This is a genomic window from Enterococcus sp. AZ109, assembly GCF_051714625.1.
GTDB lineage: Bacteria > Bacillota > Bacilli > Lactobacillales > Enterococcaceae > Enterococcus_A.
The window spans coordinates 1792800-1850470 of sequence record NZ_JBIOSF010000001.1 but is presented as its reverse complement, the minus strand read 5'-3'; the positions used below and the strand labels follow the sequence as shown (position 1 = coordinate 1850470).

Annotated in this window: 48 protein-coding genes and 1 pseudogene (2 of these 49 cut by a window edge); 31 read left to right on the top strand and 18 right to left on the bottom strand. The window is 40.4% G+C overall.

The window, feature by feature from the left end; all coding sequences use genetic code 11:
- The 3 genes in view from IGI42_RS08755 to IGI42_RS08745 are tightly spaced (at most 13 nt apart) and all read left to right on the top strand, a layout consistent with a single transcriptional unit that may run on beyond the window.
- Window positions 1–1101, top strand: the 3' portion of a protein-coding gene (locus IGI42_RS08755) for a MalY/PatB family protein (protein WP_438715461.1). Its footprint begins 90 nt before the window's first position; the window shows 1101 of its 1191 coding nt (coding positions 91–1191); its start codon lies off the left edge, out of view; it ends in the stop codon at window positions 1099–1101.
- On the top strand, window positions 1091–2833 hold the full coding sequence (locus IGI42_RS08750; RefSeq protein ID WP_438715460.1) for a PTS sugar transporter subunit IIA: 1743 nt from the start codon (window positions 1091–1093) through the stop codon (window positions 2831–2833). Before IGI42_RS08755 ends, IGI42_RS08750 begins: the two co-directional genes overlap by 11 nt.
- 13 nt (window positions 2834–2846) lie before the next feature.
- Entirely contained in the window at window positions 2847–3950 is a 1104-nt protein-coding gene (locus IGI42_RS08745; RefSeq protein ID WP_438715459.1) for a M20/M25/M40 family metallo-hydrolase, read from the top strand.
- 69 nt (window positions 3951–4019) lie between these two features.
- Here the strand turns inward: IGI42_RS08745 and IGI42_RS08740 are convergent, their stop codons facing one another.
- Window positions 4020–5141, bottom strand: coding sequence for an alpha/beta hydrolase family protein (locus tag IGI42_RS08740; RefSeq protein WP_438715458.1), 1122 nt, complete (start codon window positions 5139–5141; stop codon window positions 4020–4022).
- A 159-nt stretch (window positions 5142–5300) separates the two neighbouring features.
- Between IGI42_RS08740 and IGI42_RS08735 the strand changes: the two genes are divergently transcribed.
- On the top strand, window positions 5301–5894 hold the full coding sequence (locus IGI42_RS08735; protein ID WP_438715457.1) for a TetR/AcrR family transcriptional regulator: 594 nt from the start codon (window positions 5301–5303) through the stop codon (window positions 5892–5894).
- Window positions 5895–6017: 123 nt separating this feature from the next.
- Here the strand turns inward: IGI42_RS08735 and IGI42_RS08730 are convergent, their stop codons facing one another.
- A complete protein-coding gene (locus IGI42_RS08730) occupies window positions 6018–6197 on the bottom strand; it encodes a hypothetical protein (RefSeq protein WP_438715456.1) in 180 nt (59 codons plus the stop codon).
- 304 nt (window positions 6198–6501) lie between these two features.
- Between IGI42_RS08730 and IGI42_RS08725 the strand changes: the two genes are divergently transcribed.
- The 9 genes from IGI42_RS08725 (at window position 6502) to IGI42_RS08685 (ending at window position 23142) form a co-directional block, all read left to right on the top strand.
- Complete coding sequence (locus IGI42_RS08725) at window positions 6502–7101, top strand: DUF1819 family protein (protein ID WP_438715455.1); 600 nt, start codon at window positions 6502–6504, stop codon at window positions 7099–7101.
- The gene (locus IGI42_RS08720; RefSeq protein WP_438715454.1) at window positions 7101–7682 is read left to right on the top strand and encodes a DUF1788 domain-containing protein; all 582 of its coding nucleotides are present in this window, start codon (window positions 7101–7103) and stop codon (window positions 7680–7682) included. The genes IGI42_RS08725 and IGI42_RS08720 overlap by 1 nt, the downstream gene beginning before the upstream one ends.
- Window positions 7683–7706: 24 nt before the next feature.
- Window positions 7707–11366: a BREX system P-loop protein BrxC gene (gene brxC / locus IGI42_RS08715; RefSeq protein WP_438715453.1), complete on the top strand. Its 3660-nt coding sequence runs from the start codon at window positions 7707–7709 to the stop codon at window positions 11364–11366.
- A 62-nt stretch (window positions 11367–11428) separates the two neighbouring features.
- Window positions 11429–15052, top strand: coding sequence for a BREX-1 system adenine-specific DNA-methyltransferase PglX (gene pglX / locus IGI42_RS08710; RefSeq protein ID WP_438715452.1), 3624 nt, complete (start codon window positions 11429–11431; stop codon window positions 15050–15052).
- A gap of 114 nt (window positions 15053–15166) precedes the next feature.
- Complete coding sequence (gene pglZ / locus IGI42_RS08705) at window positions 15167–17689, top strand: BREX-1 system phosphatase PglZ type A (protein WP_438715451.1); 2523 nt, start codon at window positions 15167–15169, stop codon at window positions 17687–17689.
- Window positions 17690–17803: 114 nt separating this feature from the next.
- Window positions 17804–19840 (top strand): protease Lon-related BREX system protein BrxL, encoded by a 2037-nt coding sequence (brxL, locus tag IGI42_RS08700; protein WP_438715450.1) that lies wholly within the window; start codon window positions 17804–17806, stop codon window positions 19838–19840.
- 504 nt (window positions 19841–20344) lie between these two features.
- Window positions 20345–22420, top strand: a complete 2076-nt coding sequence (locus IGI42_RS08695) for a DUF262 domain-containing protein (protein WP_438715449.1) — start codon at window positions 20345–20347, stop codon at window positions 22418–22420.
- 139 nt (window positions 22421–22559) lie between these two features.
- Window positions 22560–22787, top strand: coding sequence for a hypothetical protein (locus IGI42_RS08690; RefSeq protein ID WP_438715448.1), 228 nt, complete (start codon window positions 22560–22562; stop codon window positions 22785–22787).
- Window positions 22788–22878: 91 nt separating this feature from the next.
- Complete coding sequence (locus tag IGI42_RS08685) at window positions 22879–23142, top strand: hypothetical protein (protein ID WP_438715447.1); 264 nt, start codon at window positions 22879–22881, stop codon at window positions 23140–23142.
- A gap of 729 nt (window positions 23143–23871) precedes the next feature.
- Here IGI42_RS08685 and IGI42_RS08680 read toward each other — a convergent pair.
- Both IGI42_RS08680 and IGI42_RS08675 read right to left on the bottom strand, forming a co-directional pair.
- The gene (locus tag IGI42_RS08680; RefSeq protein WP_438715446.1) at window positions 23872–24039 is read right to left on the bottom strand and encodes a hypothetical protein; all 168 of its coding nucleotides are present in this window, start codon (window positions 24037–24039) and stop codon (window positions 23872–23874) included.
- Between the two features lie 52 nt (window positions 24040–24091).
- The gene (locus tag IGI42_RS08675) at window positions 24092–24415 is read right to left on the bottom strand and encodes a helix-turn-helix domain-containing protein (protein WP_438715445.1); all 324 of its coding nucleotides are present in this window, start codon (window positions 24413–24415) and stop codon (window positions 24092–24094) included.
- A gap of 168 nt (window positions 24416–24583) precedes the next feature.
- Between IGI42_RS08675 and IGI42_RS08670 the strand changes: the two genes are divergently transcribed.
- The 4 genes and pseudogenes from IGI42_RS08670 to IGI42_RS08655 all read left to right on the top strand — a co-directional run bounded on the left by IGI42_RS08670 (window position 24584) and on the right by IGI42_RS08655 (window position 29580).
- On the top strand, window positions 24584–24796 hold the full coding sequence (locus IGI42_RS08670; protein ID WP_438715444.1) for a helix-turn-helix transcriptional regulator: 213 nt from the start codon (window positions 24584–24586) through the stop codon (window positions 24794–24796).
- Window positions 24797–24961: 165 nt separating this feature from the next.
- Entirely contained in the window at window positions 24962–26335 is a 1374-nt protein-coding gene (locus IGI42_RS08665; protein ID WP_438715443.1) for a glycoside hydrolase family 1 protein, read from the top strand.
- Between the two features lie 3 nt (window positions 26336–26338).
- Entirely contained in the window at window positions 26339–27643 is a 1305-nt protein-coding gene (locus IGI42_RS08660; RefSeq protein ID WP_438715442.1) for a PTS sugar transporter subunit IIC, read from the top strand.
- 186 nt (window positions 27644–27829) lie between these two features.
- Window positions 27830–29580 (top strand): annotated as a pseudogene (locus IGI42_RS08655) (IS1182 family transposase).
- Here the strand turns inward: IGI42_RS08655 and IGI42_RS08650 are convergent.
- A complete protein-coding gene (locus IGI42_RS08650) occupies window positions 29544–29867 on the bottom strand; it encodes a helix-turn-helix domain-containing protein (RefSeq protein WP_438715440.1) in 324 nt (107 codons plus the stop codon). The pseudogene IGI42_RS08655 and the gene IGI42_RS08650 sit on opposite strands and share 37 nt — an antisense overlap.
- Window positions 29868–30035: 168 nt before the next feature.
- Between IGI42_RS08650 and IGI42_RS08645 the strand changes: the two genes are divergently transcribed.
- From IGI42_RS08645 to IGI42_RS08635, 3 genes are all read left to right on the top strand, one after another.
- Window positions 30036–30227, top strand: coding sequence for a helix-turn-helix transcriptional regulator (locus IGI42_RS08645; protein ID WP_438715439.1), 192 nt, complete (start codon window positions 30036–30038; stop codon window positions 30225–30227).
- Between the two features lie 153 nt (window positions 30228–30380).
- Window positions 30381–31652, top strand: coding sequence for a PTS galactitol transporter subunit IIC (locus IGI42_RS08640; protein ID WP_438715438.1), 1272 nt, complete (start codon window positions 30381–30383; stop codon window positions 31650–31652).
- Window positions 31653–31665: 13 nt separating this feature from the next.
- Complete coding sequence (locus IGI42_RS08635) at window positions 31666–32712, top strand: galactitol-1-phosphate 5-dehydrogenase (protein WP_438715437.1); 1047 nt, start codon at window positions 31666–31668, stop codon at window positions 32710–32712.
- Window positions 32713–32725: 13 nt separating this feature from the next.
- Here IGI42_RS08635 and IGI42_RS08630 read toward each other — a convergent pair whose 3' ends face one another.
- The 5 genes from IGI42_RS08630 to IGI42_RS08610 form a co-directional block, all read right to left on the bottom strand.
- Entirely contained in the window at window positions 32726–32965 is a 240-nt protein-coding gene (locus tag IGI42_RS08630; protein WP_438715436.1) for a hypothetical protein, read from the bottom strand.
- A gap of 27 nt (window positions 32966–32992) precedes the next feature.
- Entirely contained in the window at window positions 32993–33628 is a 636-nt protein-coding gene (locus IGI42_RS08625; protein ID WP_438715435.1) for a hypothetical protein, read from the bottom strand.
- Window positions 33629–33676: 48 nt separating this feature from the next.
- On the bottom strand, window positions 33677–34198 hold the full coding sequence (locus IGI42_RS08620; protein ID WP_438715434.1) for a hypothetical protein: 522 nt from the start codon (window positions 34196–34198) through the stop codon (window positions 33677–33679).
- A gap of 13 nt (window positions 34199–34211) precedes the next feature.
- Entirely contained in the window at window positions 34212–36374 is a 2163-nt protein-coding gene (locus IGI42_RS08615; RefSeq protein WP_438715433.1) for a hypothetical protein, read from the bottom strand.
- A gap of 343 nt (window positions 36375–36717) precedes the next feature.
- Window positions 36718–37035 (bottom strand): helix-turn-helix domain-containing protein, encoded by a 318-nt coding sequence (locus tag IGI42_RS08610; RefSeq protein ID WP_438715432.1) that lies wholly within the window; start codon window positions 37033–37035, stop codon window positions 36718–36720.
- A gap of 140 nt (window positions 37036–37175) precedes the next feature.
- Between IGI42_RS08610 and IGI42_RS08605 the strand changes: the two genes are divergently transcribed.
- Both IGI42_RS08605 and IGI42_RS08600 read left to right on the top strand, forming a co-directional pair.
- A complete protein-coding gene (locus IGI42_RS08605; RefSeq protein ID WP_438715431.1) occupies window positions 37176–37394 on the top strand; it encodes a helix-turn-helix domain-containing protein in 219 nt (72 codons plus the stop codon).
- A gap of 92 nt (window positions 37395–37486) precedes the next feature.
- Window positions 37487–38539, top strand: coding sequence for an alcohol dehydrogenase catalytic domain-containing protein (locus IGI42_RS08600; protein WP_438715430.1), 1053 nt, complete (start codon window positions 37487–37489; stop codon window positions 38537–38539).
- Between the two features lie 46 nt (window positions 38540–38585).
- Here the strand turns inward: IGI42_RS08600 and IGI42_RS08595 are convergent, their stop codons facing one another.
- The gene (locus IGI42_RS08595) at window positions 38586–40109 is read right to left on the bottom strand and encodes an LPXTG cell wall anchor domain-containing protein (RefSeq protein WP_438715429.1); all 1524 of its coding nucleotides are present in this window, start codon (window positions 40107–40109) and stop codon (window positions 38586–38588) included.
- Between the two features lie 222 nt (window positions 40110–40331).
- Here IGI42_RS08595 and IGI42_RS08590 point away from each other — a divergent pair, with 222 nt between their 5' ends.
- Window positions 40332–41888 carry a WD40/YVTN/BNR-like repeat-containing protein gene (locus IGI42_RS08590; protein ID WP_438715428.1) on the top strand — a complete coding sequence of 519 codons (1557 nt, stop codon included), beginning with the start codon at window positions 40332–40334 and terminating at the stop codon, window positions 41886–41888.
- Window positions 41889–42168: 280 nt separating this feature from the next.
- On the opposite strand, the gene IGI42_RS08585 is transcribed toward IGI42_RS08590, so the two are convergent.
- The 6 genes from IGI42_RS08585 to IGI42_RS08560 all read right to left on the bottom strand — a co-directional run bounded on the left by IGI42_RS08585 (window position 42169) and on the right by IGI42_RS08560 (window position 47357).
- On the bottom strand, window positions 42169–42900 hold the full coding sequence (locus IGI42_RS08585; RefSeq protein WP_438715427.1) for an amino acid ABC transporter ATP-binding protein: 732 nt from the start codon (window positions 42898–42900) through the stop codon (window positions 42169–42171).
- A complete protein-coding gene (locus tag IGI42_RS08580) occupies window positions 42839–43606 on the bottom strand; it encodes an amino acid ABC transporter permease (protein ID WP_438715426.1) in 768 nt (255 codons plus the stop codon). Before IGI42_RS08580 ends, IGI42_RS08585 begins: the two co-directional genes overlap by 62 nt.
- Window positions 43607–44302, bottom strand: coding sequence for an amino acid ABC transporter permease (locus tag IGI42_RS08575; protein WP_438715425.1), 696 nt, complete (start codon window positions 44300–44302; stop codon window positions 43607–43609).
- A 14-nt stretch (window positions 44303–44316) separates the two neighbouring features.
- Window positions 44317–45177: a transporter substrate-binding domain-containing protein gene (locus tag IGI42_RS08570; protein WP_438715423.1), complete on the bottom strand. Its 861-nt coding sequence runs from the start codon at window positions 45175–45177 to the stop codon at window positions 44317–44319.
- Window positions 45174–46169 (bottom strand): uroporphyrinogen decarboxylase family protein, encoded by a 996-nt coding sequence (locus IGI42_RS08565; RefSeq protein WP_438715422.1) that lies wholly within the window; start codon window positions 46167–46169, stop codon window positions 45174–45176. The genes IGI42_RS08570 and IGI42_RS08565 overlap by 4 nt, the downstream gene beginning before the upstream one ends.
- A 264-nt stretch (window positions 46170–46433) precedes the next feature.
- Entirely contained in the window at window positions 46434–47357 is a 924-nt protein-coding gene (locus IGI42_RS08560; RefSeq protein ID WP_438715421.1) for a LysR family transcriptional regulator, read from the bottom strand.
- Between the two features lie 360 nt (window positions 47358–47717).
- Here IGI42_RS08560 and IGI42_RS08555 point away from each other — a divergent pair, with 360 nt between their 5' ends.
- The 4 genes from IGI42_RS08555 to IGI42_RS08540 all read left to right on the top strand — a co-directional run bounded on the left by IGI42_RS08555 (window position 47718) and on the right by IGI42_RS08540 (window position 52203).
- Window positions 47718–48497 (top strand): DeoR/GlpR family DNA-binding transcription regulator, encoded by a 780-nt coding sequence (locus IGI42_RS08555; protein ID WP_438715420.1) that lies wholly within the window; start codon window positions 47718–47720, stop codon window positions 48495–48497.
- A complete protein-coding gene (locus tag IGI42_RS08550; protein ID WP_438715419.1) occupies window positions 48484–49866 on the top strand; it encodes a M24 family metallopeptidase in 1383 nt (460 codons plus the stop codon). Before IGI42_RS08555 ends, IGI42_RS08550 begins: the two co-directional genes overlap by 14 nt.
- A 181-nt stretch (window positions 49867–50047) precedes the next feature.
- Window positions 50048–51634: an oligosaccharide flippase family protein gene (locus tag IGI42_RS08545; RefSeq protein ID WP_438715418.1), complete on the top strand. Its 1587-nt coding sequence runs from the start codon at window positions 50048–50050 to the stop codon at window positions 51632–51634.
- Window positions 51635–51708: 74 nt separating this feature from the next.
- Complete coding sequence (locus tag IGI42_RS08540) at window positions 51709–52203, top strand: acyl-CoA thioesterase (protein WP_438715417.1); 495 nt, start codon at window positions 51709–51711, stop codon at window positions 52201–52203.
- Between the two features lie 105 nt (window positions 52204–52308).
- Here IGI42_RS08540 and IGI42_RS08535 read toward each other — a convergent pair whose 3' ends face one another.
- Window positions 52309–53274, bottom strand: a complete 966-nt coding sequence (locus IGI42_RS08535) for an ABC transporter substrate-binding protein (protein WP_438715416.1) — start codon at window positions 53272–53274, stop codon at window positions 52309–52311.
- 423 nt (window positions 53275–53697) lie between these two features.
- Between IGI42_RS08535 and IGI42_RS08530 the strand changes: the two genes are divergently transcribed.
- The 4 genes from IGI42_RS08530 to IGI42_RS08515 all read left to right on the top strand — a co-directional run.
- On the top strand, window positions 53698–54996 hold the full coding sequence (locus tag IGI42_RS08530) for a putative DNA modification/repair radical SAM protein (protein ID WP_438715415.1): 1299 nt from the start codon (window positions 53698–53700) through the stop codon (window positions 54994–54996).
- 4 nt (window positions 54997–55000) lie between these two features.
- A complete protein-coding gene (locus IGI42_RS08525; RefSeq protein ID WP_438715414.1) occupies window positions 55001–55744 on the top strand; it encodes a TIGR03915 family putative DNA repair protein in 744 nt (247 codons plus the stop codon).
- A gap of 77 nt (window positions 55745–55821) precedes the next feature.
- Entirely contained in the window at window positions 55822–56541 is a 720-nt protein-coding gene (locus IGI42_RS08520) for an alpha/beta hydrolase (RefSeq protein ID WP_438715413.1), read from the top strand.
- Window positions 56542–56730: 189 nt separating this feature from the next.
- A protein-coding gene (locus tag IGI42_RS08515; protein WP_438715411.1) for a phytoene desaturase family protein crosses the window boundary here: on the top strand, window positions 56731–57671 show its 5' portion. Its footprint extends 547 nt past the window's final position; only the first 941 of its 1488 coding nucleotides appear in the window; it begins with the start codon at window positions 56731–56733; the stop codon falls past the right edge of the window.

Genomic DNA, 57671 nt, shown 5'->3' with positions numbered 1-57671 from the left:
TTACTGCCTTTTTCCATTTCCGATACCGATTTTCAAGCACCGGCTGAAATTTTGGCAGAACTAAGAAAAATAGTGGATCACGGGGTGTTCGGCTATAGCCGCTGGAATCACGGTGACTACAAACAAGCCATCAGCCGACACTATCGGAATGCCCATCAAACAGAAGTACAAAGTGAATGGGTAGTTTACAGCCCCAGTGTTCTGTACAGTATCTCGGTGCTATTACGTCAGCTGACTAAAGAGCAGGAGCATGTTTTAGTTTTTGATCCGATGTACGATGCCTTCATCAATGTGGTTGAGAAAAATAATCGAAAACTGATGACTGTCCCGTTGGATCGGGAAACCAATTACGCGATTGATCTTGCCCTGTTTGAAGAAAAAGCGGCCCAAAGTCAGGTGTTTTTGCTATGTTCCCCACACAATCCTACCGGAAAGGTTTTTTCTAAATGGGAAATATCCGAGATGGTTAGGATTTGTCAAAAGTATCAAGTAACGATCATTAGTGACGAAATCCATAGTGATGTGATTTTATTCAGAAACACTCATCATCCTTTGTTGAATTGGTACAATGAGTATGAGCGTTTAATCATGGTCAGCTCGGCTTCCAAGACTTTTAATATCCCGGGATTGGGCGGGTCTTATGCGTTGATTCCCTCGAAGGAACTAAGAGAGGCCTTTTTAGTGCAGACCAAGGAGCGGGATTTTGTCAATTCTCCAAGTATTATGGGCATGACTGCGACAATGACCGCCTATAACCATTGTCAGGATTACAGGACGGACTTAGTTTCTTATATAGAAGGAAACATGACTTATTTAGCAAATTATCTTGAGCAGGAACTGCCAGAAATTGCTTTTCAGCTACCACAAGCGACTTATTTGGCTTGGCTGGATGTCCGCAAATTGGGGTATTCTTCTGAGAAATTGCAGGAAGGATTAGTAAACGTCGGTAAAGTAGGGATCATGCGGGGTGAAGTGTATGGTGAAAACGGCCGCGGATTTCTACGCATGAATCTTGGCTGTCCCCGAGCAAAAATGATTGAAGGCTTAGAACGCATGAAGCAGTCGTTGGACTACTTGAAGGATGAAAACTATGTTAAATGAAAGACAATACAGCATGATCGAATTGCTGACAAAAGCACCCTCACCGATCCGCGCCGATGAAATTGCCAAAATCGTGGTGAAATCAAAACGAACCATTATGCGGGATCTATCCAGCATCAAATTGTTTTTGGAAACCAATAATGTCGGTGAGTTAATTGTTCGTCCTGAACAGCAGGGCTACACGATTACGATTACCAACTATGATCGTTACGAAGAACTGATGATGAAAAATATTAACGACGAACAAGTTATTTTGTATCAATTGATCATGAATGAGTATGTAACGATCGAGTATTTAGCCGATTTGCTATTTGTTTCCCGGATCACTGCTTCGGAAAAAATGGGCGTGATCAAAGAAATGTATTCTTCAGTTCTAAATATCGTCGTTTCTCACAAGGGTCATCACTTAGCGGAATCCGACGTGACAAAATGCTTTTTGTTAAGCAATTTGGTGGGAACGAACTTGAAATACTACCTAGAGTTGGCTAACGTTACCCCGGAAAAGTATGAACTGCTGTTGTCCCAGCTGAAGCATTCCAAGCAGGTGGGGGATTATTTTCCTAATGTCATGGAAAGTCAGTTAGCCAATCTATTTATTGCCTGTATGTTGTATCCGAATGTTGCGGAAGAAGAGAACGAAGACTTTGAATATCTTTATGAAGCGTGCGGATTGGCCTACACACCACAAACGATCGGCAGCCTTAGTATGCTTTCAGATTATTGTGTTGAGACCAATTTAAATCTCACGATTACTCAAATTCAGCGGGTGCTGCAGGTAATCGAGCAGGAAAATAGCATTACCTTTTCGAATGTAGAGCTGTCCAAGCAGCTGTATCATCATTTGAAGCGGATTTTGTGTTATCCGACTTTTTTGAAGAACAAGGAAATTCATAATATCTCGAATATTAAGGCGTTGTATCCTTTTGCCTTTGATCTTGGCATTGTTTTTATCAATTATATGAAAAAGTTCTACGACTCTCGGATCACTAATGGCGATCTGGTTGGCTTGTATTTTACGGTGGGGATGGAAGAAATGATGAAGAAAAACCACCACATCTTGATTTATTCGCTAGTAAATTCGATTGCCAATATCAATCGGCAGCTGATTGAGGCGACGATTTCCAACTGTCAGGTAGAAATTGTTGATTCGTTGCAGGAGGTAAATCTCAAGGACTATTCATTGATTGTGAACAGCTCCGGCGAGACGCTGGAGGTTCAGCTGCCGGTTTTTAATACCGAATATATCCTTAGTGAAAATGACTTAGCCGATCTAAAGGCGATGGTGGAAAATATTAGTATTGGCTACAATGTCCAAACGATTTTCCCCAAGGAGTATAGCTTTACTTATCATGTGCAGGAGCATGAAAGCTGGTTTGATATTCTGGAGCGAATCTGTTCCCGTTTAGAAGAATCCTTAGTTATTTCCCGCGAGGAAGCGACGAAAATTATTGAGCGAGAGAAATCCGGCAATCCGCTCTTGATCAATAATTATTCCGTCCCTCATTGCATCAGCAAACGAGAAAATTTTGTGATCTGTATCTACGTCCATTTGGATAAACCGGTGATGGTGGAAACGACGATGGTGTCCCATGTCTTGTTGACCATGATGAATCCCAACGTAAACAAGTCTATTAATATTTTTAAATTCTTGTATCGTTATTTGCAGGAGCAGGAAGAACAGCTGGCAACAATCGAAAGCTATGATGAGTTTATTCAGTTTGTAGAAAAGTAAGCAGGTGACCAGTGTGAAGGATGTTACGGAACTATTTTTAGCGTTAGTCAAAATTTCTTCTCCTTCTAAGCAGGAACGGGCAGTAGCAGATTACATTAAGGACTATTTATCAAGGTATTCAGAGCTGACGATTGTAGAAGATGATACCGGAGAAAAAATTGGCGGTACTAGTGGGAATGTAATCGTTCAGCTTCCAGGCAAGGGATCGAAGCTTTTGTTCGATGCCCACATGGATACCGTTAGCCCTTGCCAGCAGGTGAATCCGCAGATTGAACATGGGATTGTCCGCAGTGATGGCACAACCGTTTTAGGTGCCGATGATAAAAGCGGCGATGCCTTGATGCTGGCGCTGATTGATCGATTGTTGCTGAAGGACACGTATCCTTCGATTACTTTCCTGTTTACTGTCTGTGAAGAAGAAAGTCTGCAAGGAGCGAAACAGCTAGATCCCAGCTATTTGCAGAAGATTGATTTTGCTTATGTCCTAGATGGCGAAGGACCGCTGGGTACGGCAGTGGTCAAAACACCTCATGGCTGTAAAGGAACCCTGCGCATTATCGGAAAAGAAGCCCATGCCGGCGTTTGTCCGGAAAAAGGAATCAATGCCTTGGCTGTCGCTGCCGAAGCGATCACCCGATTACCAATGGGGCGAGTAGATGAAGAGACCACCTGTAATATTGGCGTGGTGAAGGGCGGCAGTGCCACCAATGTCGTAATGGGCGAGATCGAGATGCAATTTGAGGCTCGCAGCTTTGATCGGCAAAAATTAGAAAAACTGATTGAACAGGTGAAGACTGAATTCCAGATGGTGTGCCAAAAACACGGAGCAACTTTTGAAGAGACGCTGAGCTATGGCACCCCCGGCTATACAATCGATGAGCAGGACGAGATCATTTTACCTTTCAAAAGAGCCTGTGAGAAAAATGGCATCAGCTATCAAGGAGCAGCCTGCGGTGGTGGCAGCAATGCCAATGTGTATCGGATGCGAGGGATGAATGCCGTGAATCTATCCACGAATATGAAAAATATTCATTCGGTGGATGAAAGTATTGCTGCAGCTGATTTGGAGATGATGCTGGAGGCTTTGGTTTCGCTGGTGGGAGAGTTTGTGGACTGAGCATAAGTTTAAGAAGCATCGATTCGTGGAGTTCGGGAATCGATGCTTCTTTTTGGTTTTAATTCTTTCTTATTTCATCATCCGATCCAACAACCAGTCCACACCATAGGTACAAGTCTTCTGTGCTTCATTATTGCCGCAGTGAACATTGCCGGGAACTTCGTAATATTCCTTATCTTCACTGGACGCATTGCGATAAATGGTCTTCGCGCCCTCTACACCAATCACCGGATCTTCTTCCGTATGCTCCACTAGTAATGGGCAGGTAATATTTTTGATCACATCATCCAGATTCATCTTATGGGAAATTTCTGCCGCTTCATCCAAGGTTTCCACATTGAATTTAGTTAGGAAATTATACATATAGAAACGCTCAATCCCTGCGAAGGTGTGCATTGTTAACTGATCCAGCTGCGAACAACCGCCACGAACCACTAAGCCGGCAAATTTATCCGGATATTTACAAACGGCACTAGTAGCTAAGTAGCCGCCAAAGCTTACCCCCATAATGCCGATATTGTCGCCAACATCTGGATTGTCCAAAATGTAATCCACCACAGCCAACACGGCCTCATCGTAATTACTTTCCGTCAAATACAGCTCACGATTCAAGTTGCATTCCCCTTGACCCGGACCATCAAAGATCAATGCCGCACAGCCCCGATCTACCACCGTTTTGGCAATGACAAAGTTTTCTTCCTTAAAGCCAGTCGCACCTACGACACAAATTACTACCGGTACATCTTTGGTAGCATTGTTAGGCAAAGCCAGATAAGCCGGCATCATTTTGCCTTCAAAAGGAATCTCAATGTAGTGAACGTTTTCATTTTTTGCCAATTTTTTATGCAGCTTAAAGCTGTCTACCAATTTGCCGTAAATCCGATGCTTTTCTTCCCCAAAATCCTTGATCCCATAATCACCTAAACGATACATAGCATTGGCATTGAAATAATACTCACTAGCCGTCTCCGTATGTCCCGCTTCTTCATTTTTCTTGGCATAGCTGTAAGCCTCGTCACCTAGACGCTCACAAACTTCCACGAAATCTTTCGCATCTTCTGGGGCAACCGCTTCAAAGGTCTCAAGGTTCAACTCAGTTTCTGCCATCATTTTGATGAAATCCTCAGGCGACATCCCGCCACCTAAAATTCGTCCAACATCCTGCGCAGGGGGTCTTTTTCTAATATCCATCATAATCGCTCCTTTTTTCTAGTACACTGTACTGTTTACGCTTTCATAGTACACTGTACTGGAAAGGATGTCAATACCCGATTTTCTGGTGTATACTTTAACCAACAGAAAAAATACGCTGGAATCCCCCAGCGAGGAAATAAAAACGAGGTGTAACCCATGACCGATACAAAAACAAAAATCTATTTAAGCGCCAAAGAATTATTCAAGGAACGCGGCTACAGCGAGGTTTCCTTGCGGGATATCGCCGAACATGCCGGCACCACCATCGGCAATCTAACCTATCACTTTCCTAAGAAGGAAGATCTCATGCTGCGGCTGCAAGAAGAGCTGTACAGCACCTTCTTTAACTTCATCGATGCCGAAATCACCGATGAAAATGCCTGGGACCTATTAAAAAACTCCATCAGCGAAATCCAAGAAATCCGTAGCACCAATATGTTCTACTACAAATACATCGTGAATATCCACGAAGAATTTCCTTCAATGAAGACCGAACTACTGGAATTCAGAAAGCGGTTGGTCACTTTTTACCGGAAAATCTTTTTGACCTTAAAGAAAACTGGGATTATGCGCAGCGATCTTGCCGATGCGGACTACGAGAACTTAACGACACTAGTCTCCCATCTGACCTATAGCTGGTATCAGGTGACCAGTCCTTATTATGATAGTGAGGATGAGGTGGAGTTGGAGGAGGCGCTTGTTGGGTTGGTGAGGAGTTATTTGGTGGGGGAAAAGCAAACTTTTCGTTGAAGTGATGGCAATAGTAATACTGATTAGGTAAGATAATAAATCATCAGTATTCTCTATCTTTTGAGCACAAAAATAGCACTCAATCATTTTTACCGATTGAGTGCTTATAATCGACTCTTAAAGTCAGCAAGTTCTTTTTTTTACCTCCTCTCGTTCTTCAAGAGAAAGATTCTCTTTTTGCTCTTTATAAAGAGCAACCAGATTTTTATATTCAATTAATTGTTGGTACTTATACCAGTCACCCATTGTTTTGTCAGGATAGTTCTCTTTATATTCTGGATAGTCCATATACGGATACTTCATTAGTTCACCTACTTATAAGTTAAGCTATACTTTGCAATTCTTTCGTTTAGAATTTTATCATAGTAATTTATAAATGATATAAAGATTTTGAAATAGTTAAATGTGTCTTATCAGGAAGAAACGAACGGTCAGGCAGTTTGCCTGACTGTATTTGAATACATAACAAATTAAGCAAAAGTAAATCAATTAGCTCCCTGCAATTCATTTAATAAATACCTCTCCCTCATCCATTCAAAAAACGCGCTAAGATTGTTATAATACATAAGTAGTCTATTTTACAAAGTACATATAAAGGAGTAATTGGATGGCTAAAAAATATTCTGCAAGTCTAGTATCCAAGCGTTTTTGGTTTTCCGAGTTCAAGCTGTATGTCCAATTACGACTAGAAGGATACTCAGACTCAGATATAAGAGAAAAAAATGAGCAAGAAAATATTTTCTTAGCAGCGAGTAGTGGCCGGCAAATAGAAATTTATCAGAGTGTAAAAAGGCGCATTAGCACTTTAGACGAAGCTGGGTTGCAGCTTTTTAACCAAGTAGATATTGATAATCAAAAACTACTGAATTTGATCACGGTATTACTCCTGGATAATCTTTTTACAGAGTTCATGACGGAGGTATATTCTGAAAATTTACGTAAAGGTAATATGCAGCTGTCATCGATTGATTATCGTTCTTTTTTCACAGAGAAGCAGCGGTCATCAGAAGCCGTTTCGCAATGGAAAGAATACACAGTTAAGCGACTTATCTCAGCTTATCAAACCTATCTGCTGGAAACGGGATTGCTTCGAAGTGAGGAAAATGGATATAGAATTACACCGATACTTTTAGATAAACGAATCATGCAATGGTTAGTAGAGAAGAATCGAAAAGATATTGTCTTAGCATTAGGAGGAAGTTTGTAATGTCATTGCCAATTCAGGAACATTTGGAGAAATTGGACGAAACGATTCAAAAGGAAGACTTTTTACTCAACCGCGGATTAGGTAATGAGGTAGGCTATTATATTTTTGACTATGATCCGAAAGATGAGCTAGCAGTCAGGGAACATATGAAAGAGCTAGAAGGCACTTTTTTAGGGTCGGAGAAGAATTATGAAGTGAAAAATTTCAACTTGTATACTATCATGTTGAATTATCTGGAGGAGCGTGGCTTCACAGAAAAGGCGATCAAAATGGAAGAAAGACGTGGCATGCAAAAATTAGTTGAAAGTATCGGGCGTCTTTTGAAAATGGATCAAGCTGAAGAAAGCAATGTATTCTTTGAATATGTCAGTTCCCACACTCCAGAGAATGCGGTGGTATTTTTGACAGGGATTGGGGAGCTTTATCCATTGGTAAGGGCGCATTCGATACTAAATAAAATGCATCAAGTGTTCGATCGAGTGCCTGTCGTGATGATGTACCCTGGGGAGTACGATAAGCTGAGTTTGACCATTCTCAATACAAATAAGGACGACAATTATTACCGAGCATTTAGAATTTAATTGGTGTAGAAAGCGGGAGAGAATATGTTGATTAAGGATATTTTTGCGAAACCGATTGATCGGAATATCCAAGGGGTTATTAAAGTTGGTCAAGCAAAAGAAGAAAATGTTCAGCAAGAGCTAGAAGAATATGTTGTAACGAGAGAACTGCAAAAACACTTTAAAACGATCTTTGATGCGTATCAAAGAAGTATCAATGAACCTACTGACAAAATGGGTGTCTGGATTCAGGGGTTCTTTGGTTCAGGTAAATCGCACTTCTTAAAAATTATTTCCTACCTGCTTGCGAATCGAGAAGTTGGCGGCAAGAAAGCAATTGATTACTTTAAAGAAGACGGAAAAATTAAAGATGCAATGACACTGGCTACTATGGAGCGGTGTTCTCAAATAAATACAGATGTTATTTTGTTTAATATCGATTCTAAAAGTGATGCTGGCGGTAAGAAAGACAAAAATGGGATTGTGAACGTCTTTTTAAAAGTCTTTAATGAGATGCAAGGGTTAAGTACGATCCCACATCTGGCAGATTTTGAACGCCGTCTAATCAAAGAAGAAAAATATGATCGTTTTAAAGCCGCTTTTGAAGAGATCAACGGCATGGAGTGGGAAGCAGAACGTCACGAATTTGACTGGATTCAAGATGACATCAAAGAAGCTGCACTGAAAGTAGACTTCATGAGTGAAGGTGCGATTGATAATTTCTTAGAGAAAGCTGCAGGAGAATACCTGATTAGTATCGATGACTTTGCTAGACTTGTGAAGGATTATCTTGATTCAAAAGATGGCGATCGCCATGTTGCCTTCTTAGTCGATGAAGTTGGTCAATATATTGGAGGAAATCGGGAACTGACTCTGCAATTACAGACAGTAGTCGAAGACTTGGGCCGTATCTGTGAAGGAAAAGCCTGGGTACTGGTTACCAGTCAAGAAGCAATTGATCATGTAACCAATTTTGATAATAACTCTGACAATGATTTTTCAAAAATCAAAGATCGTTTTGCAACAACTGTTAGTCTGTCTTCAGCCAATGCGGATGAAGTGATCAAAGAACGTATTCTGAAGAAAAAAGAATATGCTAGTGACACGTTGAAACTAGAATATGGAACTGTTGAAACTGAATTAAAGAATAAATTGCTTTTTGTCGATAGTCCAGAATTGAAATTATTTGAGAATGAAGAAAATTTTGCAGAGGTTTATCCATTTGTTCCTTATCAATTTATTTTACTAGGACAAATCTTGACCGAAATTCGTAATCACAGTTACCAGGGATCAAACTTATCATCAGGAGAACGTTCGCTGTTAGCAATGTTTAAAGAGGCTGCTGAACGAAACAAAGAAAATGAAACAACTGCGCTAGTTTCTTTAGACCAGTTTTATTATTCTTTGGAACGCTGGATTGATACTGCGATTAGCCGAGTGATTACGCAAGCAAGTGACAACTCTCATGTCTTAAGACCCACCGATACTGATGACTTTAATATCAATGTTTTACGTGTTCTCTTCATGATTAAATATGTCGACAATGCAATCAAACCAAATGTAGAGAATATTACAAGTTTGATGATTAGAGATATTGGCGAAGACCGTCTGGCGACAAAGAAACGGGTAGAAGAAGCTCTAGAAGTATTAATCAAGCAGAACTACGTTAGAAAGAATTTAGATAGTTATATCTTCCAAACTGATGAAGAGCAGGAGATTACTCGCGAGATTAACAAACAAAATATTAGCGATACCGATTTAGTTGTTGAATTGTCTAAACGGATTTTCGATGGTGTACTTGATCGCAACAGCTTCGCCTACGAGAAAGCAGGAATGGCCGGCGGAAACAAGTTTAAAAATCGCTACACCTTTACTTATGCACAAGTATTGGATCAGCGCCCGTATAAACAAGTAACAAATGCCGATATGACAGTGAACTTTCTTTCCCCTTATTCAGATTTAGCAGGGGATGATGCATTAATAGCACTTAGAAGTTCACGTAATCTGCTATTTATCGAATTGCCAAACGATAAAGAATTCAAAGCAGACCTGGCGACTTACGTGAAAATGAATCACTACCTAACCACCACTTATACTAGTGTTGTGAAGAATTTTGATGCGATTCGTTCTGAAAAATCAGGAGAACTGCAAGAGTTAAGCGCTAGTTTAAATGACCAATTAAACGAGTTGCTGAAAGCAGCGAAATTTTTCTACAATGGAGCTGAGATTCAACTACCAGGTTCTGATTTCAAAGGCAAGTTCCAAACAGCACTTCAAAAAATGGCGGATGAAGTTTATCACAAACTAAGTGAAATTGATGCACCAAAAGAAAAAGAAGATATCATTCACCTGCTTAGAGAAAGTAATAACGGGATGTTTGAAGATGAATCCAACAAATTAGCTGTTCAAGAAATATTTAATTTTATTACTGATCAAAAGAAAAATCATTTGACCATCACAATGAAAAGCATTCGTGACCGGTTTGAAACAAAACAACCTTACGGATTTAATGAGCTGGATGTCGAATGGTGTATAGCTAAACTATTTGTCTCTGGAAAAATAGATTTGCTTTATAATAATGTTCCAATGTCTCGGATGGGCGATGCTAATACAAATGTTGCTATTATCCAAAAAAGACGCGAAAGTGAAAAGATCAAAATTGAACCAAGCGTAGTCATTTCCTCGAAAGCGAAGAAACTCGTTGACGAAATTGGTCGTGATTTATTCCGAAGCAGCAGTATTGTTGACGAAAACAATAATGAGCAAACAATGACTAATTTCAAAAAGCTGACAAAAGTACAATTGGACAATTTAGCGTTTAACTATTCTAGCTCACGTTATTCGTATCCTAGTGCTCATGATTACGAAGAAAACAAAAAGTATCTTGAAGTAATCATGAACACCCAGAACGTTGAAGACTTCTTTAACACAGTGAAAAAGTATCGTGAGGAACTATATGATTGGGCAGAAACCTACGAGAAAATAGAGAGCTTCCATAAAGAGGGCAGTGCGCAGAAACGGATTTGGGAACGTGTGCAAGACAACATTAATAAAGTTGAAAAAAGCCGGAGCCAAACCTCTAATCCTGACATTAATCAATTAATGGAAGATATGAAAAAAATACTCAGAAAAGCTGATCCATATTCTGATATTAGTACGCTTAACGAATTAAGCGAACAGTTCGCTAACGAATATCTAAAACTTTTAGAGGAGCAAAGTCAGGAAATTCTAGAAACTTTAGAAGAAGAAAAAAGGGCTACGTTCCAGTTGTTGGAAGGCAAAGAATTCAAAGATGAGTTTCTACCAAAAGTTGACGCAGCTTTTCGAGAATTGAAAGAAAAGATTGAGCAAGCAGATGCAATTGATGATCTTAAGTTTTTATCATTCAATGTGAAAGAACAATTTCCAAGATTCAACCAGATGTTTGACCAAGAAGAAAATCGTAGACGAAACGAAGAATTAGCACGCCAACAGATAGCAGCAGCTAACAAAGTTAAAGAAGTGAATAAAGATACACCTGATCCAACTCCAGAAGTTGAACCAGAAATCACCAAAGTTGAGAAAAAGACTGTACCTTTAAGAAGCTTGAATGTTCATGTCAGAACCATTAAGACAGAAGCGGATATAGACGAATTAACGGCGGAGATCAATCGAAAGTTAAAAGCACAACTGGGAGAAAATGTAGAGATTAATATTCAGCTTTAGAAAAAAACAGGCATAGTGAAGGATGCCTGTTTTTTCGAAGCAAATTTGGAAGGAAAGAACAGATGGATAAAAAAGCAATTAAGAACTTTGCTGTTAGCGCTCGAAGAAAGCTGATAGACGAAGTTTCAACTAAAGCTAAACGTTTAGGGATCAGCGAGAACGGAATCGAATCAGCAAAACAAATTGACTCAAATTTACAAGAGATAGAATCATCTGGCCTACGGATTCAAGGAAAAGAAATTGCTCAACGAAATCAGTTAATTGCTGAGTTGAACAAACGAGCAGCCGTAACTTCCCATAAAGAAGCATTTCAAGAATTAGTCGAAGAAGTTGCTTACACATGGTTCAATCGGTTGATTGCTATTCGTTTTATGGAAGTCAATGACTACTTACCAGATACTTATCGAGTATTATCTAGTGAAACGAATGGAAAAACCGAACCAGATATTATCACTGATATTTATGATGCTGATATCTATGAAGAACTATCTTCAAATGAACAGCAACAAGTTCAGCAGTGGAAAAATGATAATTCTGCAGAAGCAATGGATAGACTTTATCGATTGGTTTTTACAAAGATTTGTAATCAGCTGAATGACTATTTACCTGAACTATTCGAAAAGGTAGAAGACTATACTGAGCTACTATTCACTGCTTCATACATTAAACAAGATGGTGTGATTGTTGATCTATTGAATGTACCTGAAGCCAATTTTGATATTCAACAAGGTGGACAGGTAGAAATTATTGGTTGGTTGTATCAGTATTATAATAGTGAGCCGAAAGATCAAGTATTTTCTCGACCAAGCTCACAGAAGATTAGAAAGCAAGATATTCCAGCAGCGACACAATTGTTTACACCAGACTGGATTGTCCGCTATATGGTAGAAAATTCGTTAGGTCGTTTTTATATCGAAAAGCTACTAGGTAAAGGTGATACACGATCTGAGAAAGAAATCGCTCAAAGTTTTAACTGGATCTATTACTTGGAAACTGCAGAGCAACCTGAGAACGTGATTATCGAGCTTAAAAAGGAGCAACAAGAAAAAGCTAACTATGCTATAGAAGACATTCATTTTATTGATCCATCTATGGGTAGTGGTCATATTTTAGTTTATGCTTTTGAGTTGTTTATGCAACTGTATGAAAATGAAGGATACTCATTTAAAGAAGCAGCTATCCTGATTCTAGAAAAAAATCTATTTGGTTTAGATATTGATAAACGGGCAAAACAACTTGCTTATTTTGCTTTGATGATGAAGGGGCGGGAATACAATCGGCAACTATTGAGACGTCAGATTAACCCAAATGTCTTTGATGTTCCCGAATCTAAAGAGTTACAGCAGGATCAAGATTTTTTAGATTCTGTTAAGCAATCTTTCAACGATGAGGAACAGTATAATAATTTAGTGCAAATCATACAGTATTTTACGAATGGTAAAGATTTTGGGTCATTAATTAAGATTGGAGAGAATTTTGATTATGAGTTGTTGATGGAAAAGCTTAAGAAATTTCAACAAGAACAAACGAATGGATTATTTGCGGAAATTGATATACTAAAATTGTTTCAGTTAGTAAATATGTTGACCGTAGCCAGATTGTTATCAGAAAAATACGAAGTAGTTGTAACTAACCCACCATACATGGGAAGTAGTGGTATGAATAAAATTCTTTCTGGTTTTGCAAAGAGATATTATCCTGTTAGTAAAAGTGATTTGTTTGCAATGTTTATTGAACAATGTGAATATTTATCAGATAATCTAGGATATTGTGGCATGATCACACAGCAAGCTTGGATGTTTCTATCAAGTTATGGGAAATTACGCAATAAAATAATAGATAAGACTTCAATCATTAACATGGCAAATTTGGGACCGCGTGCTTTTGAAGAAATTGGTGGTGAAGTGGTTCAAACTACAACTTTTATCTTGCATCCTAAAAGTGTCGAACTATATGAAGGGGTTTATATTCGCTTAGTGGAATATACCTCACAAATCAGTAAAGAAAAGGCTTATTTAGACACAATTAATAATAGAAACCATACAAATAAGTTCTGTATTAATCAAACCAATTTCAAAAGTGTACCGGGAATGCCGATAGCTTATTGGATAGGGATAGAATTTTTTAATGCATTTCGAAATTCAAATGATATATCTGAGTATTCTGAGGCGGTTAGTAAAGGAATTTTTACTGGGGCAAATGATAGATTTTTGCGACTGTGGCACGAAGTTAATATAAAAGACATTAAAAGTGGGAAATGGAATAAATATGCTAAAGGAGGGCAATATAGGAAATGGTACGGAAACGCACAAAATGTAATTCTTTGGGAAAACAATGCTCAGAAACTTAGAAAATTTGAAGGGTCAGGAATGGGAGCCTCAAAATATTATGGGAAACCTCATATTGTTTGGTCTGGTATATCTACGGGTAAACCTTCATTTAGATATGATAAATCTGAGGTTTATTTCGACGACGTTAGTCCGGCAATTATCTTTTCGGATTTCTCAAATCTGAAATATTTATTAGCTTTACTAAACTCCAAGCCCATAGAACACATGCTAAAATTTATTGCGCCAACTATGCATTTTCAAATTGGAGACATACGTTCTTTGCCTATCAAAAGTAATACATTAGAAAAAGACAAGATTGATAAGGTAGTAGAACAAAATATCCAAATTTCAAAAGATGATTGGGATTCATTTGAAACTTCATGGGATTTTAAAATAAACCATATAGTTAGCTTATCAACTTGTTTAATTTCAGATGGTTGGAAAAAGTGGACTAAAAAAGTGGAAACGAATTTAGAAAAATTGAAATCGAATGAGAAATTTTTAAATGATGTATTCATTAATATGTACGGATTACAAAATGTAATGACTTCGGAAATTTCTGATAATGATATCAGTTTATACTGCAATAAAATGATTGTAGATATTAAAGGCTTGATATCATACTCAATTGGGGTCATTTTTGGACGCTATTCCTTGAATGAGGAAGGCTTGATCTACGCTGGAGGCGACTGGGACCCTTCACGCTACAGAAAGTTCCAACCCGACAAAGATAACGTCTTACTGATTACCGACGATGAATATTTCAAAGACGGTGAATTCGATATCGTCAATCGCTTTATCGATTTTGTTGAAGTCACGTTTGGCGAAGAAACGCTGGAGGAGAATCTACAGTTTATCGCAGATACTTTAGGCGGAAAAGGAACTAGCCGAGAAATAATTCGTCGCTATTTTGTAAAAGACTTCTACAAAGATCATCTGAAAACCTATTCTAATCGTCCAATCTATTGGCAGTTAGATTCCGGTAAGCAAAATGGATTCAAGGCGTTAATGTATTTGCACCGTTACACTCCTGACCAACTAGGTAAAGTGCGGACAGAGTATTTACACGAACTGCAAAAGGCTTATGATAATCGGATTGAATTACGCCAGCAGCAAATCTCAACTAGCGAAAATCAAAAAGAAATCAATGCTATGAAAAAAGAAATCGAGAAAATTCAAAAGCAGTTAAAAGAAGTTCGCGAATACGATGAAAAGTTAGGACATTTGGCATTGAAACGAATCGAATTAGATTTGGATGATGGGGTAATTGTCAATTACGATAAGTTGCAGCGTGATCCTGATACCGGTGAAAAGTATCAGATTCTTGCAAAAGGTGTTAAGGAACCGAAAAAATAGTTAAGAAAAGAAAGTTGTTTTGTGGCAACTTTCTTTTTTGCTTTGAAATAGCGTGCGAAATCACGTAAGATGTGTCAATATAGTGATACAAAAAGAAATAATTAGGTGGAGTTTATGGCAGATACAAATTTGCAGCAAATTGAAGAAAAATTGAATCAACGCTTTCCTGATTATGGTCAACGGAAGATTGTTTTTTGGTTTGATCCCAACCAAGATTTTCTTGAAGAAGTTCAGTCATTAACCATTCAGAATGCGAAAATCTATCATTTAGAAAAAAATGCACAATTTAAAGCGAAGAGACGTTTAGAGTTTGAGGATCTGGAATCGAATTATTTGGTTTACGCACCGTTTTCTCGGTGGGATGATCAAGATGAAGACAATCATCTGCTAAGCACGATGATGTACTCAGAAGAATTTAGTGCGGATAGACTAGCGATTATCATGAACGATTTAGCTATTCCTCTTAAATTTCATGCGATTATAGAAAAATATAGTGCCTTTTTCAATGCGAAGGATCGGATGAAAAGCTTCGGTGATTTTAGCATCCGTGATGGAATTGCTCAGTCAGAGTCGATCGAACTGATTATGATAGCTGTCTTGCTTAGGTCTAAGAGCATTCGTTTAAATGATCTTTTAAGAGAAGTATTGAAACGATTCACAGAGGGAAATGAGAATCCTTTGACGGAGCTCGATAAATATCAGCTAACCGACAGATTCTGGGAATTTGTTCAACTAAAATTTGGTTATTCCGACAAGCAGCCGACATTAGAAAAATTGGCTATTTGTTTGTATGTAAACTATTTCTATTATCAAATTGATTTGGAAATGCCGAAGAAATACAAAGAGTTTGAAGTTCTTCATTTGAGAAGCAATATAGTTACGTTTATGGATCAGTTTATGAATGACACACGCTATATGGAGAGTTTCGATCATTTATCGAAAGCTGTCTATAAATCTATTGATGGAGAACAGTTATTAGCATCTATTAAAATCGATGATTTAATTGAAGCTGATGTATTTCCGGCAATTCATGAAAAGATTCTACGCTTCTATGGCGAGCGGTTAGTTTCATCGGATACGACTACTAAGATTGCGGGACAAACGATTCTTGATAGTTTGAAGCAAAGAGAAAAGATGCATTTTGCAGCAGCGTATAGATATGAATACCAGATGTTGAAACATGCTTATTATCTTGTCGATCAGGATCGAATAAAGTTATCTATGAGCATGGATAACTTGCTGGATCAATACGAGAAAGAATTGTTCTGGATTGATACTCATTACCGAAAATTTATTTGGAATAGTGATCATGTTGAGGATGTTCAACAGTATGAGCTGCTAGGACGCTTAGTAGAAGCCAACTATTCTAAGTTCCTAGATCAAGCAGGACAAATCTGGAATCAATCCTTTAGCTTTGGGGATCGTCCATCCATTCGCAACTTTTATAATCAAGCCGTAATTAATCGATCAGTGAAAACAGTGGTGATTATTTCGGATGCCTTCCGTTATGAATTAGGTATGAACCTAAAGCGTAAAGTGGAACGGGAAAAGAAATATACTGCAAAAATGCAAAGCTTTCTTTCCGTCCTGCCTTCAGTTACTGAATTCGGTAAAGCAGCACTATTACCCCACAATCAGTTAACCTATACTGATGGTACTGAGGTATTAGCAGATAGTAAGAAGACGAATGGGCTAGCGAATCGTAATGCTATTTTGCAGCAGAAAAATTCAACTGCGATTGCTGTGAACTATGATGATATTTCTACTATGAACAAAAATGAATTGAGAGATACCTTCAGCGGAAAAACAGTGATTTATGTCTATCACGATCAAGTAGATAAAACTGGAGACCATGCGAATGAGAAACAAGTTTTTGACGCCTGTGAACGATCGATTGAAGAAATTTTCCGCGTGATCCAGCGCCTGCATAATGATGGCAGTATTTACCGGTTCGTTTTGACTGCCGATCATGGATTTATTTATCGTCGTGGAAAAGTCGAAGAAGCGGATAAAATTGAGAATCCTTCTATCCAAAAGAGCGATCGGGTGGAAAGACGCTTTATTATCAGTGAAGAAAATTATCAAGAAGCAGGAACGAAGAACTATTCGTTAGGAGCTGCTCTAGGTAATGATGATCCTAGAAATATTTGTGTACCTGTTACCTCCAGCATCTTTAAAAAAGCTGGCGGAGGACAAAACTATGTTCACGGCGGTTCTTCTATTCAGGAGATGCTTGTACCAGTATTAGAAATTACTGCTGCAAGAGGTAGTAATGCGAAGGAACCAGTAACAGTAGACTTAATGACTACTAGCAGAAAAATTACTGGCTTATCGACTACGTTAGAATTTTACCAAAAACAAGCTATTAGTGATCTGTACGATCCGGTATCTTATTGGCTGTACTTTGAAGATGAGCAGGGAGAACGGATATCTAATGAGATCACTTATACAGCCGATTCGAAGGATGAAGATCCGAATCAGCGTTTTAGAAAATTTGTTTTTGAATTTGTAAATCGTCGCTATTTGGTGGAAGATAATTACTATCTTGTCATTAAGAATCAGCAGAACAACCAACTAGAACGAATCAAATTTATCATTGATAATCCATTTGCTCAGTCGTTTGATTTTGATATTTAAGTTAGCAGCACTCACAATTTTACTGTGGGTGCTTTTTTCTGCTATGTGATCAAGTCTTCTCTTAAGAATATGATATACTTTACGTATTATCGGAATGGACTAAATGGAGGAATTATGTTGGAACAAAGGGAAATATTGAAGCTGTCTGAATTCTTTCCTGGAAAGATCGTTCGGAAAGATTTGACCAAAAAAATAAAAGAGGGAGCGAATGTTCCAGTCTATGTTCTTGAGTACCTATTAGGAATGTATGCTTCATCTTTAGATCCAGAGCTTGTTGAAAAAGGTGTAACGAATGTCAAAAATATCTTGGCGCGTAATTACGTTCGCCCAGATGAAGCAGAAAAGGTAAAAGCAAAAATTCGTGAGTTGGGTGGATATACAGTTATTGATAAAGTAACTGTTCATTTGAATGAAAAGAAAGATTGCTACGAGGCTGAGTTTTCTAATTTGGGATTAAAAGGTGTTCAAATTAGTGACGAATACCCTAAAAAGTTTGATCGTTTACTTGGTGGTGGCATTTGGTGTATCGTTTCGATGGAATATTGGTTTGATGAAAACGATCGTTGGAACAGTCCTTTTGTTGCCAAAAAAGTTGATCCGATTCAAATGCCAGGATTGAACATCGAAGATTACAAAATGGCTCGCAAGGAATTTACAACAGATGAATGGATTGATTTACTTCTTCGCTCTGTCGGAATGGAGCCGACTCAATTCGATAAGAGAGTTAAATGGCTGCATCTAGCAAGATTGATTCCTTTGATTGAAAATAATTTCAATTTATGTGAGCTTGGTCCACGGGGAACCGGGAAATCCCATGTGTACAAAGAAATTTCCCCTAATTCTATTCTTGTTTCCGGGGGTCAAACAACAGTGGCGAATCTTTTTTACAATATGGCCAGCCGTACTATGGGACTTGTAGGTATGTGGGATTGTGTTGCCTTCGATGAAGTAGCGGGGATCAAGTTTAAGGATAACGATGGTGTTCAAATTATGAAGGATTATATGGCTTCGGGTTCTTTTGCAAGAGGAAAAGAAGAAAAGAATGCCTCGGCTTCAATGGTATTCGTTGGAAATATCAATCAAAGTGTCGATGTCATATTGAAGACTTCTAATTTATTCGAACCTTTTCCAGAAGTGATGGGAAATGATTCAGCCTTCTTAGATCGGATGCATTGCTACTTGCCAGGCTGGGAAATTCCTAAATATCGTCCGGACTTTTTCACGAACGATTATGGCTTTATCACAGATTATTTCTCTGAAGTGATGCGGGAATTTCGCAAACTTAGCTTTAGTGATAGTTTCGATAAATACTTCAAATTAGGTGCGCAATTAAATCAGCGTGATACGATCGCTGTTCGTCGGATTGTCTCAGGTATGATGAAATTACTTTATCCGGATGGAGAGTTTGAAAAAGCTGATGTGGAAGAAGTTTTACGCTTTGCCCTTGAAATGCGCCGCAGAGTCAAAGAGCAACTAAAGAAAATCGGCGGAATGGAATTTTATGATGTCAATTTTTCTTATATTGATTTAGCAGAAGAACGAGAAGAGTATGTCCCCGTTCCAGAACAAGGTGGTGGTACGTTAATTTCGGAAGGATTGGGCAAGCCGGGGCATTTGTACACTGTATCTTACGGAAAAACTGGACAATTGGGTACGTATAAACTAGAAACCCAGATGACTTCAGGAACTGGCAAATTTGAACGAACGGGAATTGGATCGGATGCTGGCGCAAAAGAAGCAATGGATTCGGCCTACAAATATCTGAAGGCAAACTCAGGCAGCATTAGTCAATCGATCAGTTTAACAACAAAAGACTATGTTGTTCATGTTCAAGATATGAATGGAATTGGAATGACGCAAACTTTATCGTTGCCAACAATGATCGCAGTTTGTTCTGTTTCTTTGAATAAGGCTGTTTTACCTAGCCTAGTTATTCTAGGGGATATCACAATTGGCGGATCAATGATAAAGGTATCTAATTTAGCTAACTGTTTGCAGGTTGCCAAAGATGCGGGTGCAAAGAAAGTATTGGTGCCAATGACCAGTGCTGCTGATTTAGGAACAGTTCCACCTGAATTGATGGGTACTTTTAATTTGATCTTTTATCAGACTCCAGAAGATGCCGTGTTTAAGGCGTTGGGAGTGGAATAGATAAGAACTGAGAATACAAAAACCGATAGAATCTAAAAAGTGCTTAGCAATTTGTTTGCTAGGCACTTTTTGTACCATTTTTATCAGATTTTTTCCGAATTTTGAAGAGCGAATCGAACTTGCATATCAAAGGTGAAAGAGTTGTTCTGTGATTTTATTAAGTCTTCGTAGTTGTATAGTAAGTAACTTTCAACATATTAATCAAACGAGTACGCTCGGGTATTTTTGATAAACTGTTTCATCGTAAAGATATTGACTAAAATCAAATATTGAATGGTTAAGTCTAACAAAGGCAAATCTAAGAAAAGAATTTTGATTATGATATAATTAGTATGCGCTTTCGATAATCTTGGATAATTTATAAAAAATAATAGGGCACATTTTATTTGGAATATTGAGACTAACTGTCCGTAATTTCCCTGTGATAGAATCAGCGGATTTGCCGAAAATATTGATTCGAATGTGATTGGTTTATCAATTATTTTAAAAAAGGAGATTTACTTTATGGAAGGAAATGTAAGGTATTTAACTGAGTACCTACGTGGTGCGACTAAGCTTATCATTCCTGTATATCAGCGTAACTACGATTGGAAAAAAGAGAATTGTAAACGGCTAATTGAGGACCTGATCACTCTGGAAAAAGAACAAAAGAAAACCCATTTTTTTGGAAGCATTGTGGTAAAGCCTGGTGATTTATCTCAAGAAATTATTATTATTGATGGTCAGCAAAGATTGACGACAACCTCTTTATTACTATTAGCTATGAGAAATTGGATGGAAAATCAACAAATCTATGGTGAAAGAGTAAATCCAAATAATCTCGAGGCGGCATATTTAGTTGACAGTTTCAGTCGAGAGGTTGACAACTACAAATTAAAACCTAATCCTAGAGATTATAAGGCATACAAGAAGTTGTTTAAGGACGAAAAATTCTTCATCAAAAACTCTAATATCACAGCAAACTATGAATACTTTTATTCTCAACTAGAAAAAATTTCAATAGATTTAGATATGTTAATGAATTCAATCGAAAAACTGCAAGTGATGGTTGTCAATCTTAACTCACCTGAAGATGATCCACAATTAATTTTTGAAAGTTTGAATTCAACAGGTGTTGATTTAACAGATGCTGATAAAGTAAGAAACTTTTTATTGATGAATGAAAAACAAGAAGAACAGCAATTTTACTTTGAAAATTATTGGGAACCAATAGAAGAACGAACTCATTTTCAATTGAGTACATTTTTCAGAGACTATCTCACTCTGAAAAATGGGAAGTATCCTACGATAGCTAAAGTTTACGAAACGTTTATTGAGTTCTACAGAATCAATTGCGAGACTAAAAAGACCCTTTTCGATGAACTTTCAGATTATTCCTTTGCTTATCAGCAAATATTAGAAGCTTCTACTGGAAATCATAAAATCGATAGTATTTTGAATCGGTTCAATGAATTACAGGTAACGGTCATCCGACCATTTGTATTAGCGATTCTACACGATTTTAATCGAAAGGAAATCCAGAGTGATGAAGTAATTGATATTCTAACTATTTTAGAAACTTATATTGCGAGAAGGATGATCGCTAAAATTCCATCAAATTCACTTAATAAGGTAATCGCAACACTGTATAGAGACATGATGAAAATTGAGCGTAAAGATAATATAACCTTAAAAGATATATTGAGTTATATTTTATTGTCTAAAACGAATACAGCTAAACTACCAGATGATCAAGATGTTATAGAGAAGCTTCGCACCAATGATTTCTACAGTATAAACTCTTCTTTTCGAACATACTTTTTTGAGCGGCTGGAAAATTTTGATCACGTCGAAGCTTTACAAATTTATCAAGGGATAAAAGCTCAAAAGTACTCGATTGAACATATAATGCCACGTCACTTAAGTGGAGAATGGAAGAGTGAGCTTGGTAAAAATTATTTACATGTCCAACAGACCTATCTCAATCGTTTAGGCAACTTAACACTCACAGGATATAATTCAAATTATAGTAATAAACCCTTTAAAGAAAAACAGACGATGGAGAAAGGATTTAAGGACAGCCATTTTGTAAATCTGAATAAAATCCCAGCAAATGCCAAGAAATGGGGAGAAGAAGAAATTATTTTAAGAACTGAGGAACTTTCTAAAATTGCTCTGAAAGTTTGGCCTTATCCAGAGACCAACTATGTTCCTTCTTCGCAAGAAACTGAGATGTTTGTCTTTGACGGTGAGCAACGATTCACAAGTTATAAAATAAAAGGTTACAGCTTTATCAATGATGAATATCAAGTAGTAGCTACTTGGAAAGAATTTTTCATTAATATAGTTAAACAATTAGCGGAAAATAACCTCAATCCCATGATTGAACTGTCTCAAATAGATAGTCAAAATGGTTTAGAAGGAATCTTTTCAAAAGAATCAGGCACAGATCACAGTGAAATAACTGAAGGTTTATACGTCTATAGTTCTTTGTCTAACTGGAGCAAGATGAATTATATTAGACAATTATTGGATTTATATAAAATCGAGTATGATTCCTTATTGATTGATGCTGTGTTATACGATAACAAAGAAGTATAAAGCTAATCAGATAAATTTCAAGTAGCAAATCTATTAAAAAGAGGCCTTTCGTTACTGTTTAGAACAACCTCACTACTGCCTAGGTATTACACTACCAAGATTTGATAGAAGATGTGCCTTTTATGAAAAAATTAGGAGTATGATCTTAGATGATTTTGAACGTGACGAAGAAAACGATTTTCTTGATGAAATTGATATTCCTAAGGATGCAGCTAATTATATGATTGAGGCACAAGTAAATGAGCAAGATAAAATTACTGTGGTGGACATTATCAGTTTCCCTGAATACTTAAAACACATCGACGACGATATCTACCTTCCAGACTTAGAATTACTCAAAAGTATTGATTTCAATAATTTTAAGTAGCTTATTAAATTGAATTGCCTTCATGATTTTGTCCGAAAGGAGCAGAAAGATATGCCGAAAAAAATGAATAGTTTAGAGGAGTTGAATCGATATGCTTAATGCCGAAGCAAATCACTATCAGCAAATTGCAGACATTGGTGATATTATCAAACGTGGCTCTGCATCAGAGAGTGAAATTGCGTGTCTTTACAAGATTGCAGAAGATCATACATTATTTTGGGGTAGGAAAATGTCTGCTTTCGCTATAGCAGCGTTGGATCGCATCGGTGTAGAAAAATACGAAGGACATAATGAAACAATTCTCGAAATAATCAATGATTGGGAACCAAAGGAAACGCAAAATAGAAACTATTAGCGCACTCGTATTTTAGACCGTGTCATCAATTTAAGCGTATTGCCAAATAAAAGCCAGGAATAGTCAGAGGATTTTTCACCTTTTTACTATTCCTAGCTTATTCTCTGGTTTATGGCATGACTAAATAAAACCTCTACATAAGTTTTTTACTTCAGTAAGTATATTAGTTAGATCGTCTGGATTTGTTCACTGCGTTTGTCTCTTAGAGGTTCGGTTTGGTCGGATAGGTACTAAATGTTTGACAATCAGCTTTCCTATTTCTTCAATACACTGATTTCATTTTTTCTTCTGTTTTACCCATGATGGATTGAAGAAAATAAGTTTTTATGATACCAATGGAAATACCAGCATTTCGCTTCATTTCATATTTGTATTGTTCTTTTGCGATTTTGTTCTATTCATTGATTTCGACGATATAAAGCATCACAAGATTATAAAACTAGACACAACAATAGATTATCTCGTAGAATCAGACGTTTGCATATCCCGCTAAATTCTTCTAACTTCATCCAATTTTTAATGATACTATAGACAGTTTCGAGCTCCTATCGTAGTCGATACAGTTCTTTAAGACCCTCTAATGAAAACTCTCCCTGTGTTAAATTCGTAATCAGCAGATATTGTATTTCGATTTCCAAAACACACAAAAAAATTAGTAGCGAAAATCGCTACTAATAGGGTAAAAAAATATAAATCTGCTAAAATCGAAGATGTAGTTAATCGCTCAAATCAATTTTTTTCGTTCTTCAACGTTTGATTTTTCTGCTTAATAAACTCAATATAATTGATGATATCTTCCACTTGTTCCTCCAAAATATCATCATCGATATGAGCAGCTACTCTCTGTGCTTTAGAATTGGGTGTTTCCTCCAATTGGTTCTCGATTTTCTCACCCAATAGTTCAGTACATAACTCTAAAAAAGATATACCAACTCAAACAATTCACTTTTTACTTAGGCTTCTTCTGCTTCATAAATTCTATATAATGTATAATCTCTTCCAACTGTTCTTCAACCAACACATCATCAATGTGTGAGGCAACACGGAGTTGCTTTTCTGTGAGTGTGTAGTCTTCCGTTTTCTCACGTCCGTGAAGGTAATCCAAGCTGACATTGAAATAATCAGCAATTTTGTTTTGGATTTCTACATCAGGGGATCTGCGGCCTTGTTCGTAAGAAGAATAAGTCGTACGGGCAATTCCTAGTATTTTTGCGACGTCGTTTTGAGTCAAACCTCGTTGTTTTCTCAACTGCGTTAATCTCATACCGAACATAGTAACACCTCCCAAGTAGTAATTTATATATTCATAATACTACGCAATAAGCGTAGCTAGAAACGAAATTAGATAATGAGTCAAAAAGAGTAATTTCATATTGACGAGCGTCATTTTGAGTAGTAGTATAAAAGTACGCAAAATGACACATTTCGAAAAGGTGGTTCTATGACTAACTGGTTACTAAAAATTCGGTTGGAAAAAAAGCTGACGCAGGAACAAGTCGCCAAACGAGCCAATATCCCTAGAACGACGTATTCTTCGATCGAACAAGGGAGACGTAGACCTTCCGTTCGAAATGCTATGCGAATCGCGTCGATATTGGAGTTTGATTGGACTCTTTTTTTTGAAAAGAAAAGACGCGATATGACACGTAAATAAGGATTCTTTCCACCCTAATTCTACCCAAAATCCTAGGGTGATTGGAATATAAATCAGGAAACGGAGGACAATTTATAGAGAAATTAAGAGTTTAGCGTCACCATTAAGCAATCACGAAACGAACACCAACGCAACACACTAAAACAATTCATTAGGAGGAAGACGATGACAAAGTTCTTTTGGGGAAATTCTGTATCCAGTATGCAAACAGAGGGTGGCTGGAATGAAGATGGCAAGAGCCCGTCTGTCTATGACATCAGGGAGGCTTCAGAGTTTGCCAGTGATTGGCGATTTGCCAATGACAACTATCATCAGTTCGAAGAGGATTTGGATTACATTCAGGATTTAGGGATGAACATGTACCGGTTCCAGATTTCTTGGTCGCGGGTCATCAAAGATGGCGATGGGGAAATCAATGAAGCAGGGATTGCTTATTATCAGCGGTTTATCGATGCGCTGCTTGAGCGGGGGATTGAACCGATGATTTGTTTGTACCATTTTGATATGCCGCTGCATTTGGCTGAAAGGTACAATGGGCTGGTTCATAAAAAGGTAAAGGATGCATTTATTCGTTATGGGAAGGAAATGATTGATCGGTTTGCGGATCGGGTGAAGTATTGGATCGTCTTTAATGAACAGAATTTGTATCATGTGCCGGAAGCGTTTAAGATCAGCGGCTATCTGAAAGGTGAGCGGACTACGAATGAGCTTTATCAGATTTTGCATAATGTAATGGTGGCTCATGCGGCATTGGCTAATTATTTGCATGAAACCACGGATGCTAAAATTGGCGGGATGCTTGCCTATAGTGAGGTATACCCTGCGACCTGTAAGCCAGCGGACATCTTAGCAGCAAGAAAGTGGGATGAGTTCGTTAATTATACGTTGTTGGATGCCTACACTAAGGGTGAGTATTCATGTGAAATGATGCACTGCGTGGAAACAACAGGGATTGATATGAAGATTCTTCCGGGTGAACTGGAAACGATCAAGGCACAGAAGAATGATTTTCTAAGCTTCAGCTATTATGCCTCCTCGACCATTAGTGCTGATACGATTCCTGCAGATGCTGTACCTAACAATTATATGAACTATGGAAAAAGGGACAATCCGCATATTTCGACAACGGAATGGAACTGGCAGATTGATCCGCTGGGCTTTCGCGATGTCTTAAATAAAATGTATCAGCGTTACCGCTTACCGGTCTTTCCAATTGAAAACGGTATCGGGGTGCAAGAAGAATGGGATGGTGTCCACATGATCGAAGATGATTATCGGATTGAGTACCACAAGCAGCACTTGCAGGCGATGTTTGATGCGATGTATGTAGATGGTGTAGAAGTAATGGGCTATCTAGGCTGGGGACTGATTGATATTTTGAGTTCGCAGGGGGACATGCGCAAGCGGTATGGGTTGGTGTACGTGAATCGAACGAATCATGACTTGCGGGACATGAAGCGGGTACCGAAGAAGAGCTACCAGTGGTTTAAGGAAGTAATCGCTGCGAATGGGAACAATATTCTTGAGAGGGGTGTGTAGCGGATGAAAAAGTCAGGGCGTGGAACGAAATTCCTAGATAAGTTTGCGGAGGTTTCGGCGCTTATTGGCAACGAGGTGCATTTACGTTCGTTGCGGGATGCCTTTGCGTTAATTATGCCATTGTTTATTTTAGCTGGATTGGCGGTTTTGTTTAACAATGTGTTGTTTCCTAAGATTGCACAAGGGGAGATGCTAAGTAATCTGCAATACTGGGGAAATGCGGTGAATCGTGGGACGTTGAGTGTAGCCGGACTGGTGCTAGCACCGGCGATTGGTTACCTACTAGCGAAGAACAAGGGCTTTCTTAATCCAATGGCCGCTAGCATTATGGCATTATCCAGCTTGATTATGACCAATCCGGAAACGGTGGAGCTGGTGCTGTCGGGCACGGAAAAGGCTGAGCAGTTCTCAGGCGTCATTTCCTTTGGCAATATCGGGACAACGGGGATGTTTGCGGGAATTATTGTGGGACTCTTGTCAGCGGAGCTCTTCATTAAGCTGTCATCCGTTAAGCGACTGTCGATTAATCTGGGGGAAAATATTCCGCCGGCGGTTGCGGATTCCTTTAGTGCCCTGTTGCCGGGGGCGTTGACATTAAGTGTCTTTGCGTTGGTGGCGACACTGCTGTATGTTTTTGGAAATACGGACTTGATTACCTTAGTGACTAATTTGATTCAAGAACCGTTACGGCGGGTGAATACGAGTTTGCCGGGGATTATCTTGATTTATAGTTGTGGGAATTTCTTGTTTACGTTAGGGATTCATCAGACGGTCATCAATGGTACGTTGCTTGATCCGTTGTTGCTGCTGAATCTAAATGAAAATATGGCGGCTTATGCAGCCCATGAAGAAATTCCGAATATCATGGTAAACACCGAACACTTCGGCATGATGGGTGGTAGTGGGGCAACGATATGTTTGCTGATTGCGACCTTCTTGTTCTCGAAAATGAAGGCGAGTCGCGACGTAGCGGCATTGTCCTTAGCTCCCGGTATTTTCAATATTAATGAGCCGGTCATTTTTGGTTATCCGATTGTATTTAACATTCCGTTGATTATTCCGTTTGTGTTACAGCCGGCAATTGGATTAACGATACAGTACATGGCGACTTCGTTAGGTTGGTTGAATCGGGTAGTGGTGATGGTTCCTTGGACAACGCCGCCGCTGTTGAATTCTTATCTAGCAACAGCCGGTGACTGGCGAGCTCCTCTTTGGCAACTGCTGGTGATCGTTATCGGAGTCTTGTTCTACCTGCCATTCATGAAGATCAGCGAACGGATGCTGCAAAAGCAGATGGAAACAGAGTAGTCGGTGCACATCGCTCGCCCAATTTCTAAAGGTATGAAAAAAGTGGCTGTGACATAAGTCTTCACAAAACGCCCATGAAAAGAACGAGAAAACCGTTCTTTTCATGGGCGTTTTTGGGTAAAATAATAGAGTATAGGTGGCTGCCTATACTCCAACATTCTAATCCCCGAAAGGACTAAAACAACAATGACTAATTATAACATGAATCAACTGACTTTGGATATCTCTACTTCTTATGTTCCTAAAAAAGACAATACCGCTTGGTTTATCCATGAACTGGTAGAGGCGCTTCAACTCAATGAGCCCTACCTTTTTGGCAGACCTCGGGAATACGATTTAGCGTTAATGCTAAAACTCGTCTTATTTGCCTACACCCGAAGTGTCTTTACTAGTCGAAAAATTGAACAACTCGCTGAAGAAAGTCTGCCTGCTCGTTGGTTGACCCAAGAACGTGTGCCTTCTTATCGCACCATTGCCCGCTTTCGTATTTCAAACGATGTGGAGGAGCTGGTTAATCAAAGCTTGGACGCCTTAACGAACTATTTACGGGAGCGTCAATTGATTGACGATGCCTTATTTATTGATGGCACAAAGATTCTGGCAGATGCCAACAAGTACAGTTTTGTTTGGAAAAAGAATACCCTTCGCTATGATCAAATGAATCGTGAAAACATTGTTTCCTTAATGGGTGAGCTAAAAGAAGCCTATCAAGTGAAGCATATTCCTGAAGGATCAGACCTGACATTCGATCTGTTAGATGAAGTCTTGACCCGGTTGGAACTTCGTTTAGAAGAATTAGAACAGGAAGTGAGCCGAACGAAAAAGGTCTCCCCTAACCCAGCGAAGCAACAACGCCGTACTCTGAGGTCACAAAAGCGCAAGCTAGCAGAGCGCCGCGAAAAAATGGCCGACTATCACCTGCGTCTTGCTCGTTGTGGCACCCGCAACAGCTATTCAAAAACGGATGTGGATGCCACTTTCATGCGTGTCAAAGAAGATCCAATGCAAAACGGACAATTGAAGCCAGCGTACAACCTTCAAATTGCCACGTGCAATCAGTTTGTGTTAGATTATGATGTCTATCAAAACCCAACAGACATGAAAACATTACGTCCTTTTTTAGAAAAAATGAACGTACCCGAAGGGGCAGTGATCGTCGCAGATGCCGGATACGGCTCCGAAAAAAACTACCGTCATCTGGAAGATGACTATCCCCGACACACGGCGTTAATTCCTTATGCGACAATGCTTAAAGAACAAAGCAAGAAATGGAAAAGTGATGAGCGTAAAGTCATGAACTGGGCCTATCATGAAGAAGACGATTATTACATTGATTCCAAAGGTGTGCGCTTTAACTTCCACGCCTACCGTCAACGGACAGACGATGACGGCTTTACCCGGGATTTCAAAGAATACCAAGCGGAGAAATATGATGAAGACAAGAAGGTTATTCCCGCAGCGTTGACGCCAAAAGGTTACACAAGAAAAATCAGTGTCAATCCTTCTTGGGAATATTTTAAAGCAAAACAAGTCGCATTGCTTTCAACCCCTGAAACAGGAAACATCTACGCACGAAGAAAAATCGATGTAGAACCTGTTTTTGGTCGGATGAAGGCTTGTTTGGGCTTCACTCGATACCATGTCCGAGGCATGGAAAAAGTGAAAAAGGAAACGGGACTCCTCGTTTTGGCGCTTAATATGATGAAACTGGCGGTGAAGGGCCGAGCAGAACTCCTTCGCTGCTAAAAAGAATAGGCACTTCTCGGAAAATCTTACAGATTTTCAAGAAGTGCCTATTTTTTTTTACATATGTCGAGGCTACTTATGTCACAGCCACTCTGTTTTGCAAATCCGTTACGCTGCATGGAAAACCGAAATCTGATGGCTGCTATTCAAGCAATCATTTTTGCTTCTTCTGCTTCATAAATTCTATATAATGAATAATCTCTTCCAACTGTTCCTCAACCAACACATCATCAATATGTGAAGCAACACGAAGCTGCTTTTCTGTGAGTAGGTAGTCGTCCGTTTTCTCACGTCCGTGAAGGTAATCCAAGCTGACATTGAAGTAATCAGCGATTTTATTTTGGATGTCTACATCAGGAGATCTGCGGCCTTGTTCGTAAGAAGAATAAGTTGTTCGGGCAATTCCTAGTATTTTTGCGACATCGTTTTGAGTCAACCCTCGTTGTTTTCTCAACTGCGTTAATCTCATACCGAACATAGTAACACCTCCTAAGTAGTAATATATATATCCATAATACTACGCAATAAGCGTAGCTAGAAACGAAATCAGATAATGAGTCAAAAAGAGTAATTTCATATTGACGAGCGTCATTTTGAGGAGTAGTATAAAAGTACGCAAAATGACACATTTCGAAAAGGTGGTTCTATGACTAACTGGTTACGAAAAATTCGGTTGGAAAAAAAGCTGACGCAGGAACAAGTCGCCAAACGAGCCAATATCCCCCGAACGACCTATTCCTCGATCGAACAAGGGAGACGTAGACCTTCCGTTCGAAATGCTATGCGAATCGCGTCGATTCTTGAATTTGATTGGACGCTTTTTTTTGAAAAGAAATGACGCAAAACGACACTTCTCACGAAATTCTTTCCACCCTAATTCTACTCAAAACCCCAGGGTGATTGGAATATAAATCAGGAAACGGAGGACAATCTATAGAGAAAATAAAAGGTTATTTCTACCAATAATAAAGGGAAAAAAGGAGGAGTTTTTTTGAAAGCGGTTAATGATGTGGTGCAGTACATTTTGAATTTGGGTCCGACGGTGATGCTGCCGATTATGATTTTGATCATTGCACTTATTTTTAAGGTGCCCTTTGGCAAGGCATTGAAGTCTGGTTTGACGATTGGGATTGGTTTTGTCGGGATTAACTTAGTCATTGGGGTCTTATCGGATAACTTGGGTCCGGCAGCGCAAGCGATGGTGGAGCGGTTTGGCTTTCATTTAACCGTGATTGATACAGGATGGCCGTCTGCGGCTTCGGCGGCATGGGCGGCGCCGGTCTCAGCGATTTTGATTCCGATTTGCGTGCTGGTGAATTTATTGTTGCTGTTTACGAAGGTGACCAAGACGCTGGATATTGATTTGTGGAATTATTGGCATTTTATCGCAGCGGGGGCGACAGGCTACATTGTCACCGATGGAAATTGGTTCTTTGCGATTCTTTGTGCGATTTTGTACGAGATTGCTTGTCTATTGATTGCCGATAAGACTGCGCCGCTGGTGGCAGAATTTTATGGGTTAGATGGGATTAGTTTGCCGACGGGGTCGACGGCGGCTTTTGGCTTGATTGGGATTCCGGTGGGGATCTTGATTGGGAAGATTCCGGGGATTAATAAGCTGCATGCTGATCCGGAGTCGATTCAAAAGCGCTTTGGCATATTTGGTGAACCGATGATGATGGGGATTATTATTGGTGCCGTGATTGCTACGCTAGGTGGTTATGGTGTGGGGGACATTATGAAGATGGGAATCAACATGGGTGCGGTGATGTTTCTTATGCCGCGTATGGTGAAGATTCTGATGGAAGGGTTGATTCCGATCTCAGAAGCGGCACGGGATTTTTTGCAGCAGCGTTATGGGGATCGGGAGATTTATCTAGGAATGGATGCGGCAGTAACGACGGGACATCCGGCGAATTTGGCAACGGGTCTGCTGCTAGTGCCGATTACATTGTTTATTGCGGTGATTTTGCCGGGGAATCAGGTGTTGCCGTTTGGGGATTTAGCGACGATTCCTTTTTATGTTTCCTTGATTGTGGCTAATCGGAAGGGGAACATTATTCAATCGGTCATTGCCGGGACGATCGTAATCGCTTTTGCGTTATGGATGGCAACGAACTTTGCGCCGGTGCATACGGAAATGATGCGAGGGGTTTACGAGTTTCCTGAAGGGGCTTCTCAGCTGTCTTCGTTGGATATGGGCGGTAATGTGTTGAACTGGATTATTTTAAAATTTGCGCAGCTAGTTTCGGGCGTCTTATAAAAGGAGCAGTGACATGAGGGCAGGATTATTGATCGGGTTAAATGAATTTGAGGTACGGGAAATTGAGAAGCCGGTACCGGGTCCCAACGAGGTATTGATTCAGGTCAAAGCAGCAGGGATTTGTGGATCGGATATTCATAAGATGCAAAGTAAATGGAACTATCCGCTACCCATGATTATGGGGCATGAGTTTGCTGGAGTAGTAGAGGAAGTCGGTATGGCGGTTGGAAAAGTTCAGGCAGGGGATCGTGTAGCGGTGGCACCGCTGATCCCTTGTCGCTCCTGTTCGTATTGCAAGGCTGGAAAGTATCAGTTGTGTGAGCACTACACCATGATCGGTTCTCAGCGTTACGGCGGTTTTGCGGAGTATGTGACGGTGCCGAAGGAAAATGTGTTGAAGATTGGGCAAAAGCTTTCTTTTGAAGAAGCAGCGATGATCGAACCGCTGGCGGTAGCGGCGCATGGTGTGATGGGCTTAGATGTTCAACTGGGCGACACGGTAGCGGTGTTTGGTTTAGGAACGATTGGGATTTTGAGTGTACAGTGGCTACGCTTGGCCGGGGCGAAGAAAATAATTGGGATCGATCTGGACCAGAACAAGCTGTATGATTCACTGGAATATGGGGTGACCGATACCATCAATGTGATGCGGGAACCGTTGGAGGAGCGGATTTTCGAATTAACCAATGGGTTAGGCGTCGATATTGCACTGGAATGTGCGGGTTCCGTGATTACCGAGGAACAGTGTCTATTAGTGACGAAAAAAGGGGGCAAAATCGGTTATCAAGGGATTGCTTATTCTGATGTGATGATGCGGCAAAAAGCCTTTGAAAATATTTTCCGCCGAGAGTATTCGATTAAAGGTTTTTGGAATTCTTATTCGGCGCCGTTTCCCGGTAAGGAGTGGCAGCATGCCATCGATTTTCTCACTTTAGGGCGAATGGAAGTAAAAAGTTTGATCTCTCATCGCTTTGCGCTGGATCAAATTCAGGCGGCCTTTGATTTAACCGTGCAACGTAAGAAAAGCTTTAACAAGGTGATGATTCTTCCGAGGAAATAAAAAAAGAGCAAAATCAGTCATTGATTTTGCTCTTTGATGCTTGGTGTCTTAACCAGATGGCTAGCAGCACTAGCAGAATACCTAGTAAAGAAAAAATATAACCCTGCGTAAGTTCACCAGTTTTAGGGAAATAGTGCTGCTGCACGGTATAGTGGGGAACAAGTTGCTCGATTACTTCCGTTGGGGCAGCTTGTTCTCCTATGTCTTCTGGGGGGATTCCTAACTGACCGTGGATCTGAATATCATTCTCCATAGTGCAATCTCACCCTTCGTTAAAGGATTAGCTCCATTTTACTGCATCGAATTTAAGATCCAATGTGTAGTCTACTTGTAATTGAGACGCAGCAGTTGCGCTACCAGTGTACGTGAAGGTTGCTTTGTTATTCACAGGTGTTGCAGCTGGGTCGCTGGCTAGTTGTTGATTTTGGTTGTTGGCTAAAGTGATCAATGGTGAATTAACAGAGCCTGCCAAGTCGCCGTTAGCAATCAAGCTAGTAGAAGCCGTCGTTGCAGCATTTTCCGAAGTACCTGATACTGCTAAGTTCAAGTTAAAGTCTTCTGGCAAGGTTGGGTTTTGGCTGCCTGCTGTGAAGCCAGTTGCTGTCACTTTGACCGGACGACCGGAGTTGTTGACGATGGCATACGTTGGTGCTTTGATGTCTTTTTCGCCGGCTGTGTTGTAAAAGATCGTTCTTGTTGGCACAGTGACATTGATCCAGTTTTTATCTTCTTCTGGGATATTGGCATCAGGATCGGTATTATCTGCACCAAGGGTTCCGTTAACTTCGATCTCGGCAGTAGATTCACCGTTGATGGTTTGTTGACTATTGCTTTCGGTTCCGTCTGCTGCTAGGGCAAAAGGTGCTGCACCTAAGGCAACGCCGGCTGTTAATAAAATAGCTAGTACTTTTTTCATACTGTTTTTTCCTCCTATATATATAAACAAATAATTGTGTTACCAAATTTAATTCACGGAAATCGTGACGCCTGCGGATACTTCCCCTTGTTTGCTCTTAGTTTGGGGGTCGTACAGGCTAAATAAAGCAGTGGTATCATGGGTGCCTTTTTTCAGCGGTGTATCCAGCTGAATTTGGCTAATTTCTTCTCCGGGTAAAATAGCACCTGAAGTATAGATAATTTCCCCTGTTTGGTCATCGATGATCTCAACGTTGATGGGATAAACATTGTTTTCAGGATTCTTAATGGGCAAGGTTCCTTGTTGCGTGTTGCCATTAATAGCTGCTTCTGAAGCGATCATCATATTGAAATTACTGGCATCGGCGGTCTGCTGGGCAAGATCCGCCAGCTCTTGATCAGACATTTTCTGGGCATCTTTTCCTTCTGGTAAAAAATCGCCACTAATGACTGACATTGCTTGAGGTTCCGATGCTAAAAAGAAATGGTACACACCGTAACCGCCGACAAGCAGTAGGAAAAGGGCTAAAAGCAAGAGCCACTTTTTCTTCTTCTTCTTTTTCTCTTCCATGGAAGGCCTCCTTTTAATTAAGTGATGAGACAGCAAAGGTAAAGCGATAGTTGACAGCTTGAGGACCAATCATGGGACCTGAATAGTTTCCACTCAAGTACAGCTGTGCTTGAGCATCGCTTTCCCAAAAAGAATTCAAGAAAACAGCGTCACCTTCTACCGGTTCATTTTCGGTGAGTGGACCTAGCGTGATCGCTTGCTTGCTGTCGCTTGTTTCGGCAATCAGTGACAAGATGAGCTCCTGTTTCTGGGTAGTGAATTGTTTGACTAAGGAGATGTTCTGGGTGCTGCTTGGATCGCTAGTGACCTTTGTCAGGTCAACGGCGACCGGAACATTTCCAGTATTTTGCATACTATAAGCGGCTAAATTTTGGTCTTTGCCGAATTTCCCAGGGATCGGACTAGTAAAGTGAAGCCCATCAGGAAACTGTACTTGGATAAAGCGCGGTACCTCAGCAGTAGTTTCCTGCCAAGGACTATTTAAGCGATAGCCGGGTATCCGCTGATCGTCTAATCGGGCATATAAATAGTAATTTCCGGCAAGTAACTGCTGGAAGACATGTTGGGTTGCGGCTCCGGTATTCCCAGAATTTTCTGGCAAGGTTAGGTCCGCTGATTCAACGACTCCTTGTTCAACACCAGCTTGTTCAATACTAGCTTGGGCATCTTTCGTGGTGATATCGGCACCCGTGTACAGAGCATTTTTTGCTAATTTGTACTGTACGTTGCGACTGGAGGTAGTTACTGGTGTTACTTCCTCGATTTGTGCGATTAAGCTGCTAATGCCCGTTCCCGTTTCAGGAGTAGCCGAACTATTAGTGAGACTAGGGTAGCGGGCGTAAGCCACGGAATAGCCGTTGCCAATATTCCCAGAGGAAACGGTAGTGCTAGTGTTTGGATTTATCCTCGGCTGGTAAATATTTTGTCCCCCTGCGGTTAAATACTCGATACCGTAAGTAAAGCTGTCCGCATCTGTTCGTCGGAAGACTGGACGCATGTTGCTTAATACCTGTTTGGCTGCGTCGGTCGCATCAAAGACTACGTAATCAGGCGAGTTCAGGTTAATTGTGGGGCTATTTCCACTAAAGCTGTTCACATCTGTCGTAAAATGCCCGATCGCATCCTTGCCAAAGTTCATTGTTAGAGCACCCGTACACAAGGTGGCATTACTAGAAGGTGACTTTGATCCATAAATCGTCTTGTAGGAAAAGTTCCCTTGCTCCTGAACATTCAGCGTAGCATTGTCATAAAACAGATAAGGTTTGCTAGATTCGATGGAAAGGGACGCTTGATTTTCCACCGTAACAACTTGACTGGCACCCCAAAACACGGCAGTAGCGTCAGGTGAATCATTGTAAACCGTCGTATCACTGCCCGCTGCAAAAATCGTTTGACGATAGCCTTCGACAAATTCTCCACCGTAATAGGAACCCGAAGAGTAGAACGTATTTTTCCCTTTGAAGGTCAACGTATTTCCGGCGCCGTTATTTCCCCAGAAGGGCTGGCTGCCGATTTGGATATTGTAAGCCACATTTTCTACTGTAAAGTTGATATTGGTATTTTGGATATACAGAATACCGTAGTAGGTGCTGTTAGGGTAAGTGTCATTGCCAAAGGTTAGGTTTTTATAAGTAACGTTGATATTGTTGGCATAGGTACTAAAGTGGGCGGTTCCGAAGCTTCTGCCTGCATATAAGAAGGCATGCCCATTCCCATCGATTACGGTACTTTTTCTAATATTAATAGATGTAGTATTGTATACAATATCGTTTTGCAGCTGTATGTATTGCGTTGTCTGACCACTTGCTAAGGGTGTAGTTAGCACATCGGCTAATTCTTGGTAGGTTGTCACCAGATAGGGACTTTCTTCGGTGCCGCTGCCAAGTGCACGCTGGGCTGTACTAGGTGTTGATTCGTTTTCGCTAAGGGACTCGCTCGATTCTGCCGTGGACGGGACACTTGTGGATGCTTCAGTAGGGTTAATAGTAGACGGTGTTTCTATACTTTCAGTCGAAGTTTCTAGGCTGCTTGTTGGTTCCTCGGAGTCATGCAGACTGGAAGATTCCTCCATAGTTGAAGAAGTGGTACTTGTTGCTGTTTCTTCTGCCCAAGCGGAAGTTGCCGTACCCTGAAGTAGCAAGAGAATGATAATAAGTAATGGTATTCCTTTTTTCACGCCACACCTCCCAAGCGAAAAATGATTAAATAACTTATTTTCGTGATAAATCATCACGGAGATTTGATTTTAGCTGAAAAAATGACTAAGGAAAACGATTTTTTTCTTATTTAAAGAAAAAATTAATATTTAGTTGACTTAAAATGATAATTGACTCATCTTTTTGTGGGTAAAATATCGATTTAAATAGATAGAAATATGTGTATACTATAATTAACCCATAATATTTCGAGCAATAGTAATGAAATGAATTATTTGCATGGTTTTTAGTAGATGTGGGATCTTGGCAAAATAGAGAGGGAAGCAGAAAAAGCCCTCGTCAAGCGTGACGAGGGAAGAGGTATTATTCTTTTGACGGTGGATTCTTTTGCTTAATAAATTCAATATAATTAATGATGTCTTCTAGTTGTTCTTCAATAATATGTTCATCTAGATGTGCCGCGATTCGATCTGCCGGATGGATCGTGTCGTCTTCAAAGTAAGAGATAGATACACCTAGAGCTTTAGCTAATTTTTTGACTGTTTCAAGTGTGGGGTCCTTTCGTTCGCCTCTTTCAAATCGTGAGATGTTTGAAGCACTTACTCCAGATTTTAAAGCAAGCTGGTTTACACCAAATCCTTTTGAGTTGCGCAAGGCTTTTAGTTTCGTTCCAAAGTCCATTCAGAAAGCTCCCTTCTTCATTATTACTATATAGCCAATTGGCAACAATTACAAAAGACATTTAAAAATATTTAGAAAAAGTATTGCCTTATGTCAATCTTAGTTTTATATTATTGACATAAGGCAACGGAGGTGGAAGAATGAAAATTGTATTAAAAAAGACAAATTTGAAGTACATGATGCGTGAAAATGGTGATGATGTTTACTCGCTGGCAACTAGAATGAATGTTCCTCCGTCGACGATCTATCGCATTTTTAATGGCGATCGGGGCGTAGGCAGTCAAATGATTGCAAAATTATTATTGGCATATGACCTGTCGGAGCAAGATTTTTATCGACTGTTTATGATTAGTCCATAGTTCTCTTAGCAAATTCTTTAAGCAACATACGTGAAGGACGTCATACAAAAATGCAACTTAGTAGACTAAAGTGAGGAAGAAGGTAGTTTCAGGTGAAAGCCGCATTATTAACCCGTTCCACCCATTTTTCCATCTGTGAAGTAAGTCGACCTATTCCGCACAAAAAAGAAGTGCTGATCAAGGTAGTGGCAGTTAGTATTAGTGATTTGGACGTATTTAAAATTGCAAGTGAAACTATACACAACCAATCAACAATTATGGGTCACCGATTTTCAGGTGTGATTGCTGAAGTAGGTAGTGAAGTCCAGGCTTTTAAAGTGAATGATCGGGTGACTGCTATCCCTTTTATGCCGTGTGGAAAGTGTCAGGACTGTCGATCAGGCAATCATCACTGGTGTGAGCAAGGGCAGACACTTGGACAGCATCAAGACGGTGCCTTTGCAGAATACGTAGTGGTCCCAGAAGCAAATGTGCTGAATATTAACCGCCTAACTTTTGAAGAAGGGGCATTATTGGAAGCTGTAGCCAGAGCAGCTCATGGAATCAAAAAACTACGGGTAGAACCAGAAGATTGTGTTGCCGTATTTGGTTTGCATTCCATCGGACTTTTAACGGTTCAATGGCTGCGACAAATGGGTGTAAAACAAATTATCGGCTTGGATACGGATCTGAATAACATTCAGGAAGCAAAAAAGCATGGTGTTACTCACACAGTTAATTTGCTGCGTGAATCAGCCGAGGATCTGATTTTTGAATGGACCCTTGGAGCAGGTGTGGATATTTCCATAGAAACAACCGGCTCCGTGATCAGTGAAGAACGTTGTTTGCTGGTGACGAAAAAAGGGGGATCTATCGGTTATTATGGTTTGGCCCCCTCTAATATGATGCTGCGCCAGCAGGCATTTAAAAATATTTTCCAGCGTGAATATACCCTTAAAGGTTTAGGAGATGCCTATTCAGCACCTTTTCCGGGGAGCGAATGGCGAGAATCGATTGCCTTGATTGAACAAAAGCTGATTGATCCTGCTGCGTTGATTGCACGCCGTTTTACGTTGGATGCCATTCAGGAAGCCTTTGACTTGGCGATGACTAAAGATACAGTTAATTGGCAGCTTCTAGTTGCTTCGACAGAAGAATGCTTGTAAAAAAAGGACAACTACCTAACTGGCAGTTGTCCTTTTGAATATCCTATTACGCTTTTTTACTTTTCTTCTTCCAGAAAAGAAATGCAGCTGCAGCAATGACAATTACACCAATGATAATCAAATAGTTAGATGACGTGCTACCTGTCTTAGGCAAGGTTTTTGCCGATGGTTTCGCATAGGTTTTAGGTGTACTTGTCGTTTTTTTAGGAGTAGTGGTAGGAACAGGTTGCTCCTGTTTCTTCACTTCGCCAATCGTAATAATACTCGTCGCAGTTAGTTGACCGTCCGTATAAGTCACGTGATATCTTCCAGGCAGTGAGCGGTTAATGGTATCAATTCCGCCTTTGTCGTTATTCTCGGTCGATAAGCGCAAGCCTTGATTGATGGCTTCTTGCTCGGTCATTACCGAGATATTTGCTAGGTTGGCCTTGCTTAATAATTCGTGCAGGTCAATGTGATACACTTCAGCGCCTGCAACAACGTACACGTAATCGGTAGTGATCGAAACTTTTAAGTTGTTAATGTCGCCAGTGTACTTTGCAAGACCTAATAAGTCTGCATTGTTCAGGTATTTACCTACTTCAACAGGGAACGTTTGGTCTGCTACTTCAAGTTTTAAAGGATCAGGTGTTGGGACGGGATCGACAATTGTTTGATCTTCTCTTTGAACGGTTATTTCGTTATTCGATACAGCTCCCTCCACAGATAGGGTAACGTTGTATTTTCCAGGCAATGATAAATTTATTTTTTCAATCTGTTTAGTGTCGTCAGGTGCAGCGGATAACCCTTCTATCACAGCCTGGTGTTCAGTTAAAACATTAATCTTATCAACTGTAGTAGTTGCCAACAGAGCATTTAAATCATGGTGATAAGTGGTGCTATCTTTTGCAGAATACACTGTTTGAGAATAAAGCTCGATAGTGATACCAGTTTTATCGCCATCATAAGCTACTTGCTCAAGAAGCTCGGCTTTAGTTAATATTTTGCCATTCTGAACTTTATAAGTGGTAGTAGTTAAGCTAGGATCAGCTTTTTGATTAGGACTTTGATTCGGATCAGCTACTACTGGGACGGGTGTTGTTTTGATTGGCAACATCTCTGGCACAGCTTCGCTAGTAAAGAATGCAGCTGGTTCAGCAATCTCCTCGGGCATATCCACTTTAGGTATTTTTACTTCGTGGGTTCCTTGCTCATCGGTATAAGAAACCTGCATACTTTCATTTTCCGTTAACGCAGCAAAAGCTTCAGGATCTTTCTTGGCTTGCTCAATATAGGATTGTTTTAATTCCTCAGCTTTCTTACGGGCTTCTTTGTTAGGTGTGACTACTTTATCGATGAAGTCTTTTCTCGCAGCGGCTCTTCTTTTTGATGTACTTCCAACGGGTACCCATTTCCCATTTTCGTACTTGAAGGTATCTACACCATCACCGACATCTCGATTCCACGTACTTGCATTTTCAATTACTGGTTCGTTTGGTTTTTCTACTGAATTGTACGTTGCAGCGTGCACTGAAACAGCACTAGTCAGGAAAAACGATGCGATTACCATTAAACCAACAAACTTTTTCATAGGTTCTCCTCCTTATAGCATGCTTTTCCATCATTACTGAAGGGGCAGCAATTTTTTTCATAAATTATCCCTCAACATTATTATACCTATTTCTTGAGATAAACACAAAATAGATTCTAAATTTCGAAAAAATACTTTATTCCTAAAGAATATGTAAGATGGCTGTTCATTATTAAGGTTTTGGCGCATACTAATAAAAACATTTTATGTATAGGAGATACGATGAATCCTGAACTATTTATTATTGAATTACTGTCTTCCAAGGAAAAACTGATAGCCTATGATAAAGAGACCCGTCAGAAGAACCTAATAGCAATTGTGGGTTACTTAATTGGGACAAGTCTGCTGTTTATTGGTTTTGCTAGCCTTGTGTACCGGATATTTGGCTGGCGTCTTCGCTCAATTACTGGCAGCTATATTTTCGAAGGGATTTATTATTTTTCCCTCACGATTGGTATCGTCAGTAGTGTAATTTTGCTGGTTCTGTTGATAAAAAATATACTTGCTGGTTTGTTGCTGGCGCAGTCTTTTAATCGCTGGCTGGAAAAGAATGTAAAGAAGATGCTGAAGGTTTCTAAGGTGTATCAAGAAAAAGATTTTTACTACTTAGCGAGTGAAACAAAAACACCTAAAATACGCTTAACAAAGGCTGCTTGTACCGAGCTGACCACTACGTTAGATGATTTTACTATTATAATAGGAAGAAAGTCGCAATTTCCCGGGATTGGGTCCAATCAATTGTTCCTGCTAAAGGGGGAGCCGCCACTGATGCCGCAAACTTTTTCTAAAGTAAATGTGTTTAATCAAAGAGTCATTTTATTGTTAGCGGGTCTCTTTCTTTTATCGATGGCAGGGGTCACTTACTATGAGACGAGTCGTTATTACCAAAACTTTTACGGCAGTTATTCAGAAGATGCTACCACCTATTCCTCCAGTAGTGAAGTAAGATTGGATGCCTCAGGACTATTGTCTCAGCAAGGCAGCCCACCAGACTATCCAATTAGTCAAACCAATCAACTGGAGCTTGTTTCTGATAGCAATGAATTGTACATGACCACTGATAGCGGCAATACTTGGTCTTTTATCCCATTAAAGCCTGAATGGCTGCGCTTTGGCAGTTACTTACTGACAAGTGGTGAGATTCCGTTGGGCTACTGGATGGACAAGACCTACGAGATTTCTCCTGATTTTTCGTGGTTCATCTATTCGCAAAATGAGCAAGAGCTGGCATTTTTATCGTCAACCGACAACGGACAGACTTGGCAGCAATCACTGGTGACCGATACGATGCGTGGGGCTCGTTATCGTAAAGCAACTTTCTTTGGCAATGGTAGTGGTGTGCTCGTCTATTCAACTATTTCGCCGGAAGTTTCCTCAGAAGGCTTGATGATTTACCACACCAATGATTTTGGTCAAACCTGGAATCAAAGCAACAGCACGACAATTAGCCAACCCGTCCAAAATGTCAGCTTTGTCAACCCGACATTAGGCTTTGTTTCAACCCGGGAGCACGTGTACTACACTAATAACGCAGGTAGTTCCTTTAAAGAATCAGTGATTACGATCCCAGAAGGTTATCAGACCGGAGGGTTAGATATTTTCCAATCGCCCAATGAGGTGATTCAAGTGAGTACTAATTTACTGGAAACGAGATTTTATTTACTGAATATGGGTGAGATTGATTATGGAAAGATGTTTGCCTTTCGGTATCAATCGACTGACAACGGACAGACTTGGCAACTTGTCGAGCAGCTCTCTCAAGTAGAGCAGACGGATTAACAAAATACGCTAAAATTCAACTATAAGCTAGATTCATACAATAATGACCAAGCCTGCCACACCGTGTGGGCTCATTTTTCAAACAAACAATTGAACTAGCTTATCGAGACACTCTATAAATGGGCATATAGCGCAGAAACCGTGCTGGTGGATAAAAGAATTCGGTAACATAGGTCTCGGTATCCCAGCTATCGGACTTGTGCTAATTCACTCATACCAATAATATTCGACAAATTAGAAAAGGTGAGACGCTTAGTTGAATTAAGCAGCTCACCTTTTTTTAACTGATCCTTGCTAAAAATCGTTTGGTTCGTTCTTCCTTGGGGGCTGCGAAGAATTCTTTTGGTGCACCTTCTTCGATGATACGCCCTTCGTCCATGAACACTACATGGCTGGCAATTTCTCTGGCAAAGCCCATTTCGTGAGTAACTACGACCATCGTGATTCCTTCTTTAGCTAGTTGACGCATCACTTGCAACACGTCACCAATCAACTCAGGGTCCAAAGCGGAAGTCGGCTCATCAAACAACAAGACATCAGGTTTCACGGCAATTGCTCGAGCAATGCCGATTCGCTGTTGCTGACCACCGGACAATTCATGAGGATAATAGTTTTCATGGCTAGACAGCCCAACTTTGGCAATGGCTTCACGAGCCGTCGGCAAAGCCTGAGCCTTTGGAATTTTGCGAGCAATAATTAATCCTTCTAGGACATTTTCTAACGCCGTTTTATTGGCAAAAAGATTGTAATGCTGAAAGACAAAGGCGGTCTTTTTCCGCAGGTTCAAGATTTCCTTCGTGGAGATTTTAGCCAAATCATAGGTAGTATCTGCCAGAGTGAGTTCACCGCTATCGGCTTTTTCTAGTCCGTTCAAGCAACGCAGAAACGTTGTTTTTCCTGAACCGCTGGGACCTAAGATGACGATGACATCTCCTTGATTGACTTGCAGGCTAACGTCGTTTAAAACTGATTGCTGCTGAAAGCTTTTGTGAATGTGGGTAGCGTTTAACATGCGTTTGCTCCTTTCTGGCTGGACGATGAGAAATTCGATGTTGAACCAATGTGAATAATCCTTGGATCGCACCGCATAGTAATAAGTAGACGATGAAAATAACGAAATAGGCTTCAAAATAATGATAACCATAAGCTGCCTGTACGCGAGCAATGGCAGTGATGTCTTGGACAGTCATAACGAATACTAATGAAGTCCCCTTCACCAAGTTAATCAGCAGATTACATAAATTCGGTAACGCTGAAACCAATGCCTGAGGGAAAACAATTCGGCGATAGGTTTGCCAGGTGCTCAGACCAATCGCTTGGCCGGCTTCTAGCTGTCCTTTATCTACTGTCATCAAAGCGGAACGGAAAACCTCTGATAGGCTGGCAGTAGTCAGAAAGCCAAAGACAATAAATGCGTAAAAGATTGGATTAAAAGAGAAAACATCAATGGAACTGCCAATTTGTTGCATAAAGACATTCAGGATACTAGGCAATAGGCTGTAAAAAAAGAGAATCAGTAAAATCGGCGGCGTTGCCCGCACAAAAGCAAGATACACCATAGAAAAAGCCGTCACACCTTTCACTTGATGAATTCGTGCTAAGGCCAAAAGTAAAGCGGGCACAAAGCTTAGGGCAAACGCAACGCCCATGATAGCTAGGGTAGTCGGAACTCCACGCAGGGTGAGAAAAAAAGTTTCACTAATAAACTGCCAATTCATTTAATGCACTCCCTTCGGTGTCAACAGCCGTTCGGCCGCTTGTGTGGTCAAGGTCAGCACAAAGGCCAGCCCCCAATAAATAATCGCCGCCGCAGTATAGGTTTCCAAAGAATAATTACCAAAGTTGCGGCTGATTAACAGATTTGCGCCGCCTAACACATCAACTAATCCGATGGTGTAGGCCAACGCCGCATCCTTCATTAAATTAAGCAAGGCACTGGAAAAGTTTGGCAAAGCAATCCGTGCTGTTTGCGGTAGTAAGATCCGGTAAAAGGTTTGAAACGGTGATAACCCAATACTGAGGCCAGCCTCCAGTTGTCCTTTAGGAACGGAAGCGTAGGCAGAGGTGAACACTTTGGAAATAATCGCAGCAAACAATAAAATCATGGCGATGACCACAAATAATCCCCGGGACCAGCCGTCTGTTTCAATACCCAGCCACCAGTTAAGGAAGCGAGGGAAGCCGTAAAAAACAATGAATAGCAAAACAATCGGTGGGGTACAACGCAGGACAAAGACATAACTTTCAGCAATTGAGCGTATTGTTTTGTCTTCGGTAAGCAAGCCCCAAGCGATAATACCCCCTAAAAGGGTACCGATTAAAACGGTAACCCCAGCAACCGCAAGGGTTACTGGCAGGTTTGCCAGTAAGCCTGGAAGTACCTGCCAGATACGTGCGGGATCAAATGTAACCATCGAATTCCTCCTTGTTAGTTGGTTTCTTCAATAAATTGAAAGACATCTTCACCAAAATATTCTTCAGATAACGCTTGTAAGGTGCCTTCTTCTTCCAGCTCGCGAATCGCTCCTTCGTAAGCTTTAGCAAATTCTTCGTTTTTGGCATCTCTATGCAGTAATGGGTAAGTCGGGATACCTTTGTAAGGAACATAGGTTAACTGGTCAGCGTATTGATGATAAGCTCCATCTTCCTTTTCAATCGCTTCTTCATAGGAAAGCTTAATATCGAAAAAGGCATCGTAGCGTTTTTCCAAGACCCAAGCATAGGCATCCGCAACATTAAAGGCTTCCGCCGCTGTCAATTGAATTTGCTGATCAGGGTGTTCTTGATTGTACTCATCAATCACATTCCATTGCGCATTTTGCGGGGAAATCGGGACTAGTTTGCCTCCTGTTTTTGCAAACGAGTCGATATCCGTGATTGTATCCGCATCTTCTTGACGAACCGTGAAGCCGATAATGCTGGCACCAATTTTTTCTTTGGGCAGAATGAATTTCTCTGCCCGCTCTTCGGTGTACCAAGCACCCTTGACACCTAGATCATATTTCCCGGATTCTAGTCCGATTAATAAATCATCATCACTGGTCCCAGTAAATTCAAGCTCGTATTGCGGCAATTTCTCATCGACTGCTTTTAATACCTGCACCTCATAACCATCGGATTCTCCAGCATCATTGATGAAATCGTAAGGCACGTAGTTTTGGGTGTGGGCAACTTGAATAGTTGTTACTTGATTTTCGTCGGCTGCGGCCGGTTGATTGTTTTGCCTGACCAATAGCGTTGCCCCGACTACTGCTAAAACAACAACGACACCTGCAATTAGTTTCTTCATCTAACTTCCTCCTTGGTATAAATTGCTTCGCGAACCCATTGCAAATGTTCTAGTGCAATATCGCTAGGCACCGTGCAATCAGCCCCTATAATGACACCAGTTGCTCCAGCTTCATCTATTAAAGCTTGAGTTGCTTGCTGGATTTCGGCTTGATCCCCTCGATATAACAAGCCATCAACTGTATTATCAAAGCCGCCGATAACTGTACGATTAAACAGCGTTTTTCCTTCAAGTAAGGAAACGTCTTCTGGTCCGACTGCCCAATTAACTGCTGCAGATGGGTAATCTTGGTACAAGAACAAATCGTTAGTAGCCCCTTCATAACCGCAAATATGCAAAATGTTATTGGCAGAGGCTTGATTGGCGGCTTGCAACACCGTCAGATCAGAGGAACGGATCGAACGAGCATAATCTTCTGACGAAATGCGCGTATCCTGAACATTTTGAACACTAAAGTAAATACCATCGATATCAGTCTCGGTTAAAACGGCGGTTACTAAGTGGGCAATGTCTTCGGCAATAATTTGTAAGACCTGCTGAGTCAGCAACGGATCTTCTAGTAAGAAATCAGCAAACTGGGCTTCACCGCCAGACAGCTGCCATTTGAAATAAGTCGCTGGAGCGAAGATATTGTAGAAAGACGCGATATCTTCAGTAAATTGGGCTTTTTGTTCCTTAATTAAAGCAACCTGCTGTTGAATCCACGGGTGATCTTTGCCGATCGATTGAATTCCCTTTAAGTCTTCAATACTGTTGGCTTGTGCGATTTGATCGTTAGGGTAATAAAAGAAGCCGTCGCTCATCAATTTAACAAAATCTGGTTGAAATTCTTGGATAAAATCCCGATGTCCACTGATGTTGCGCTCAATTACTGAAGGGATAGGCTGGCGAAGCTGGGCTTCATCCGTAATAAAATGAAACCAAAAACCGACCGGCACACGGGTGACTTCTTTTTGATGCAAGGCACGTAAAACTAATTCTCTTTTTGACATGAAAAACACTCCTTTTTTTATTTAGACCAAAGAAAAGAGGACTTGATTAGGTATCAAGTCCTCTAGCGATTCCCTTAAGAAAATAATGGTGCAGCTCTTCTAAGGGTACGCTAAAGAACACGGCATGCATTGACAAGCCATGTACATTTCTTCAGTTGTCATAACAGTACGATTGACTTTTAACATGCGTGTTCTCCTCCTCGTTTTTGATTGAACTAACTATACCAAGTCAATGGCAGTTTGGATAATTGTTGTTATTGATGGTTAGTCATTGATTTTGTCAATGGATGTGGCGGAATGATCCACGGCTTCTTGCACCTTCTCTAAAAAAAGCGTAGCCATTTCGCTTAAGGAGCGTTGCTGATGATAGACCGCTCCTAAAGTATGGATGGCAGAATCAGCTAAGGGCTTCAAGACAATTTGGTCCTTTGCGAAGCCCTCCACAATTCCTAAGCCTGAAGCATATGCATCTGATCCACACAATAAATTCAACAAAGTGCCGCGATCATTGGTATAGATCACTGATTGGGTAGTAGGGATTTCCAGCGGATCTTCATCAAAATGGGAAAATTCGTACTCCTCTTGGGTAAAGCGGATTTGCGGATAATCAATTAAATCTGTTTCCGTAATCTGATCCTTTTGTGCCAGCGGATGATCTTTTCGCAAAAAAATTTGGGTGACAAATTGTCCTAATGGTTGAAAAATCAATTGCTCTTGCGCAAAGTGACGTTCCAAAGAGCGCTGATTTGTCGGCGTCAAATACAAGATCCCTAGCTCGCTACGAAAGGTTTGCAGGCTTTCAATGATTTTTTGCGTCGTGGTTTCTACTAAATGGAAATTTTGGCAGTCCGCTTGAAATTGCTGAAAGACCGCTAGAAAAGGTTGAGACAAAAAGTCATAATGCTGAGCGGTCACTACAAAGTCTTTTTTCTTATCTGGCTGATACTGGGTCTCTAATAACTCTACCTGAGCAAGAATTCGTTTGGCAGCTACTAAAAATTCGCTGCCGGCTTCGGTTAACCGCACGCCTGACTTAGAACGGTGAAAAAGGATAATTCCTAATGAGCTTTCCAGCTCCTTAATAGAAGTAGACAAGCTAGATTGGGTGACAAATAATTCCTTAGCGGCCTGACTGAAGCTGCCCGCTTCAGCAATCGCCACCGCATAGCGACATTGTTGAAAATTCATAAAATGCTCCTTTCAAGGTAAAAGAAAAGAGGACTTGATAAGTATCAAGTCCTCTAGCGAGTATCTGACTATTTGGCCAGCTACAGGTACGCCAAAGAACATGATGCGCAAAGACACATCATGTGTTGGCAATTTGCTGCTGGCAATACGAATAAGTAATCTCTGTTCATCCTGTTCACATCCTTCGTTAAAATATTATGAAAATAATAGCACATTTTTAATCGTAATCAAATAGAAAGTTTCGTGAGAGAAATGTCTAGCTGTTTTCTTGCAGTTAGTTGCATTTTATTGCTATTTATATAATTGATAATTGCAAATAGTTGCAAATGATGGTAAATTAAAAAAGAAGGAGAATCAGTTATGCTAATAGAAGAACGTGTAAATAAAATTAAAACAATTTTAGAAGAGCAAAGAAGTGCTTCGATCGATGAGTTGGCGGAACAATTGATGGTCTCCAAAGATACAATTCGCCGAGACTTAATCAAGTTGGAGCAAAAGAATATCGTCAAACGGATTCATGGTGGAGCAGTATTAGCCAGTCGTGAAGCGTTAATTTTTGACTATCAGGAACGATCTAGTCGTGATCAAAAGGTCAAGGAACAGATGGGGCAGGCAGCCGCTGAAAGGATCAAAAGCAATTCCTCTATGATTCTGGATTCTTCGACAACTGTTGAAGCGGTGATTCCTTATCTGCAGGGTAAAGGGATACTGGCGATTACCAACTCGTTAACTCACGCGACCTTATTGGCTCAACTAGATAACAGTGAGGTCAGTATTTTGCCAGGTAAGCTCCATAAGAAACAATTGTTTATCTACGGAGCTGAAACAGTCCAAAAAATTAGCGAGTATTTAGTGGACTATACTTTACTAGGCGTTTTTGCTATTAGTCGAGACGGCATGTTTATCCATACCGAGGAAGAAGGAATGGTGAAACGTCAAATGGTGCGACAAAGCAAGAAAGTCATTGCGCTAGCCGACCATACCAAAATTGAAACCACCGGCTTATTCAAAATTTGTTCCTTGAGCGAACTGGATGTCCTTGTAACCGATCAGATGCCCCCGCAAGAATTTGTTACAGCTTTAGAAGAAAATAATGTTGAACTAATTACCCTAAAAGGAGAAAAAAATGCAAACAATTAAACGCACTACCGTGAAAGAACCAACGACTTTTGAGGAAGTAGCACCGGTCTATTTAACCGACGAAACGATGCAGCAACGTAAAGAAAAAATCTTGAACCTAATGGAAACTGCCGGCTACGATTATTTAATCGTTTACGCAGACAAAGAACATGGCTCAAACTTTGAATATTTGACCGGTTTTTTCCCTCGCTTTGAAGAAGGGCTGCTAATTATCAGAAAAGACGGTGAAAGCTCATTTGTCTTAGGAAACGAAAATTTAAAAATGGCGAAGCACGCACGGATAGAAGGTAAGTTGTATCATTCTCCTTACTTTTCTTTACCAAACCAACCAATGGATAATGAACGTCCTTTGAGTGATATCTTCACTGAGATTGGTTTAGCAACTGCACAAAAAATTGGTGTTGCTGGTTGGAAGATGTTCACCTCGAAATTGACAGATGGCAAACAGCTGTTAGATTTGCCTTACTTTATTGTTCTGGAATTGCAACAGGCGGCTCAACAAGCGCAATTAATCAATGCCTGTGATTTGTTTATTAGTGGTGAGTATGGTGCACGTACGGTAAATAATGCCAATGAATTTGCCCATTATGAATATGGCGCAAACCTTGCCTCTTCCCGCCTATTACGTGCATTGAATGCGATTGAACCGGGGATGAAGGAATGTGAATTAGGTGAATTGTTGAATGGGGAAGGGCAGTTAAATTCAGTAGTGACCATTGCAGCTGCTGGTGAACGTTTTGAAAAGGCCAATTTTTATCCTACCCACAAAAAGATTAACGCAGGCGACAAATTATCCTTAACGATCGGTTACAAAGGTGGCTTATCTAGTCGCTCTGGTTTTGTCATTGAGGATGAAAGCCAGCTGCCAGATGAGCAAAAGGATTACTTAGAGCAAGTGGTTTATCCGTACTTTAGAGCAATGATTGCTTGGTTGAGTGAAACTAAGGTGGGTCGCACAGGCGGTGAGCTTTATGAAACAATTGAAGCGGTTTTGCCAAAGGAAACCTATGGCTGGAGCTTGAATCCTGGACATTTGGTAGCCGATGAGGAATGGATGTCTTCCCCAGTCTACCCTGATTCACAGGAAACACTAAAAAGCGGAATGATTTTTGAAATCGACATTATTCCGTCCATTCCAGGTTATCAAGGAACAAGTGCCGAAGAATGTGTGGCTTTAGCAGATGCTCAGCTACAGAAGGAAATTAAGGAACAATACCCAGAATTATGGGCTCGAATCGAAAGCCGCCGCCAATATATTCGTAATGAGCTGAATATTTCGTTGGCTGACGATATTTTGCCATTGTCTAACACCGTGGCATACCTACGACCTTTCTTTTTAGCTAAAGATCAAGCCTTAGTTGTTGAATAATAATCAGACACTACTCATATAAGCTTGGGTAGTGTCTGATTATTTTTACTAGGTTTGGAAAAATAAATCATTAAAATAAAACGATCCGTTGGAAAGTAAACAATTCATTAAAGCGGGGACACTAAACCAGTTGAGCAGGATTTCTCCGCTATAATAAAAAACAAAAAGTACAGGTGACTCTATGAAAAAAAATTTGTTATCCGGCACCTTTTGGCTTTCATCAGCGAATTTACTTTGTAAGGTTTTAGGAATCATTTATTTGATTCCTTGGCTGATGATGATGGGCTCAAAGGAAGCCGAGCTTCGGGCGCAAGCCTTATATAATGTCGCCTATTTACCCTACGCACTGTTTTTAACCTTGGGAACAGCCGGTTTCCCTAGCGGCATCGCCAAAAAAATTGCGGCTGAAAAAGAAGACGATCAAAGTGTCCTGCTTCTTTTCAAAAGCTCGCTCGGGATTATGGAAGTAATTGGGCTAGCTTCAGCAATTTTGATGTTCATTTTTGCGCCATTACTCAGTCGGATCAGTCCAGTAAACGACCTGCAGGAGGCAACCTGGGCGATTCGCAGTCTTTGTCCTTCGCTAATGGTCATTCCGATTCTTAGTGCTTTGCGGGGATATTTTCAAGGGGTCAGTGATGTAGTTCCTTACAGTTTGTCGAATGTTATCGAACAGTTTGTGCGAGTGGTCGTAATTCTGGCAGGAACCTTTTACCTCCGGGTATTGACTAATGGCAGTATTCTTTCGGCAGTTGTGATTAGTACGATGGCTTCCTGCTTTGGTGGTCTAGTGAGTATCGCTTATTTAATGTTTGTGGGGAAACGCAAAGAGTATTTTCGGCTAAGATTTTTTATTTTCCGCCCCAGTACGTTACTGCAAGCCCAGCGTCCGCTAGTATTGTCTGTGATTCGTGAATCACTGCCTTTTATCTATGTCGCTTCAGCGATTTCCATTGCGCAGTTAATCGATCAGGTAACTTTAAAAGGGATTTTGTACCACTTGACCCAGCAACTCAGTCCAGCACAAACAGAAGTGTTATTCACGCAAGCTTCGGCAAATCCGAACAAATTGACGGTACTATTAATTACGATTATTGGGTCCATTTCGGTGACTTCTTTGCCGTTGTTAACTAAATTGCGCTCGCAAAAAGAACTGTTGGTAGGAATTTCGGATGTGCTACGCTTGGCGTTAACTTTTTTATTGCCAGCCACGTCAGGGATGTTTATCCTGGCGCAACCAATGTACACGATTTTCTTTGGCTATGATCCTGCGACTACCGGATATATGCGTGTCGCTATTATAACGACTGGTATTTTAAGTATATGCTCCATTTTATTGGCAATAATGCAGGCGACTGGGATGCATCGTATGGCGATTGCTTTAGTAACAAAGGCCTTGATTATCAAATTGTTGCTGCAATTTCCGTTAGTTTGGCTAACCCAAGGCTATGGTCTGAATCTAGCCACAGGGGCGGCGTTCTTAATTATTACTTTGCAAGGCTACCGTGAAATTTGTCGCCAGTATGAGATTCAGCCACTGCATTACGTTAGAAATTATTTGAAGCAGTTGATTTTGGCTGCGGGTGTGATGAGTGTCTTCTGTGGTGTTGCTTACTTACTGTTGAATAGACTGATCCAAACCGATACAAGGGTCGGCGCTACGCTGATTTGTTTGGTGATTGCTGGTCTAGGCAGCGGGATTTATATAGTTATTGGTCTGCCAAGACAAATTCAAAAAGTGAAGGAACGACTATTGCCCACTAAGTAAATAAAAAATAAAATGTATCCAAACCAATAGGGTTCCTTGTATACTATTAGTAGTAAAAGAAGGGACGATCGGCTATGCCAACTTGTAAAGACACTCGTACCGTACAAACACATTTGGTTATGTACGCTCAAATGAATATGCACAAGGCGCTCTACGGTGGACAATTGATGCATTGGATGGACGAAACAGCTGGAATAACCGCTGCTCGGTTTGCTAGAACAGGTTTAGTGACAGCTTCATTGGATCACTTGGATTTTCTGCTCCCGTTGCATGAAGGTCATTCTGTTTGTTTAGAGGCGTATGTTTCTGGCTCTGGTAATCGCTCGATGGAAGTATTTGTGAAGGTAATCGGTGAGGATTTGTTAAAAAGCGAACGCTATCTTGCGGCAACTAGCTTCTTGACTTTCACTAGTCTTGATCCGCAGATTTCGTTGCCGGCGATTATTCCTGAATCAGAAGAGGAAAAATATATTTGTGCTGGTTACGAAAAGCGCCGCGCTGTGGGCAAGGAAAAACGTCATGAAAGCATCGAATTAGCAAAACACTTAGACACACAGCTTCTTAGGTAAGCAAAAGCAGCAGCTTCTAATTAAAAGAGGCTGCTGCTTTTATTTGTAATTGAAAGTATAAATTTTAATGTTTCAAAGCTGAGCGATTTTGCTTAACTCTTCTGCTTATTTTGGTTCCTCAATGCTGGCAGGATCAATTCCTAATGCTTCGGCCATGTCTTCATTAATATAGAAAGCTAGGTCTCTAGCACTTTCAACTGGCATTGTTTGTGGTTGGGCTTCGCCGTCTAGAATCTTTGCAGCCATTTCTCCAGTTTGTTTACCTAAAGATACATAATCCACACCTAAAGTGACTAATCCGCCTTCTTTGACCTGATCCACAGAACCAGCCACTAACGGAATTTTATGCTGTTTAACGACTTCACCAACTACGGTAGCAGCACTGGCGAAAGTACTATCTGTTGGGATATAAATAGCATCCACTTCGCTGGCTACAGATTCGGTTGCTTGTTGCACATCATTGGTACTGGTAGCATTTCGTACCATAATTTCCAGGCCTAGTTCTTCTAAATATTCAGTCGCAACATCGATTTGAATTTGTGAATTCACTTCACCGGCATTGTAAAGCAAGCCGACTTTTTTCGCATCAGGTGTGACTGACAAAAGTAAATCAATTTGTTTTTTGATCGGTGATAAGTTAGTGGTTCCTGACATATTTGTTCCCGGTTCTTCGTAGGTTTTTACCAATTTTGCTGCCTTCAAATCAGTTACTGCTGTTACTAATGCCGGAATCTCTGTAGTACCATTGGCAAGGGATTGACCTGCAGGTGTGCCAATTCCCAACAACAAGTCTGGCTGATCCTTGATTAAATTTTCACTCATACTTTTTAGGTTGTCTTGATTGTTTTGGGCGTTTTGATAAGCAATTTCTAAATTTTCTCCTTCAACATAGCCGTTTTCAGCTAAACCTTCTTTGAAACCTTCATATGCTTCATCGAAAGATCCGTGTTGCACCGTTTGTAAAACACCAACTTTTTTTACCGAGCTATCTGGCTCAGCGTTTCCTTGTCCACAAGCACCTAACATCAATAAACTTACTAAACCTAATCCTACCAATACATTTTTTTTCATTTTTATTTTCTCCTTTTCCATAAAAAAATCATCCACCTAGTAAACTAAGTGGATGATGGGAATACGAGAAAATTATTCTTCAGCCACTTCGATTACTTCTACGTGGCTGGCGGTACGTCAAAACTCTTTAGCCATCATAGATAGATACAAAACGTCGGTCGTTTGCATCCATCTTGATGAATACAAACCTATCTAAAAAAGCTAAAGAAAAAGCTGTTATTCAGTTGTGAGTGATTTCTGTTCATCATAAGGATGACCTCCAACTTCTAATTGAAGATTAGTATACACTGAGAAAAATGAGATGTAAATAAGAAATTTAATTTTTTTTGATTTTTCGCAAAAAGTCCCTTCGAATTTTGACTTTCCAGCTAAGTTTCAGTAAAATAAGAACATACGTTCGATTTTTTAGCGAGGAGAGATTCGATGGAACTGACGAGAAAGATAGAAATTTTAGCCGAATCAGCCAAGTATGATGTGTCCTGTTCCAGCAGCGGAGTGACCAATAATACCCGCGAAGGATCTGTCGGCAGCACCGCTGTTTCTGGTATTTGCCATTCTTTTACCCCTGATGGCCGCTGTGTGTCGTTATTGAAGCTGCTGTTTACCAATGCCTGTATTTTCGACTGTCACTATTGTATTAACCGCAAATCAAATGCGATTCCGCGAGCAACTTTTACACCAAAAGAAGTTGCCGATTTGACGATGGATTTTTATATGCGCAACTATATAGAGGGACTATTTTTAAGTTCAGCGATTATCAAAAATGTTGATTACACTTGTGAGCTACTAATTAAAACCTTGAAAATTCTGAGGGAAGAAAAAGGTTTTCGTGGTTATATTCATGTCAAAGCGATCCCTGGGGCTGATGAGAAACTCATCGAGGAACTAGGATTTTTAGCAGATCGAATGAGTGTAAATGTTGAATTGCCTTCAAGAGAAAGCTTAAAATTATTAGCACCCGACAAAGATCCCTACGCCTTGTATAAACCGATGAAGCAGATTACGACTAAGAAAAAAGAAGAAGCCTTTTTGCCAGCGATCAAAAAGGGCCCTAGCTTTGTACCTGCTGGACAATCTACCCAAATGATTATTGGGGCTAGTCCTGAAAGTGATCGCTCCATCGTTAAAATCGCTGAGAATCTTTACCAGCGTTATGAGTTAAAACGGGTGTACTATTCTGCTTATATTCCGGTTAATCAAGATTCATTGTTACCAGCTGTAACTACAGATCCACCTTTACTGCGGGAACATCGTCTGTATCAAGCCGACTGGCTAATGCGCTATTATCGTTTTTCAGCAGATGAAATTTTGTCTGATGACAAACCTAATTTTAATTTGTACTTAGATCCTAAAGCCAACTGGGCGGTCCAAAATTACGATCGTTTCCCCGTGGATGTCCAAACCGCTCCCTATGACATGCTTTTGCGAGTACCGGGCATCGGTCCCAAAAGTGCCCAGAATATCGTAAAGGCTCGCAAATATTATCGTCTTCATTTAAGTGATTTGAAAAAGCTGGGGATTGTCATTAAACGGGCCCAATATTTCATTGCCTGCAATCATGAAACACCAGCTGGATTAATTCGTGATCCTGAATGGGTAATCACGTCATTAATTTCTTCTAAGCAGTATCAGACCTTGAAACAGCTCAACACGCAAAGCAAAGCTGAACAACTAACTTTATTTGACGTTGAGCGATTTGAACACACGCAAGAAAGTAGGTGAGCGCATGCGAGAAACGCAAGAAACTTGGGAATATGACGGTAGCTTCTACGGCTTTCTTTGTTTGGTGGATCGTGCGTTCTCACAAAAAAATGTTCCTGCCCTGATCCTAACACCAGAAACGGCTTTAGAAAGTTTGTTTCTGGGAGATTGGATAGAGACTAACGAAATAAGAGCGCAGAAAATATATCGCCGACTGCAGCAGCGTTTAACTGCTGAAAATCTCCAGTTTGTTCAAACGGGTTTTTATGCAACACTGGCAGGTAAAGAGCGCTGTCTACTGGACGTGATCGAAATTGCTCTTGGTACGAAGGACTCACTGGAGAATTTTATCGGTCATCCTTCTGTTTTAGCAGTCAAAAAGGCCATCAAGACCTTGTTGGGGGAGGTCCATTTATTTACGGGCTTTGTCCGATTTGAATACGTGGGGAAGATACTATTCAGCAAGATTGCCCCCAAGCATTATTCGCTGCCATTTTTGTGTCCGCATTTTGCTGAGCGTTATCCAAATGAGCAGATGATGATCTATGATGAAACCCATCGTTTGTTAGCTATGCTTGATCATGGGCGAATAACCTTAATCGAAGACAGCGAATGTCCCGAAATTAAAGCTACTGATGAAGAGCAAGTAATTCAAAACCAATGGCGGGCGTTCTTAGCAGCTGTAACGATCAACGAGCGAACCAATCGCCAAGTCCAAATGGGGCACTTGCCGCTGCGCTTTCGAGGGAATATGGTAGAGTTTGACTAGTTTTTCTTCCTAATGCAATTTTCACGAAAATTCTATTGATAGATGGTATGATGGTGGCGTATGAAAGGAAGAGTGCAATGAAAAAGTGGAAAAAAATTCTTCTGATTGTTGTGATTGGCATCGTAGTTATTCTCGCCGGTGGCTTTGCGTACGTGCAGACGCAGACATATCCGCCGACAGATGCGGCTCAGCAAACTGCCCAAAAAGCAGAGAATAGTAGTGATTGGTTGTATTTTCCGTCAGAGGATCAAACAAAACCTATTGTTATTTTTTATCCTGGTGCATTAGTAGAACCAGAGAGCTACAGTCCTTGGGCTGAAAGTCTAGCACAATCAGGATATCCAGTCTATGTATTAAAAATGCCGCTGGATTTAGCCGTACTAGCACCCAATCGGGCAGAAGATGTGTTAAATGAGCAGCCTGATCGCTCTTATGTGATTGGAGGACATTCGCTAGGCGGTGTAATGGCAAGTCGCTTTGCTAACGAAAACACGGACCATTTGAAAGGCGTGTTCTTTTTAGCCAGCTATCCCGACGAAAAGGGCAGTTTGGCGGATAAAAAGGTGCCGGTTTTGTCTTTGACAGCGGAAAATGATGAAGTCTTAAATCAAGCTGCTTACGAAGAGTCGAAACAAGAATTACCTGCTAACACAGAATATCAAGAAATTGCTGGGGGAAATCATGCAGGATTTGGAGCATATGGTCCTCAAAAAGGCGATGGGAAAGCTACGATTACCGACCAAAATCAACAAGTCTCTGTTCGATTGCTCACTTGGCTGAATGAAGATATCCAATAAGAAGAAATGCTGATTACATTCAGGTAATCAGTGTTTTTTTAGGTCAATTTTAGCCTCTATTACAGCAGTTTCAATGGTATCGGAATTCACTGAACCGAGCAAATTCTTGAAGTATTTATTAGTAAATTAGGTTTTATACTTTTACTTATCAGTAGATAAGTAATAAAATGATTAGAGGAGGTAATGTTGATGAAGAAGGTAATAGTAATAGGTGCAGGCGTTGCAGGACTGACTGCTGCTGTAAGATTGCAAAAATTGGGCTATGAGGTCCATTTATATGAGAAAGACAGCCAAGTAGGCGGAAAAATGAATCAGATCAAAAAAGAAGGATTTACGTTTGATGTAGGACCGACAATTGTTATGATGCCAGATATTTATCAAGAGGTATTTGAATTTTGTGGCAAAGATCCAGAAGATTATATTCCGATGGAAAAGATCGATCCCATGTTAAAATTATACTTTTCTGACGAAGATCCATTAGTTTTTTCATCTGATCTTGTTGCATTGACAAAGACGTTAGAAAGCATTTCTGAAGAAGACGCCCAAGGGTATTTTGCCTTTTTAGCTGATATTTACAAGCGTTATTTAATTGCTAAAGATGCCTTCATCATGCGTTCATTCCGCTCTTTTTGGGATTTTTACAATCCGAAATCGCTGTTAAACGGGTTGAAGCTAAAAACTTTTGGCGATGCCTATAGTTCGATTTCCAAGTTTGTGAAAGACGACCGGCTGCGTAAATCGCTGGCTTTCCAAACCTTATATATTGGAATATCTCCTTATCAAGGGCCCTCATTATACACAATCATTCCTATGATCGAATTGTTATATGGTGTGTACTTTATGAAGGGCGGCATGTATACATTAGCGCAAGGACTGGAGCGTTTGTTCAAAGAAATGGGCGGTCAAATTTATTGCGATACGGCAGTGGAGGAGATCCTGATTGAAAACAAAGAAGCCGTGGGCATTAAGGTAAATGGTGAACGAATTTTAGCTGATGCCGTGGTTTGTGGGGCGGATTTTCCTTATGCTATGAAGCATTTACTACCCAATGAAAAGGACCGCGGCAAGTATACGGATCAAAAAATTGAAAAAATGGAGTACTCTTGTTCATGCTTTTTGCTCTATCTTGG

Excerpts from the sequence above, each read along its gene's own strand:
- IGI42_RS08750 (WP_438715460.1), top strand. The coding sequence starts at position 1,091 with ATGTTAAATGAAAGACAATACAGCATGATCGAATTGCTGACAAAAGCA.
- IGI42_RS08740 (WP_438715458.1), bottom strand. The coding sequence starts at position 5,141 with ATGGATATTAGAAAAAGACCCCCTGCGCAGGATGTTGGACGAATTTTA.
- IGI42_RS08735 (WP_438715457.1), top strand. The coding sequence starts at position 5,301 with ATGACCGATACAAAAACAAAAATCTATTTAAGCGCCAAAGAATTATTC.
- IGI42_RS08730 (WP_438715456.1), bottom strand. The coding sequence starts at position 6,197 with ATGAAGTATCCGTATATGGACTATCCAGAATATAAAGAGAACTATCCT.
- IGI42_RS08725 (WP_438715455.1), top strand. The coding sequence starts at position 6,502 with ATGGCTAAAAAATATTCTGCAAGTCTAGTATCCAAGCGTTTTTGGTTT.
- IGI42_RS08720 (WP_438715454.1), top strand. The coding sequence starts at position 7,101 with ATGTCATTGCCAATTCAGGAACATTTGGAGAAATTGGACGAAACGATT.
- brxC (WP_438715453.1), top strand. The coding sequence starts at position 7,707 with ATGTTGATTAAGGATATTTTTGCGAAACCGATTGATCGGAATATCCAA.
- pglX (WP_438715452.1), top strand. The coding sequence starts at position 11,429 with ATGGATAAAAAAGCAATTAAGAACTTTGCTGTTAGCGCTCGAAGAAAG.
- pglZ (WP_438715451.1), top strand. The coding sequence starts at position 15,167 with ATGGCAGATACAAATTTGCAGCAAATTGAAGAAAAATTGAATCAACGC.
- brxL (WP_438715450.1), top strand. The coding sequence starts at position 17,804 with ATGTTGGAACAAAGGGAAATATTGAAGCTGTCTGAATTCTTTCCTGGA.
- IGI42_RS08695 (WP_438715449.1), top strand. The coding sequence starts at position 20,345 with ATGGAAGGAAATGTAAGGTATTTAACTGAGTACCTACGTGGTGCGACT.
- IGI42_RS08690 (WP_438715448.1), top strand. The coding sequence starts at position 22,560 with ATGATCTTAGATGATTTTGAACGTGACGAAGAAAACGATTTTCTTGAT.
- IGI42_RS08685 (WP_438715447.1), top strand. The coding sequence starts at position 22,879 with ATGCTTAATGCCGAAGCAAATCACTATCAGCAAATTGCAGACATTGGT.
- IGI42_RS08675 (WP_438715445.1), bottom strand. The coding sequence starts at position 24,415 with ATGTTCGGTATGAGATTAACGCAGTTGAGAAAACAACGAGGTTTGACT.
- IGI42_RS08670 (WP_438715444.1), top strand. The coding sequence starts at position 24,584 with ATGACTAACTGGTTACTAAAAATTCGGTTGGAAAAAAAGCTGACGCAG.
- IGI42_RS08665 (WP_438715443.1), top strand. The coding sequence starts at position 24,962 with ATGACAAAGTTCTTTTGGGGAAATTCTGTATCCAGTATGCAAACAGAG.
- IGI42_RS08660 (WP_438715442.1), top strand. The coding sequence starts at position 26,339 with ATGAAAAAGTCAGGGCGTGGAACGAAATTCCTAGATAAGTTTGCGGAG.
- IGI42_RS08650 (WP_438715440.1), bottom strand. The coding sequence starts at position 29,867 with ATGTTCGGTATGAGATTAACGCAGTTGAGAAAACAACGAGGGTTGACT.
- IGI42_RS08645 (WP_438715439.1), top strand. The coding sequence starts at position 30,036 with ATGACTAACTGGTTACGAAAAATTCGGTTGGAAAAAAAGCTGACGCAG.
- IGI42_RS08635 (WP_438715437.1), top strand. The coding sequence starts at position 31,666 with ATGAGGGCAGGATTATTGATCGGGTTAAATGAATTTGAGGTACGGGAA.
- IGI42_RS08630 (WP_438715436.1), bottom strand. The coding sequence starts at position 32,965 with ATGGAGAATGATATTCAGATCCACGGTCAGTTAGGAATCCCCCCAGAA.
- IGI42_RS08625 (WP_438715435.1), bottom strand. The coding sequence starts at position 33,628 with ATGAAAAAAGTACTAGCTATTTTATTAACAGCCGGCGTTGCCTTAGGT.
- IGI42_RS08620 (WP_438715434.1), bottom strand. The coding sequence starts at position 34,198 with ATGGAAGAGAAAAAGAAGAAGAAGAAAAAGTGGCTCTTGCTTTTAGCC.
- IGI42_RS08610 (WP_438715432.1), bottom strand. The coding sequence starts at position 37,035 with ATGGACTTTGGAACGAAACTAAAAGCCTTGCGCAACTCAAAAGGATTT.
- IGI42_RS08605 (WP_438715431.1), top strand. The coding sequence starts at position 37,176 with ATGAAAATTGTATTAAAAAAGACAAATTTGAAGTACATGATGCGTGAA.
- IGI42_RS08595 (WP_438715429.1), bottom strand. The coding sequence starts at position 40,109 with ATGAAAAAGTTTGTTGGTTTAATGGTAATCGCATCGTTTTTCCTGACT.
- IGI42_RS08590 (WP_438715428.1), top strand. The coding sequence starts at position 40,332 with ATGAATCCTGAACTATTTATTATTGAATTACTGTCTTCCAAGGAAAAA.
- IGI42_RS08585 (WP_438715427.1), bottom strand. The coding sequence starts at position 42,900 with ATGTTAAACGCTACCCACATTCACAAAAGCTTTCAGCAGCAATCAGTT.
- IGI42_RS08580 (WP_438715426.1), bottom strand. The coding sequence starts at position 43,606 with ATGAATTGGCAGTTTATTAGTGAAACTTTTTTTCTCACCCTGCGTGGA.
- IGI42_RS08575 (WP_438715425.1), bottom strand. The coding sequence starts at position 44,302 with ATGGTTACATTTGATCCCGCACGTATCTGGCAGGTACTTCCAGGCTTA.
- IGI42_RS08570 (WP_438715423.1), bottom strand. The coding sequence starts at position 45,177 with ATGAAGAAACTAATTGCAGGTGTCGTTGTTGTTTTAGCAGTAGTCGGG.
- IGI42_RS08565 (WP_438715422.1), bottom strand. The coding sequence starts at position 46,169 with ATGTCAAAAAGAGAATTAGTTTTACGTGCCTTGCATCAAAAAGAAGTC.
- IGI42_RS08560 (WP_438715421.1), bottom strand. The coding sequence starts at position 47,357 with ATGAATTTTCAACAATGTCGCTATGCGGTGGCGATTGCTGAAGCGGGC.
- IGI42_RS08555 (WP_438715420.1), top strand. The coding sequence starts at position 47,718 with ATGCTAATAGAAGAACGTGTAAATAAAATTAAAACAATTTTAGAAGAG.
- IGI42_RS08550 (WP_438715419.1), top strand. The coding sequence starts at position 48,484 with ATGCAAACAATTAAACGCACTACCGTGAAAGAACCAACGACTTTTGAG.
- IGI42_RS08545 (WP_438715418.1), top strand. The coding sequence starts at position 50,048 with ATGAAAAAAAATTTGTTATCCGGCACCTTTTGGCTTTCATCAGCGAAT.
- IGI42_RS08540 (WP_438715417.1), top strand. The coding sequence starts at position 51,709 with ATGCCAACTTGTAAAGACACTCGTACCGTACAAACACATTTGGTTATG.
- IGI42_RS08535 (WP_438715416.1), bottom strand. The coding sequence starts at position 53,274 with ATGAAAAAAAATGTATTGGTAGGATTAGGTTTAGTAAGTTTATTGATG.
- IGI42_RS08530 (WP_438715415.1), top strand. The coding sequence starts at position 53,698 with ATGGAACTGACGAGAAAGATAGAAATTTTAGCCGAATCAGCCAAGTAT.
- IGI42_RS08525 (WP_438715414.1), top strand. The coding sequence starts at position 55,001 with ATGCGAGAAACGCAAGAAACTTGGGAATATGACGGTAGCTTCTACGGC.
- IGI42_RS08520 (WP_438715413.1), top strand. The coding sequence starts at position 55,822 with ATGAAAAAGTGGAAAAAAATTCTTCTGATTGTTGTGATTGGCATCGTA.